General features: G+C 35.6%; 63 protein-coding genes and 2 pseudogenes (1 of these 65 running past the window's edge). 32 read left to right on the plus strand and 33 right to left on the minus strand.

The genetic code is table 11. The annotated features are described in order from the left end of the window. Both J3U37_RS08390 and J3U37_RS08395 read left to right on the plus strand, forming a co-directional pair. A partial coding sequence (locus J3U37_RS08390; protein ID WP_416379985.1) for an elongation factor Tu occupies positions 1 to 245 on the plus strand: 245 nt, incomplete at its 5' end. Between the two features lie 511 nt (positions 246 to 756). Then, positions 757 to 2,826, plus strand: coding sequence for a TonB-dependent receptor family protein (locus tag J3U37_RS08395; protein WP_267374310.1), 2,070 nt, complete (start codon positions 757 to 759; stop codon positions 2,824 to 2,826). A gap of 63 nt (positions 2,827 to 2,889) precedes the next feature. On the opposite strand, the gene J3U37_RS08400 is transcribed toward J3U37_RS08395, so the two are convergent. Further along, complete coding sequence (locus J3U37_RS08400) at positions 2,890 to 3,609, minus strand: Crp/Fnr family transcriptional regulator (protein ID WP_220218326.1); 720 nt, start codon at positions 3,607 to 3,609, stop codon at positions 2,890 to 2,892. A 161-nt stretch (positions 3,610 to 3,770) separates the two neighbouring features. Here J3U37_RS08400 and J3U37_RS08405 point away from each other — a divergent pair, with 161 nt between their 5' ends. The 3 genes from J3U37_RS08405 to J3U37_RS08415 all read left to right on the plus strand — a co-directional run bounded on the left by J3U37_RS08405 (position 3,771) and on the right by J3U37_RS08415 (position 5,452). Further along, complete coding sequence (locus tag J3U37_RS08405) at positions 3,771 to 4,106, plus strand: cupin domain-containing protein (protein WP_220218327.1); 336 nt, start codon at positions 3,771 to 3,773, stop codon at positions 4,104 to 4,106. Positions 4,107 to 4,126: 20 nt separating this feature from the next. Next, positions 4,127 to 4,891, plus strand: coding sequence for a class I SAM-dependent methyltransferase (locus tag J3U37_RS08410; RefSeq protein ID WP_220218328.1), 765 nt, complete (start codon positions 4,127 to 4,129; stop codon positions 4,889 to 4,891). A gap of 225 nt (positions 4,892 to 5,116) precedes the next feature. Next, positions 5,117 to 5,452: a zinc ribbon domain-containing protein YjdM gene (locus J3U37_RS08415; protein ID WP_220218329.1), complete on the plus strand. Its 336-nt coding sequence runs from the start codon at positions 5,117 to 5,119 to the stop codon at positions 5,450 to 5,452. Between the two features lie 198 nt (positions 5,453 to 5,650). Here J3U37_RS08415 and J3U37_RS08420 read toward each other — a convergent pair whose 3' ends face one another. The 14 genes from J3U37_RS08420 to fliF all read right to left on the minus strand — a co-directional run bounded on the left by J3U37_RS08420 (position 5,651) and on the right by fliF (position 16,963). Next, a complete protein-coding gene (locus J3U37_RS08420) occupies positions 5,651 to 5,776 on the minus strand; it encodes a hypothetical protein (protein WP_267374314.1) in 126 nt (41 codons plus the stop codon). Between the two features lie 388 nt (positions 5,777 to 6,164). Next, on the minus strand, positions 6,165 to 6,953 hold the full coding sequence (gene fliR / locus J3U37_RS08425; protein ID WP_267374316.1) for a flagellar biosynthetic protein FliR: 789 nt from the start codon (positions 6,951 to 6,953) through the stop codon (positions 6,165 to 6,167). Positions 6,954 to 6,958: 5 nt separating this feature from the next. Then, positions 6,959 to 7,228 carry a flagellar biosynthesis protein FliQ gene (fliQ, locus tag J3U37_RS08430; protein ID WP_220218331.1) on the minus strand — a complete coding sequence of 90 codons (270 nt, stop codon included), beginning with the start codon at positions 7,226 to 7,228 and terminating at the stop codon, positions 6,959 to 6,961. Positions 7,229 to 7,251: 23 nt separating this feature from the next. After that, positions 7,252 to 7,992 carry a flagellar type III secretion system pore protein FliP gene (fliP, locus tag J3U37_RS08435; RefSeq protein WP_324170102.1) on the minus strand — a complete coding sequence of 247 codons (741 nt, stop codon included), beginning with the start codon at positions 7,990 to 7,992 and terminating at the stop codon, positions 7,252 to 7,254. A gap of 6 nt (positions 7,993 to 7,998) precedes the next feature. After that, positions 7,999 to 8,415: a flagellar biosynthetic protein FliO gene (fliO, locus tag J3U37_RS08440; protein WP_267374318.1), complete on the minus strand. Its 417-nt coding sequence runs from the start codon at positions 8,413 to 8,415 to the stop codon at positions 7,999 to 8,001. After that, positions 8,415 to 8,795 (minus strand): flagellar motor switch protein FliN, encoded by a 381-nt coding sequence (fliN, locus tag J3U37_RS08445; protein WP_416380001.1) that lies wholly within the window; start codon positions 8,793 to 8,795, stop codon positions 8,415 to 8,417. The genes fliO and fliN overlap by 1 nt, the downstream gene beginning before the upstream one ends. Next, a complete protein-coding gene (gene fliM / locus J3U37_RS08450; RefSeq protein WP_370634073.1) occupies positions 8,788 to 9,753 on the minus strand; it encodes a flagellar motor switch protein FliM in 966 nt (321 codons plus the stop codon). Before fliM ends, fliN begins: the two co-directional genes overlap by 8 nt. 77 nt (positions 9,754 to 9,830) lie before the next feature. Next, positions 9,831 to 10,298 carry a flagellar basal body-associated FliL family protein gene (locus J3U37_RS08455; protein WP_220218335.1) on the minus strand — a complete coding sequence of 156 codons (468 nt, stop codon included), beginning with the start codon at positions 10,296 to 10,298 and terminating at the stop codon, positions 9,831 to 9,833. Positions 10,299 to 10,478: 180 nt separating this feature from the next. Further along, entirely contained in the window at positions 10,479 to 11,663 is a 1,185-nt protein-coding gene (locus J3U37_RS08460) for a flagellar hook-length control protein FliK (protein WP_267374321.1), read from the minus strand. Beyond that, complete coding sequence (gene fliJ / locus J3U37_RS08465) at positions 11,653 to 12,117, minus strand: flagellar export protein FliJ (protein WP_267329350.1); 465 nt, start codon at positions 12,115 to 12,117, stop codon at positions 11,653 to 11,655. Before fliJ ends, J3U37_RS08460 begins: the two co-directional genes overlap by 11 nt. A 21-nt stretch (positions 12,118 to 12,138) precedes the next feature. Further along, positions 12,139 to 13,518 carry a flagellar protein export ATPase FliI gene (gene fliI / locus J3U37_RS08470; protein ID WP_294953398.1) on the minus strand — a complete coding sequence of 460 codons (1,380 nt, stop codon included), beginning with the start codon at positions 13,516 to 13,518 and terminating at the stop codon, positions 12,139 to 12,141. Next, positions 13,502 to 14,266 carry a flagellar assembly protein FliH gene (locus J3U37_RS08475; RefSeq protein ID WP_267374326.1) on the minus strand — a complete coding sequence of 255 codons (765 nt, stop codon included), beginning with the start codon at positions 14,264 to 14,266 and terminating at the stop codon, positions 13,502 to 13,504. Before J3U37_RS08475 ends, fliI begins: the two co-directional genes overlap by 17 nt. Continuing rightward, positions 14,259 to 15,260, minus strand: a complete 1,002-nt coding sequence (fliG, locus tag J3U37_RS08480; RefSeq protein WP_366915682.1) for a flagellar motor switch protein FliG — start codon at positions 15,258 to 15,260, stop codon at positions 14,259 to 14,261. The genes J3U37_RS08475 and fliG overlap by 8 nt, the downstream gene beginning before the upstream one ends. Continuing rightward, a complete protein-coding gene (fliF, locus tag J3U37_RS08485; protein ID WP_267329347.1) occupies positions 15,257 to 16,963 on the minus strand; it encodes a flagellar basal-body MS-ring/collar protein FliF in 1,707 nt (568 codons plus the stop codon). Before fliF ends, fliG begins: the two co-directional genes overlap by 4 nt. Before the next feature lie 178 nt (positions 16,964 to 17,141). On the opposite strand from fliF, the gene fliE reads away from it, so the two are divergent. Next, positions 17,142 to 17,453, plus strand: coding sequence for a flagellar hook-basal body complex protein FliE (fliE, locus tag J3U37_RS08490; protein WP_220218342.1), 312 nt, complete (start codon positions 17,142 to 17,144; stop codon positions 17,451 to 17,453). A gap of 153 nt (positions 17,454 to 17,606) precedes the next feature. Here the strand turns inward: fliE and J3U37_RS08495 are convergent, their stop codons facing one another. From J3U37_RS08495 to fliD, 3 genes are read right to left on the minus strand one after another with little or no spacing between them, the layout of a single operon-like run. Continuing rightward, entirely contained in the window at positions 17,607 to 17,954 is a 348-nt protein-coding gene (locus tag J3U37_RS08495; protein WP_220218343.1) for a hypothetical protein, read from the minus strand. 13 nt (positions 17,955 to 17,967) lie between these two features. Then, a complete protein-coding gene (gene fliS / locus J3U37_RS08500; RefSeq protein WP_220218344.1) occupies positions 17,968 to 18,348 on the minus strand; it encodes a flagellar export chaperone FliS in 381 nt (126 codons plus the stop codon). A gap of 14 nt (positions 18,349 to 18,362) precedes the next feature. After that, positions 18,363 to 19,796: a flagellar filament capping protein FliD gene (gene fliD, locus J3U37_RS08505; RefSeq protein WP_267374329.1), complete on the minus strand. Its 1,434-nt coding sequence runs from the start codon at positions 19,794 to 19,796 to the stop codon at positions 18,363 to 18,365. Between the two features lie 325 nt (positions 19,797 to 20,121). Here fliD and J3U37_RS08510 point away from each other — a divergent pair, with 325 nt between their 5' ends. The 8 genes from J3U37_RS08510 to flgL all read left to right on the plus strand — a co-directional run bounded on the left by J3U37_RS08510 (position 20,122) and on the right by flgL (position 27,562). Further along, the gene (locus J3U37_RS08510) at positions 20,122 to 20,934 is read left to right on the plus strand and encodes a flagellin (RefSeq protein WP_220218346.1); all 813 of its coding nucleotides are present in this window, start codon (positions 20,122 to 20,124) and stop codon (positions 20,932 to 20,934) included. Positions 20,935 to 21,113: 179 nt separating this feature from the next. Continuing rightward, positions 21,114 to 21,830 (plus strand): RNA polymerase sigma factor FliA, encoded by a 717-nt coding sequence (locus J3U37_RS08515; protein WP_267336013.1) that lies wholly within the window; start codon positions 21,114 to 21,116, stop codon positions 21,828 to 21,830. 190 nt (positions 21,831 to 22,020) lie between these two features. After that, positions 22,021 to 22,341, plus strand: coding sequence for a flagellar transcriptional regulator FlhD (gene flhD, locus J3U37_RS08520; RefSeq protein ID WP_366915684.1), 321 nt, complete (start codon positions 22,021 to 22,023; stop codon positions 22,339 to 22,341). Positions 22,342 to 22,353: 12 nt separating this feature from the next. Beyond that, entirely contained in the window at positions 22,354 to 22,959 is a 606-nt protein-coding gene (flhC, locus tag J3U37_RS08525) for a flagellar transcriptional regulator FlhC (RefSeq protein WP_220218349.1), read from the plus strand. A 57-nt stretch (positions 22,960 to 23,016) separates the two neighbouring features. Then, positions 23,017 to 23,904, plus strand: a complete 888-nt coding sequence (motA, locus tag J3U37_RS08530; RefSeq protein ID WP_220218350.1) for a flagellar motor stator protein MotA — start codon at positions 23,017 to 23,019, stop codon at positions 23,902 to 23,904. Further along, a complete protein-coding gene (gene motB, locus J3U37_RS08535; RefSeq protein WP_220218351.1) occupies positions 23,904 to 24,788 on the plus strand; it encodes a flagellar motor protein MotB in 885 nt (294 codons plus the stop codon). Before motA ends, motB begins: the two co-directional genes overlap by 1 nt. A 158-nt stretch (positions 24,789 to 24,946) precedes the next feature. Further along, positions 24,947 to 26,590 carry a flagellar hook-associated protein FlgK gene (gene flgK, locus J3U37_RS08540; protein ID WP_267329343.1) on the plus strand — a complete coding sequence of 548 codons (1,644 nt, stop codon included), beginning with the start codon at positions 24,947 to 24,949 and terminating at the stop codon, positions 26,588 to 26,590. Positions 26,591 to 26,605: 15 nt separating this feature from the next. Beyond that, positions 26,606 to 27,562: a flagellar hook-associated protein FlgL gene (gene flgL / locus J3U37_RS08545; protein ID WP_267374332.1), complete on the plus strand. Its 957-nt coding sequence runs from the start codon at positions 26,606 to 26,608 to the stop codon at positions 27,560 to 27,562. Positions 27,563 to 27,648: 86 nt separating this feature from the next. Here the strand turns inward: flgL and flgJ are convergent, their stop codons facing one another. From flgJ to flgB, 9 genes are read right to left on the minus strand one after another with little or no spacing between them, the layout of a single operon-like run. Further along, a complete protein-coding gene (flgJ, locus tag J3U37_RS08550) occupies positions 27,649 to 28,674 on the minus strand; it encodes a flagellar assembly peptidoglycan hydrolase FlgJ (RefSeq protein ID WP_267374335.1) in 1,026 nt (341 codons plus the stop codon). 15 nt (positions 28,675 to 28,689) lie between these two features. Beyond that, positions 28,690 to 29,799, minus strand: a complete 1,110-nt coding sequence (locus J3U37_RS08555) for a flagellar basal body P-ring protein FlgI (protein ID WP_324099758.1) — start codon at positions 29,797 to 29,799, stop codon at positions 28,690 to 28,692. A gap of 11 nt (positions 29,800 to 29,810) precedes the next feature. Then, the gene (locus J3U37_RS08560) at positions 29,811 to 30,488 is read right to left on the minus strand and encodes a flagellar basal body L-ring protein FlgH (RefSeq protein WP_267374338.1); all 678 of its coding nucleotides are present in this window, start codon (positions 30,486 to 30,488) and stop codon (positions 29,811 to 29,813) included. 22 nt (positions 30,489 to 30,510) lie between these two features. Beyond that, positions 30,511 to 31,293, minus strand: coding sequence for a flagellar basal-body rod protein FlgG (gene flgG / locus J3U37_RS08565; RefSeq protein ID WP_220218357.1), 783 nt, complete (start codon positions 31,291 to 31,293; stop codon positions 30,511 to 30,513). 16 nt (positions 31,294 to 31,309) lie between these two features. Next, entirely contained in the window at positions 31,310 to 32,065 is a 756-nt protein-coding gene (locus tag J3U37_RS08570; RefSeq protein WP_267336009.1) for a flagellar basal body rod protein FlgF, read from the minus strand. 14 nt (positions 32,066 to 32,079) lie between these two features. After that, positions 32,080 to 33,291, minus strand: coding sequence for a flagellar hook protein FlgE (flgE, locus tag J3U37_RS08575; RefSeq protein WP_267374340.1), 1,212 nt, complete (start codon positions 33,289 to 33,291; stop codon positions 32,080 to 32,082). 16 nt (positions 33,292 to 33,307) lie between these two features. Further along, positions 33,308 to 34,027, minus strand: a complete 720-nt coding sequence (gene flgD, locus J3U37_RS08580; protein WP_220218360.1) for a flagellar hook assembly protein FlgD — start codon at positions 34,025 to 34,027, stop codon at positions 33,308 to 33,310. Between the two features lie 13 nt (positions 34,028 to 34,040). Further along, positions 34,041 to 34,445 (minus strand): flagellar basal body rod protein FlgC, encoded by a 405-nt coding sequence (gene flgC / locus J3U37_RS08585; RefSeq protein ID WP_220218361.1) that lies wholly within the window; start codon positions 34,443 to 34,445, stop codon positions 34,041 to 34,043. A gap of 5 nt (positions 34,446 to 34,450) precedes the next feature. Beyond that, entirely contained in the window at positions 34,451 to 34,861 is a 411-nt protein-coding gene (gene flgB, locus J3U37_RS08590) for a flagellar basal body rod protein FlgB (protein ID WP_267374342.1), read from the minus strand. A 224-nt stretch (positions 34,862 to 35,085) separates the two neighbouring features. On the opposite strand from flgB, the gene flgA reads away from it, so the two are divergent. From flgA to flhA, 5 genes are all read left to right on the plus strand, one after another. Further along, positions 35,086 to 35,676, plus strand: a complete 591-nt coding sequence (gene flgA, locus J3U37_RS08595; RefSeq protein WP_267374344.1) for a flagellar basal body P-ring formation chaperone FlgA — start codon at positions 35,086 to 35,088, stop codon at positions 35,674 to 35,676. A gap of 79 nt (positions 35,677 to 35,755) precedes the next feature. Beyond that, positions 35,756 to 36,055, plus strand: a complete 300-nt coding sequence (gene flgM / locus J3U37_RS08600; RefSeq protein ID WP_267374347.1) for a flagellar biosynthesis anti-sigma factor FlgM — start codon at positions 35,756 to 35,758, stop codon at positions 36,053 to 36,055. Positions 36,056 to 36,078: 23 nt separating this feature from the next. Next, a complete protein-coding gene (locus J3U37_RS08605; RefSeq protein WP_220218365.1) occupies positions 36,079 to 36,513 on the plus strand; it encodes a flagella synthesis protein FlgN in 435 nt (144 codons plus the stop codon). A gap of 143 nt (positions 36,514 to 36,656) precedes the next feature. Continuing rightward, on the plus strand, positions 36,657 to 37,787 hold the full coding sequence (gene flhB / locus J3U37_RS08610) for a flagellar biosynthesis protein FlhB (RefSeq protein WP_267374351.1): 1,131 nt from the start codon (positions 36,657 to 36,659) through the stop codon (positions 37,785 to 37,787). Between the two features lie 16 nt (positions 37,788 to 37,803). Further along, positions 37,804 to 39,894, plus strand: a complete 2,091-nt coding sequence (gene flhA, locus J3U37_RS08615; protein WP_267336004.1) for a flagellar biosynthesis protein FlhA — start codon at positions 37,804 to 37,806, stop codon at positions 39,892 to 39,894. 64 nt (positions 39,895 to 39,958) lie between these two features. On the opposite strand, the gene J3U37_RS08620 is transcribed toward flhA, so the two are convergent. Continuing rightward, complete coding sequence (locus tag J3U37_RS08620) at positions 39,959 to 40,594, minus strand: NAD(P)-dependent oxidoreductase (protein ID WP_267329336.1); 636 nt, start codon at positions 40,592 to 40,594, stop codon at positions 39,959 to 39,961. A gap of 226 nt (positions 40,595 to 40,820) precedes the next feature. Between J3U37_RS08620 and J3U37_RS08625 the strand changes: the two genes are divergently transcribed. From J3U37_RS08625 to J3U37_RS08640, 4 genes are all read left to right on the plus strand, one after another. Continuing rightward, on the plus strand, positions 40,821 to 41,108 hold the full coding sequence (locus tag J3U37_RS08625) for a winged helix-turn-helix transcriptional regulator (protein ID WP_416380003.1): 288 nt from the start codon (positions 40,821 to 40,823) through the stop codon (positions 41,106 to 41,108). Between the two features lie 209 nt (positions 41,109 to 41,317). Next, on the plus strand, positions 41,318 to 43,738 hold the full coding sequence (locus J3U37_RS08630; RefSeq protein WP_267374354.1) for an AAA family ATPase: 2,421 nt from the start codon (positions 41,318 to 41,320) through the stop codon (positions 43,736 to 43,738). A gap of 16 nt (positions 43,739 to 43,754) precedes the next feature. Next, positions 43,755 to 44,822: a 5-methylcytosine restriction system specificity protein McrC gene (locus tag J3U37_RS08635; RefSeq protein WP_267374357.1), complete on the plus strand. Its 1,068-nt coding sequence runs from the start codon at positions 43,755 to 43,757 to the stop codon at positions 44,820 to 44,822. Between the two features lie 52 nt (positions 44,823 to 44,874). Then, a complete protein-coding gene (locus J3U37_RS08640) occupies positions 44,875 to 44,979 on the plus strand; it encodes a hypothetical protein (protein ID WP_267374360.1) in 105 nt (34 codons plus the stop codon). Positions 44,980 to 45,066: 87 nt separating this feature from the next. On the opposite strand, the gene J3U37_RS08645 is transcribed toward J3U37_RS08640, so the two are convergent. Beyond that, entirely contained in the window at positions 45,067 to 45,615 is a 549-nt protein-coding gene (locus J3U37_RS08645; RefSeq protein ID WP_267374363.1) for a hypothetical protein, read from the minus strand. Positions 45,616 to 45,821: 206 nt separating this feature from the next. On the opposite strand from J3U37_RS08645, the gene treR reads away from it, so the two are divergent. From treR to treC, 3 genes are all read left to right on the plus strand, one after another. Then, complete coding sequence (gene treR, locus J3U37_RS08650; protein WP_220218370.1) at positions 45,822 to 46,793, plus strand: trehalose operon repressor TreR; 972 nt, start codon at positions 45,822 to 45,824, stop codon at positions 46,791 to 46,793. Between the two features lie 165 nt (positions 46,794 to 46,958). Next, positions 46,959 to 48,386 (plus strand): PTS trehalose transporter subunit IIBC, encoded by a 1,428-nt coding sequence (treB, locus tag J3U37_RS08655; protein WP_267374365.1) that lies wholly within the window; start codon positions 46,959 to 46,961, stop codon positions 48,384 to 48,386. A 75-nt stretch (positions 48,387 to 48,461) separates the two neighbouring features. Next, a complete protein-coding gene (gene treC / locus J3U37_RS08660; protein WP_267374368.1) occupies positions 48,462 to 50,135 on the plus strand; it encodes an alpha,alpha-phosphotrehalase in 1,674 nt (557 codons plus the stop codon). Positions 50,136 to 50,215: 80 nt separating this feature from the next. Here treC and J3U37_RS08665 read toward each other — a convergent pair whose 3' ends face one another. Together J3U37_RS08665 and J3U37_RS08670 are read right to left on the minus strand one after the other, a co-directional pair. After that, on the minus strand, positions 50,216 to 51,277 hold the full coding sequence (locus tag J3U37_RS08665) for a DNA polymerase beta superfamily protein (RefSeq protein ID WP_267374371.1): 1,062 nt from the start codon (positions 51,275 to 51,277) through the stop codon (positions 50,216 to 50,218). Positions 51,278 to 51,293: 16 nt separating this feature from the next. After that, the gene (locus J3U37_RS08670; RefSeq protein WP_267374373.1) at positions 51,294 to 52,049 is read right to left on the minus strand and encodes a nucleotidyltransferase domain-containing protein; all 756 of its coding nucleotides are present in this window, start codon (positions 52,047 to 52,049) and stop codon (positions 51,294 to 51,296) included. Positions 52,050 to 52,292: 243 nt separating this feature from the next. Between J3U37_RS08670 and J3U37_RS08675 the strand changes: the two genes are divergently transcribed. The 4 genes from J3U37_RS08675 (at position 52,293) to J3U37_RS08685 (ending at position 53,985) form a co-directional block, all read left to right on the plus strand. After that, positions 52,293 to 52,586 carry a hypothetical protein gene (locus tag J3U37_RS08675; protein ID WP_267374376.1) on the plus strand — a complete coding sequence of 98 codons (294 nt, stop codon included), beginning with the start codon at positions 52,293 to 52,295 and terminating at the stop codon, positions 52,584 to 52,586. Between the two features lie 719 nt (positions 52,587 to 53,305). Then, on the plus strand, positions 53,306 to 53,446 hold the full coding sequence (locus J3U37_RS08680; RefSeq protein ID WP_267335993.1) for a hypothetical protein: 141 nt from the start codon (positions 53,306 to 53,308) through the stop codon (positions 53,444 to 53,446). Between the two features lie 18 nt (positions 53,447 to 53,464). Continuing rightward, entirely contained in the window at positions 53,465 to 53,887 is a 423-nt protein-coding gene (locus J3U37_RS12175; protein ID WP_416380004.1) for a JAB domain-containing protein, read from the plus strand. Further along, positions 53,812 to 53,985, plus strand: a complete 174-nt coding sequence (locus tag J3U37_RS08685) for a hypothetical protein (RefSeq protein WP_267374379.1) — start codon at positions 53,812 to 53,814, stop codon at positions 53,983 to 53,985. The genes J3U37_RS12175 and J3U37_RS08685 overlap by 76 nt, the downstream gene beginning before the upstream one ends. 53 nt (positions 53,986 to 54,038) lie before the next feature. Here the strand turns inward: J3U37_RS08685 and J3U37_RS08690 are convergent, their stop codons facing one another. Both J3U37_RS08690 and J3U37_RS12180 read right to left on the minus strand, forming a co-directional pair. Further along, positions 54,039 to 55,934: a hypothetical protein gene (locus J3U37_RS08690; protein WP_267374383.1), complete on the minus strand. Its 1,896-nt coding sequence runs from the start codon at positions 55,932 to 55,934 to the stop codon at positions 54,039 to 54,041. Between the two features lie 135 nt (positions 55,935 to 56,069). Next, positions 56,070 to 56,216: pseudogene (locus tag J3U37_RS12180) on the minus strand (RtcB family protein); the annotation flags it as partial. 104 nt (positions 56,217 to 56,320) lie between these two features. Between J3U37_RS12180 and J3U37_RS08695 the strand changes: the two are divergent. Together J3U37_RS08695 and J3U37_RS12185 are read left to right on the plus strand one after the other, a co-directional pair. Next, on the plus strand, positions 56,321 to 57,124 hold the full coding sequence (locus tag J3U37_RS08695; protein WP_267374385.1) for a hypothetical protein: 804 nt from the start codon (positions 56,321 to 56,323) through the stop codon (positions 57,122 to 57,124). Positions 57,125 to 57,269: 145 nt separating this feature from the next. Beyond that, positions 57,270 to 57,671, plus strand: a pseudogene (locus J3U37_RS12185) (RtcB family protein); it runs 996 nt beyond the window's last position.

Raw genomic sequence — 57,671 nt, forward strand, 5'->3', positions numbered from 1 at the left:
AAGATGAAGGTGGTCGTCATACTCCATTCTTCAAAGGCTACCGTCCACAGTTCTACTTCCGTACAACTGACGTAACGGGTACTATTGAATTACCGGAAGGCGTAGAAATGGTAATGCCAGGTGATAACATCAAAATGACAGTATCATTAATTCACCCAATCGCAATGGCAGAAGGCTTACGTTTTGCGATTCGTGAAGGTGGTCGTACTGTTGGTGCTGGTGTTGTTGCTAAAGTTATCAAATAATTATAGCTAACTATAAAGCGCATCGTAATGCGCTTTATCTCAGCAAAAAAGGCGCATATATTTGCGCCTTTTTTATTTTCTATAACGTTAATACAGCTGTTTAGCATGTAATTTAAACCTTTTTAATGAGATAAATGGCTATCATTTGCCAAATTCAAAGTAACACCATTGCAAAATGCAATCTCAGCTTCTCCACTCGCCGCGCCAATACTTTTACATCCAAGAAATCAGCAATTGCTAGCTTTACGCCACAGTTAAACAAAAAATATTCATCACAATTGATATCGTCAGTTATTTAGTTAAATTTATAAAAAAAAGATCATCATTCCACGCCTAAACAGCATCAAAGCGTTATTTGTTTTTCTTTTAGTTAATTATTACCTTAGGTTGGCAATAATAGAATTTTAAATTAACGCTATTTTTTACCAGATTTTGATAAATGTCATAGGATAATACCGATATTTCGCAAATAATAATCATTATCATTTATTTTTTTGGGAAAGAAGATATTATGTGTAAGTTCAAGAAAATCGCTCAACAAACAATACTGACTTCACTTTGTTCAACCGTGGTATTGAGTCAATACTCGTTAGCAGACAATAGGCCTGATGTGATATTAGTCACACCAAATAATGAATTATCTAAACATAGTGCTTTGTCACCCAGTTACCAGCAGGAACAGAACAAATTAAATCAAACTGCTGGCGCAACGAATCTTGTTGTTCCCGATCAAGAAAATAGGCTATCGACACTACAAGATGCATTGGATTATCAACCCGGCATTATTATTCAGAATTTTTTTGGTGGGATAGATCAACCACGATTGAATATTCGCGGTTCTGGCGTTCAAAGTACGCCTCTTTCACGGGGTGTTTTACTATTGCAAGACGGTTTGCCTATTAATGATGCTGACGGCGATTTCCATATCAGTACGCTCGATATGCGAGATGCCCGATTGATTTCTATTTATCGTGGTGCCAACAGTAGTCATCCACAAAGTAATAGTTTAGGAGGAGAGCTGAATTTTATCTCGTTCACAGGAAAAGATGATAATGGCACTGCTCGCTATGAATATGGAGCATATGGTCGACAAGCCACTCAAATTGCTATAGGCAATAGTAGTGAGTCATATGGTATTGACGGCCGATTGAGTTTATCTTATGACCATTTCGACGGTTACCGTCATCATTCAACCTCACAGCGTAAAACAGCTCGAGCGAATTTTGGCTTTACTTCTGATAATGTTGAAAACCGCACATGGCTGAGTTGGACAGATGTACGCTTTGATATACCCGGACCACTTTCGCAAAGTAAATCAAAACACTCTCCTAGGGCAATTGAAAACATTATCACGCTAACCGACCCGCATCGCCATACCGAGCAAGCCCGTATAGCTAATCGGACTAATTGGACTTTTGGCGATCAATCTCTTGAACTCGGTGTCTGGCACCAGCAAACTCATGATAATTTTATTACACCAGCCGATTACACATTAAGTCATAGCCGCACCACCGGTACTGAGCTGGCTTATCAATCCAAATTTAACGACATTACGTTTCATAGCGCTCTTGCTTGGGATAAAACAAATTTGGATCGCAAGTTATTGATGAATCGACGTAATACACCAATGTTTAAACGTCTGCTTGGTAACTATACAGCCGTTGCAGAAAACATGAATGGTGCAATCGGCACATCTTGGAATATTAATGACGCTTGGCAGTTGAACCTAGATACCAAAGTTACGCACGCCAAACGAAATGTCGATACTCGCCATAGCAATAATAAGCTCAATCAGTCATGGACATTTTGGTCACCCAAAATTGGGATAATTTGGACGCCGACAAGTGATAACCGCTTTTATGGCAACTTAAGTACCAGTAACGAGCCGGCATCATTTCGTGAAATTATTACCAGCAATGGAAGAAAAGCACAACTAAATAAGCTTGATCCCCAAAAAGGTATCACCGCTGAAATTGGCGGTAGCGGTAAAATTATTGAGAATGTAAATTGGGATGTAGCTTTATATCGCAGCATTATTAAAGATGAATATATTTCTGCTTATGATGCTAATGGCAATACCGTAGGCATATCCAATTATGGCAGTAAAACCCGTCATCAAGGCATTGAAGCGGGTATAAAAGGCTTGTTACCTTCAGTCTTAAATAGTGGTGATATCGAATATCGTTTAACCTGGACTTACAGCGATTTTCGTTTTCAAGGCGGGCAATATAATCATCATTATATTGCAGGCATTCCAAGAAATATTATCAATGCGCAGTTACTCTATAAAATAGATAACTGGACGTTTGGCCCTAATTTACACTGGTCACCGACTAACACGCCAGTTGATCACGCTAACAATATGCATATTCAGTACCGTGATCAATATGCTGTTTTTGGATTTAAGATAAATTATCAAAACCCTAAAGGCTGGTCAGGTTACATAATTGCCGATAATCTAACCAACAAACGTTATGCAAGTGCATCAGTTGCTAATCACGTAGTTGCATCAAAAAATGACATGACGTTATTTAGTGCAATGGGCTTTAATCTTAATGGTGGGATTGTTTATCACTTTTAATCGCTACCTACATATTATCATCTGACAGCATAACTATGGTGTCGTTGTCAGATGAGATAACAATTAAAATGAACGCTTGGAAGGTAGCGTTAACCCCTTCAGGTAGGCCGGCTTTAATACTTTAATAGAATGATTCTCAACTTTGATGATCTGATCTTTTCGCCAACTAGAGATAAGACGGCTTAATGTCTCATAACGCATACCCAACTTAGTTGCCAACTGACTGCGTGATATTGGTAATACAAATTGATAGGTATTTGTTGGGTTAGTACATAACGATAAAAAATAAGCCGCTAATCTTTGCTCTGCTGAGCTTGATGTTAGCCAATCAATATTATTAATCTGTTCATATAATTTAGCACTAAAATTAACCAGTAAGCGCTGCATAATAATTGGGTGATCATGACAAACTTTAAGTAAACTGCTCTTATCAATCAAGAGTAAAGAACAGTCGGTTTTAGCTCGAATCGTCATTGGAAAACGGTTATGTGGCATAAAAATTGCGGCAATGGCGACTAATTGATAACTTGAGAATATACCGAAAATTTTTTCTTCACCGAGATAAGTATTTCGATATACTTCAACTTGCCCCCTAATCACCAGAGCACATCCCGATAAAGGCATCCCTTCATGCCCAAACATATCACCGATATCAAGTTCCATATACTGTGCAGTTTCAATGATTGGCAACAAAGCGCCATGGGTTAATCCATTAAATAATTTAACTTGGCTTAACCAATCAAAAATTTGTTGTTCGGTGGGTCTATTTTTGACAAATGTCATAGGTTTTACCTAAAGATACTTTTAAAATAAATTTAATATAGTTGATAATAATTCTTATTTCAACACTTAACTTTTTAATAACCCCATGAAATATATGGGTTTATTAAAAATAATCACTAACAATTTAAAGTACAAGGTTCGACTTTCGATAGGAGTATACAATGTCACACAACACGATTACCCCCGCTCAAGCACTTGAACTCAATTCATTAATTACCCCAACTGAACAAGGCATTGCAAGCCGTGTTTTAGCTAAAACAACAGGCGGTAATTTAACGTTATTTGCTTTCGATAAAGGACAAGGGTTATCTGAGCATAGCGCCCCTTTCGATGCAATTGTTATGGTGATCGAAGGCGAATTGACATTAACGATTGATGGACAACCTGTTACAGCAAAACCCGGCACTATTGTCAGAATGCCAGCCAATATTCCTCATGCCGTTGAAGCGCCACAAGCGGCGAAAATGCTTTTAGTCATGCTAAGAGAAATCAATTAAACGACAATTAAGGAATAAAGATGAACAGCAATAAAGAAGCCGGGCATAAATTCCTTGCTAAATTAGGGAAAACCCGATTACGCCCGGGAGGTAAAAAAGCCACCGAGTGGTTATTTAAGCAAGCGCTCTTTACGCCACAAATGCAGGTACTTGAGATTGCTTGCAATATGGGCACAACCTCTATGGAGATTGCTAAGCGTTTTGGCTGCCATATTACAGGTATTGATATGGATAAGTTGGCTTTAGCAAAAGCAGAGGAAAATATTCGAAAAAATAAATTAGACCACTTAATCCACATCCAGCAAGCTGATGCATCAAAACTGCCGTTTGCGGATAACAGCTTTGATATAGTGATTAATGAGGCGATGCTTACAATGTATGCCGATAAAGCCAAAAATCATCTATTAAAAGAGTATTATCGTGTATTAAAGCCAGGTGGGAAATTACTTACCCATGATATTATGCTGGTTAACCCAAAACAGTCTGAGCAAATTATCAAGCATATTCGTCATGCAATCAATGTTAATGCTCAACCAACCAGCATTGAATCATGGTATCAATTATTTAACGATGCCGGATTTGTTGATATTAAATCCGAGCATAATGCAATGACATTGATGTCGCCAAAAGGGATGTTATACGACGAAGGTCTGTTTGGCACACTAAAAATCATTCGCAACGCCTTGCGCAAACAAAATCGCGCACAATTTTTTAAAATGTTTAAGACGTTTAAACATCATCATGACCAACTTAATTATATTGCAGTTTGTAGCACTAAAGCTTAATCAACAAGTTAATTGAGATACATGTTTATTTCCAACAATAGTCCTTTGGAACTTGGGGTTATGGTTAATGCCATAACCCTATTTTTTTATCTGCCAAAACCCAAAACGATAAAATCCCTAATCACTCAGCAATAGGCAAGCAAGTTGACGGGGAATATCATGACTTCATAGCATTTTTTTGCTATAGTGAACACCATTTTATTTAACTTGGATTAATCATAACCCATGGAAACTATTCCTAATTGCCCAGTTTGCCAATCTGAACACACCTATCACGATGGCACCTTTTACGTTTGCCCTGAGTGTGCTCATGAGTGGGATCCGAATCAAACAGCCTCATCCGAAGACGAACGACAAGTAAAAGACAGTAATGGTAATTTACTTGCTGACGGTGATGATATTATTTTAATTAAGGATCTTAAATTAAAAGGTTCATCTACTGTACTTAAAAAAGGTGCCAAAGCGAAAGGTATTCGTTTAGTTGACGGTGATCATGAAATCGATTGTAAAATCGATGGCATGAAAATCATGTTAAAAGCTTGTTTTGTAAAAAAAGCTTAATCCCACCGCTGTTTAATGCTGGTTTTACCAGCATTAAGTATCACTGCTGTTATGCATACGTTTTCATTAACTGTCATCTCTGTTTTTCTCTTTAAATAACATCTTAAGCCAATTTATACTTAAACACCTATAAAATCTGAAACTTCTTGACAAAAAATCTCTTTAAGCTTTAAACATCTGTTTTCATTTTTCTGTTTTTTAATTAACAAAAAACCATAACATAGCTGAAATATGCTCAAACATCTGTCCAAAAATAAGCGCTAAAAAATGTGGTAGTGTGGAAATTAAATCGGTTAACATTGCTAAGCCTAATAATAGGGTCATCGGATAACCGATTACAAAATGGAGAGTTGCGGTGTGATTGAATCAACTTTTTACTTAAACACCTATAAAATCTGAAAGTTCTTGACAAAAATCTCTTTAAACTTTAAACATCTGTTTCATTTTTCTGTTTTTTAATTAACAAAAAACCATAATATAGCTGAAATATGTTCAAACATCTGTTCAAAAATAAGCGCTGAAAATGTGGTAGTGTGGAAATTAAATCGGTTAACATTGCTAAGCCTAATAATAGGGTCATCAGATAACCGACTACAAAAATAGAGAGTTGCGGTGTAATTGAATCAATTTTTACTTAAACACCTATAAAATCTGAAACTTCTTGACAAAAAATCTATTTAAACTTTAAACATCTGTTTCATTTTTCTGTTTTTTAATTAACAAAAAACCATAACATAGCTGAAATATGCTCAAACATCTGTTCAAAAATAAGCTCTGAAAAATGTGGTAGTGTGGAAATTAAATAAGTTAACATTGCTAAGCCTAATAATAGGGTCATCGGATAACCGACTACAAAAATGGAGAGTTGCGGTGTGATTCGGTTTAATAGCCCTAAAGCTAAGTTGACTATCAATAGTAATGTCAATAATGGTAATGCTAGCATTAAACCATTGATAAAGAGCAAACCACTCATCTCGATGACGGTTAAATAACCATTGTGATTTAAAGGATCGGCGGCTATTGGAATAATATTAAAGCTATTTGATAAGCCATACAACAACCATAAATGGCCGTCGAGATTTAAAAAAATCAATAAGGCGATTACATTAATTAATCTTGATAACACAGATGTGGAAGGTCCTCCTATGGGATCAAAAAAAGTTGCCATGCCTAATCCCATTTGCATAGAGATCAATTCACCGGAAAACCGCATAGAGATAAACGCTAACTGCATAGCAAAACCAATCATCACACCAATCATAATTTGCTGAGCGATCATCCAAATCGCGGTTAAAGAATATATCGATAAGTCATCACTAAGAGGTGGAGACGGCAACAGCATCGCAATGATTAAGGCTAATGCTATTTTTACACGGTTAGGCACCTCTTTTTCACCGGTAATGGGCGCAACCATAATCAAAGCTAAAATACGAACAAAGGGAAAGAAGCAACCTTTAATCCAAGAGAAGAAATCGATATTGAAAAGCGTCTGAATATCCATAACGCTTAACTGGTTAAGTTAGGAATATCAGTAATAACAATCCGAATATAGTCAATCATCGTCGAAAGCATTGTTGGGCCTAAAATGATTAACACCACAATAACCGCTATAATTTTAGGAATGAATGATAATGTCATTTCGTTAATTTGCGTTGCTGCCTGCAATAAACTGATAATTAAACCGGTAATTAAAGCAGCTAACAATATTGGACCAGCCAATGAAGCGGCAACTTTAATCGCTTGCATGGCTAACGTGCTAATATATTCAGAGGGCATATCGTTCCTTAATCAAATCGCTATTAGCTAAAAAAACTTTGTGCTAAAGAGCCTAATAACAGGTGCCAACCATCTGCTAACACAAATAACATTATTTTAAATGGCAGGGAAACCGTTGCCGGAGGAACCATCATCATCCCTAGCGCCATTAAGGTGCTGGCAACCACTAAATCTATGACTAAAAACGGAATAAACAAGGTAAATCCGATCTGAAATGCGGTTTTTAATTCACTGACCACAAAAGCCGGTACAAGCACAGTTAATGGAATATCGTCACGAGTTTGAATATCACCAGCATGCGACATATTAACAAACAGTGCTAAATCATTTTCACGTGTCTGGGTTAACATAAATTCACGCAGTGGTTTACTGGCGCTGGCTAACCCCTCTTGCATGGTAATTTGATTTTGTGAATAAGGAAGATACGCATCGTGATAGATTTTATCGGTCACCGGCGACATAATAAAAAAAGTCATAAACAGTGCGATGCCTAAAATAACCTGATTAGGCGGGGCTGACTGAGTGCCCAGCGCATTGCGTAATAAACCTAAAACAATGATGATGCGAGTAAAACTCGTCATCAATAACAAAATAGCCGGTATGAATGTCAGTAAAGTCAGAAACACTAAAGTTTCAACTGGTAATGACCAACTTTGTACACCATTAGATGATGTCTGAGTCATAATCGACAGCGGCGTGACATCAGCAGAACTATAGAAACTAAATAACAATAAGCTGAGCAAAATAACCCATTTTGACCACACTATTTGTTACTCCTTTTTAGATTTTAATGCTGACTGTAATAGTTGGTGAAACAAGCTATCTTTTTCACTTTCATTCGTTTCGGGTGGTTTGGCTAACAGCATTTCGGTGCGCTGCTCATTGATCGTATGCAGTAGTGTCATTTGATGTGGCGTGATACCCACAACAAGGAGTTTATGATCGACATAGATGAGAACAACCCGTTCTTTAGGACTAATGTTGAAAGTAGCTTTAACTTCCATAAGTTGTTCGCCACGCTTTTTCCAGTTAATACGTTTAACCAACCAAGCTAACAACACAATCATTGCTATCACACCGATTAATGAAATTGCGAACGATGAGCCGACTTGTGAATAAAAATTCATATCAGAGGGCATTGTTGTTGAACTGGTACTTGCCATAGTTGGCGCTGTTATGTTATTCATTAGCGACTCAATCGGCGTACACGTTCTGAAGGCGTAATAATATCGGTTATGCGTACGCCATAATTATCACCGACAACTACAATTTCACCTTGAGCAATTAAATAACCATTAATTAATATATCTAATGGCTCACCGGCTAATCCGTCTAAAGCAATCACTGAACCTTGTGTTAAATTTAATAGATCTTTAATTGCCATTTTAGTTCTGCCAAGCTCGACACTTAAGTTAACCGGAATGTCCAAAATAAGATTTATATCTTGTTTTTTCACTTCGGATTGTTGTGGTGATAATGTTTCAAAGATCACATCTTGTGTGGTTAGCTTATCATTTGTTTCATTTTGAGATTGAGTATCATCGCTATTTTGTTTGATATCAGTCATTGAACACTCCTTCATTCAATTGTTCTAATACAGGATTACTTACCTGTTCTACTTGAATTGCATATTGTTTATTCACTCGACCATAATGCCCTTTTAATACCGGCACACCGCCAATTGTGACATCAAGGCTATCAGGCTTTTCTATATCTAAAATATCATTGACTTTTAATGCCAATAGTTTTGCGACAGTCGTTTGAATTTGAGTGAAGTTGGCGACTAATTCAACGGTTGATTGTTTAATACCACTGGTTAAAGAGCTCATCCAAACATTGTCATCTTGATAAGTTTGTTGCTCAATCGGTGGTTTGATTAATAACTCTTTGATAGGTTCAACCATTGCATAAGGAATGCAGATACAAAACGTAGCTTTACTGTTTCCAATCTCCACTTTGAACGTTGTGGCTAAAACCACATCGTCAGGTGAGCTGGTGATATTAGTAAATTTGCTTTGTACTTCTGATCGAATATATTCTGTTTCAATAGTGTAAATATCTGTCCAAGCATTTTGATAAATCGTTAATGCAAGCTCTAATACCCGTTTAATAATCTGTTGCTCAGTATGGGTAAATTCTCGCCCTTCGGTTTCCACTTTGGCGGCATGCCCATCACCACCAAATAGCGTATCGACGACAATAAAAACAATTTCAGGTGAAAATGAAAATAAACTTGTGCCCCGTAAAGGATTAAGGTGAACTAAATTTAAATGATAGGTAGATGAAACTTCTGAAAATTCTTTAAACGTTTGTGTTTCAATTGGCGAAGCAATCACGTCAGTATTACGGCGCAATAAATTGAATAAACCAATCCTAAATTGCCGGGCAAAACGTTCATTAATAATTTCTAATGCCGTTAAACGCTCAGGAATAAAACTATGTTTAACCGATAAATCATAAGGTTTTACTTCGGTTTTTTTACCTTGTAGGGTTTGAGTATCAAATCCGTTATCATTTTTTTTCATTGATGAACTATCCAATAACTCGGTATCGGAAGGCTCACTATTATTGACAGTAGATTTGAACTTATCGGACATAGAAATCACCGTATAATAAAATCAGTAAATAATACTTCATCAATTTTTACCTTATGTTTTGCATCATATTGGCGTGATAAAGCTGTCTTAATTTGTTCTTGTAAATCGATTTTGCCGGCTTCTTTTTTAAGATCACTGACATACTGTTTAGAAGTTAAAAGTAATACATCGCTTCTTACTTCCGGCAGATATTCTAATAACACCGTTTTTTGCTCTTCATTAGCAACGCGTAATACCATACCAACATAGAGAATTTTATTAATATCAACACTCTCTTCTGAGGTTGGTAGTGATATAGTGAAAGGTTTTAATGTTAAAAAAACCGGTGACACAATTTCTACCTCTTCTTGAGCCTGGACGGTATTTTTGGATTTATTTTGTAACCACAAATAAGCAGCAGCACCTAAGGCTAACAAAGTAATGAGAATAAGTATTAAGTTAAAAACACTTATTTTTTTTTGTGTAGTTGGCATAATTATTATTATCTCAATAAAAATAAAGAAAATTTATAGCTAAATAAATAGCAAAAAATTATAAAAATAATAAATCATGCAAAAAGAATTAATTTGAAGAATAGGCAATAAAAATACCACCTATTCGACCTTTTCAGCTTTTATTGATAACAGACATTAGATTATTAACATCATCACTATTTAAGCAAAGATACTGAGCCCGGAATAAGTCGATATCTTTTCTTGATGAGATTGCTCGATTGATTCATCAAAATCATCTGGTAATAATTCATCCATAAATTCTTTATGTTGGGAATCACTGGATGATGGTTCTGAATCATTCTTCATTGAAAACTCTCTGATATCGGTATGCTGTAATGTCATCCCTTGCTCTTCAAGCGAAGTTTTAAGATAGGGTAATGCAGACTCCAATACGCCTTTAACGGCATTATGTGCAGCCAGCATTTGAAGATTAAGCTTATCATCAATCATAGCTAGTTTGATATGTAACGATCCTAATGTTTCCGGATGTAGTTTAATTTCAGCATTTTGTACACCTTGACGACAGATCATGGTAATTTTTTCAGTTAATGATGTTTGCCATTTTGAGACATCAATCGGCATTGGAAGTTTCATGGTTAAAACTTCCGAATTAGGCATCGTAGACGGCAGTAAAGTAGTCAGAAAATTTTGCCCGTCAACCACATTAAAAAAAGAGGATGATTGCTCTAAATTAATTGGGCTTATGTTTTCAATATTATTGAGCTGTTCCATTTGCTCAACAATAGAGTTAAAACTCGGTGTCGTATTTTGATTATTGATACTAGTTTGCAAAGGTGAGAGATAACTTTGTACTTTATCAATGTTAGCATGCTCGATAGTTTGCTCGTCGCTGTTTGAATTTGATAAGTGTGTCACCTGATCTTTCACCGAAGTTTTACTATAAAATTGCTCGCTTTCATTAATTGAAATAAGTAATCGTTGAGCTGATCGAATGTCAATCGCCGCATATTGCTCGCCACTATCTTCAACTACCCTATCTAACATCAACGAATCAGTCAATTTAGTATTGATTGTCGAGATGTGATCTTCACCTATTTCATCTTGGTTGAATGAGCAATCAATTGTTAAGCTCGTTTGTTGTAAGTTAAACGTATCGAATGGATTAGCCATTGCGATAAAGATATCACTGACATCACCTTTATCATATTTATCGACAATATCAGATTCAGCCGTTAGACCATTTTCGGTGACAACTATTTGCTTTTGGTTTTGCGCTAAAAGTTGCTGAAACAACTCACCGTCAGCAAACGACGGATCGGTTTGATTAAATTCTAATTGTTGAGATGTGTTTAATGATATATCACTGGTGAGATTAATATTCATTCAATGCTCTCCTTGCTAATTGCTGTTGGGCAAATTCATCGGTCATTTTTTGCTGTAAACGACTTTGTTGTTGCATATATTTTTGATGTTGTTTATTGAGCAGCGTTGTAAAAGTATTTAAATTTTTTTGCGATTGATTAAGTTCATTGGTGATCTGTTTTTGTTTGATATCCAACGTTAATAACAACTTTTTTTGTTGTTCAATACCATGTTCAATTGCTGAAATAAATGCATTAAAATTACTTAACTCACACCCTTTAATGCCGTTTGATAGTGCATCATTTAATCGTTGTTGATATTCGGTATAATAATCATTTAATACATTAAGCTGCGACTGCGCATTACGTTGATTATCATGAGCATGTTTCAATTTTATTAATGTGTTATCAACCGATTTTTGGGCTAATTTTTTTAACGTTAAAAATGCAAATTGTCCCGGATTTTGCTTATTCATTATTATTTCCTAACTGACAACTTAAGAACCAACTATACTTAACAACTGCTGATAAGCTTCTTGATAACTACAATGCTCATCAATCCCTTGTTGTAAAAAATGCTGCATCGCCGGAAACAACTTGATCGCTTGATCTAATAATCGATCGGTGCCCGATACATAAGCCCCTACATTAATCAAATCACGATTACGCTGAAAGCTGGAAAAAAGTTGTTTAAATAAACGTGATTTTCGTTCATCTTCCGGTGCAGTCAAATCGGTCATTACACGGCTGATCGACGCTTCTATGTCAATAGCAGGGTAATGCCCTGATTCTGCAAGCTGGCGTGACAATACAATATGACCATCTAAAATTGCTCTTGCCGAATCGGCAATTGGGTCTTGCTGATCATCGCCTTCTGTTAATACCGTATAAAAAGCGGTAATCGCACCTTTACCTTGCGCATCATTACCCGCTCGCTCAACTAAGGCCGGTAGTTTGGCAAAGACGGACGGTGGATACCCTTTAGTAGCAGGCGGTTCACCAATTGCCAAAGCGATTTCTCGTTGCGCCATGGCATAACGGGTTAAAGAATCCATGATGAGTAACACATTGAATCCTTGTTCTCGAAAGTTTTCGGCAATTTTGGTGGCGTAGGTTGCACCTTGTAAGCGCAGTAAAGGCGAAACATCAGCAGGAGCGGCGACCACAACTGATCGGGTAAGTCCTTCTTCACCAAGGATATTTTCAATAAAATCTTTAACTTCTCGTCCTCGTTCGCCAATTAATCCTACAACAATAATATCGGCTTTTGTATAACGAGCCATCATACCCAGTAATACACTTTTACCCACACCGGAACCGGCAAATAATCCCATCCGTTGTCCTTGACCAACTGTGAGTAAAGCATTAATAGCTCTAATGCCAACATCTAACACCTGACTAATAGGCGTGCGCTGTAGTGGATTGAGTGATTTACTGGCTAATCCTTCATATTCGATATGTTCTGGCAACGGTTTTCCGTCAAGTGGTTTACCCATTGCATCAACTACTCGCCCTAATAAGCCCATACCAATTGGCAAAACTTTATGACTAAAATGGGCTAAATCGTATTGGGAGGTATATACTCTGGCACCAAGCAAAATACCGTCAGTTGATTCAAATGGCATTAAATATAGTGTTTGCTCATTGAAACCAACAACCTCACACTCAACCGCTTCAATTTTTCCATGCGTTTGTCGCTCTACAAAGCAGTTTGAGCCTAACGGTAGTTTTAATCCGACCGCTTCTAAGACTAATCCGGATGCTTTAACTAATCGCCCATATTGCCGAATCAAAGATAAAGATTGCAGTTGCGTTGTTGCCCGATCAATCTTAGCCATCCATTGAGAACCAAACGCCACGCTATTGCTTATCCCCATGTATACATTCAGACATTATTTGCCATTGTTCGGCAATACATGCATCAATTTCATTGGTATCAGTAAATACCTTGCACCCACCCGGCTCAATGCTGGCATCTGGAACAATTTGCCATTCATTTTGATTAATTTGCTCATTCAACAGAGGCTCTAGCCATTGCAAATCACTCGGATTAAGATGCAATGACAGCGGTTTGGATAACATTGAACACTCTTGAACTAGCGCTTTAATTGTCTGCATTAATTGTTTTTGCCGTACTTTGGTGATAGAGCCAACTGTTTTTTCGGCAGCAACTAAGGCCAAATCAAATAATTTAGGTACGATTAGTGCATCAATATCATCGATAGCTCGCTGAAAATTGGTTACTAAATTACTAATTGATTTAACAGCATTTAGTTTTTCATCATTAAGCTGCTCCTCAATTTGGGCTCGCCCTTCTTGTTGACCAAGTTGATAACCTTGCTCATAACCGGCTTGATGACCAACGTTAATCCCCTCTTGTTTGCCTAAATTAAATCCTTCTTGATAAGCTTGTTCTTTGGTTTGCTGTCGAATATTTTCCAACTCTCGCTCAATTTCCAGCGGATCGACTTGCATAACAGCCGGCTCAGCTTCAACTTCTGCAACCGAGTCCAATTCGACAATGTCTAACTCGTGTATTGGTTTTGTTAATTGTGATAATTCCGATGCGGATAAATCTTGAAAATTTAGCGGTTGCCAACTTATCGCATTTGAATGATTAGACATATTCATCATCACCACTACTTAAGATCATTTCACCGGTTTCAGCTAACCTACGTGCAATAACCAAAATTTTCTTCTGTTCAGTTTCAACTTGTGACAATCTAACAGGCGGTCGATTTTCTAAATCTTCACGCAAGATAGATGCAGCACGTTGCGACATATTACTTAATAATTTTTCACGTAATGAGAGTGATGCGCCTTTTAATGCAATAATTAATGTCTCGTTATCAACTTCTTTGAGTAAACGTTGGATACTTCTATCATCAACTTCAACCAGATTTTCAAATAAGAACATTTCGTCAATAATTTTCTGTGCAAGCTCACCGTCATAATCACGCAATGCGTTAATAACCAGCTCTTCTTGCTGTGATTTCATCAAGTTAATGATTTCAGCCGCAGTGCGGATACCACCAAGATTGTTCAATTTAATATTTTGTCCGTGTAATAAGGTTGATAACGAAGTAGACAGGACTTGTAATGCTGAAGGTTCAACACCACCAAAGGTTGCAATACGTAACATCACATCATTACGCAACTCATCATCAAATAGATTTAATATTTCAGCGGCTAAATCACGATTGAGATGAACTAATATGGTTGCAATAATTTGTGGGTGCTCTTTTTTCACCAAATCAACTGCCCGTGCTGCATCAACAAAATTAAGCATTTCAAGCCCGTCTGTTGCTTCCTCTCGGTCTGTTTTCAATAATTCATCAAGTAATCGGCCGGCTTTTTCACTACCAATCGATTTTTCGAGTATTGAACGCAAATAGCCGTTGGTATCGGTATTTAATACCGCACACTCTTCAAGTGTGACTTGACACTCATTAAGTATGCCTTTTAATTGATCTTGCGAAAATTGTGGCAAAGACATCATTGCGCTACTAATTTGTTGTACTTCTTTTGGGCTGAGGTACTGCATAACCTGAGAGGCAAGATCCTCACCCAACACCATTAAAACTGTCGCTGCTTTTTGGGATTGACTTAAGGTCATTATTCGGAGCCCTCATTATTTAACCAACCACGTATAATTAACGCCATTACACGAGGATCTTTCTCGACAATCTTACGAATATATTGTTGCTGCTGCATGTTATCTTCAAAGATTTTCTGTTGTTGTTTACTGTGTGCTTTGTAATCTAATTTCTCTTCTCCACTTGATGAAGCATCAGAAGATTGATTAGTCGAATGCAATAACTGTCGCTGTAATTTTATCCATAATGAACGTAACATTTTCTTCCACGCAAACCATGCAATTAAAATATAAATCAGATATTTAATGCCCATTTTGAGTAAATCATAAAATTCAGACGAATTTAAAAAAGCAAAGGTTTGATTATCATCATCAACCTGATCGGTAAATTTCAGATTGGCCACGGTCAGACTATCGCCTCGTAGATCAGAAAAGCCCATAGCTTGACGAGCTAATGCTTCTATATTGGCAAGTTCATCTTTATCCAGCTTTACCCACTGCTCTGTCGCTTCTTTTGCGCTGTCATCTTGCTTGTCATCCGTTTTTTCAATTTGCTCTGTATTGACAAACTTATAATTGACCAAAACAGCAACCGATAAACGTTTAATGCGTCCTTCCGGTATTTTGCTGTGAACAACTTGACGATTAACTTCAAAGTTCAATGTATTATTGGTTTGTAAATTGTAGTTTTGTTGTTTATTGTTTTTATCTTCTTTATCACTTTGTTCATCAATAGGGGCACTTGAATTAGGTACCGGTTGATTAGATAAAGCGCCCGGCACACCACCAATACCACTGTTAGCAGCTAATTGCCGATTTTCTACTTGTTGCTTACTGCGAACAGTTTGATTAGCCATATCACTATTAGGGTCAAAGGTTTCTGATGTGGATTCTTGACGACTAAAATCGACTTCCGCATTAACCTGTACCATGACATTTGATTTACCTAAGATAGGAATAATAATTTTTTCTACCCGCTCACGAATACCGGTTTCGATTCGTTCACTAAATTCCAACTGTGCAACATTAACATTACTATCACGGTATTTTTCGCCCGTTAATAAATGACCACGCTGATCAATAATCGTGACTTTATCCGCTTGTAATTCAGGTACACTACTTGAAATTAAATGAATAATGGCATCAATTTGACCTTGTGATAAACTTCGTCCGGGTAATAAAGTGAGAGCAACCGATGCTGACGGGAATTTTCGTTCTCTGACAAATAATGAAGGTTTAGGCATAGCTAAATGAACTCTAGCATCATCAACACTGCTGATAATTGAAATCGTTCTTGATAGCTCGCCTTCTAACGCTCGTTGATAATTAATCTGCTCATTAAATTGGCTCATGCCAAAACTTTCTTTGTCGAGCAATTCAAATCCAACTGCCCCACCTTTTGGCAGTCCTTGCTGTGCAATACGTAAACGGGTCTGATAAATTTTATCTTCAGGTATTAATATGGTTGAGCCAGATGATGAAAATTGATAAGGGATATTCATTTTATCAAGTTGGCTAATGATTTCACCGCCATCTTTATCATTTAGATTGCTAAACAAAACCCCATAATCATCATCTTTAAGCCATAAATAGGCGATACTACTTATTGCCACTATCACTACCCCAATGATAAGCAATAGCATTTTACGATTTTGTTTGAATTGATTGATAAAAGGTAACTTATTAAATAAAGACTTGCCTTTATTACCAACAGTCTGGCTATCCATAAATATCCTAATTCTAAACTGATCAGATTAATTCTATGCTCTATTATCAGTCTATTTAGAAAATTCAATAGCTAAAAAAGCCGACCCTTTTCCCCTTAGTTATCCCTTTTAAATTTTTAGCAATATGATAATTTCATTACCACGTCAATTAAGCTCAACAAAAGTACTTTGCCTATCAATGAATACAATCAATACATTTAATCCTCCTCAGCTAATAGCATTATCACCAGCAACCAATACCTTCTCGAAACAACCTTTGTCAGATAATCAAAGTTTTGCTGCGCATTTAAATTTAGCGTTAAACAAAATTAGTGATGCACAAATTTTGGCAAATAATCAAGCTAAAGCTTTTGAAATGGGAGAGCCCAATATTTCATTGAATGAAGTTATGGTCAATCTCCAAAAATCCTCAGTATCGTTACAATTTGGTATTCAAGTTCGTAATAAACTGGTTTCGGCATATCAAGAGATAATGAATATGAATGTTTAATTATTGATGTTTATTATCAATAATTAACTTTTTGTTTTTTAGGTATTTGCTGATTTGATGTAAAAGCCAATTTATTGCTAATCGCAGCAGCTAATAAGCAAAAATCAGCTTCAACAGTTTAGTGGTAGGATTTTATCAACGCTATTGCCCGACTTACATTAAGCTGGCAATTTCTTGATAACGACTTATTTTATTTTGATAATCAACCTGTTCGCCAATCAACTCTTTGAGCTGAGTATGGCGAGTGATAACCAGTTGGGTTAATTGTTGTTGATAGCTAAATATATTTTTAACGTACATTTTCACCATATCTTGATGTTGTTGCGGTATTTTATCAATTTCAGTTAAATCTTCGTTGAACATAATACGTTTGGCTAGTTGAACATATTTTGGTTGCCAACTTAATAATAATTCCCAATCATTATTACGCGCATTAATTAACATCTGTTCAATAACATAATTAAACTGTTCATATTTTTCTAATAATGCAGTAGTGTTCACAATAAATTCCTTTTTATTTTGCAATCTCACGCCAAGCATCAGCAATGTTGTTTAACAAATCATAACAAGTTTGTAGCTTATCTTGGCTATTATGTAGATTGGCTAAAACTAATTGTTGACTGATATAGTGATATAAACGATCTAAGTTTTCGGCAATTTCACCACCTTGTTCAAGATCTAAAGCGCTTTTAAGACCATTATCGACAATATTAATCGCTTTGGATATCGCTTTACCTTTACCGGCAATGTCGCCTTTTTGGATGTATAAGTTAGCTAACTTTATGGCATTAAGTGCCCCATCAAATAATAAAACGATTAGTTGATGAGGTGAGGCTTGACTAACACAGGTTTCTAAATTAACTTGCTGATATGCTTGAGAGCCAACTTTATACATCTTTATTCCTTACTTTATTTTTTCAAATTTGCCATCATTTCAAATTGTGTGGTCAAATAGTTACTCATGCTATCTAAAGAGCTGATTAATACATCTAATTTTGTAAATTGAACTCGATAACGCTCAACTGTTTGTTCTATTGAATTATTGACCTGTTCATAGCGTTTATCCAATGATTTTAATGTTGAATTTAAACCATTAGTGGCAGAATCAATCATCCCATCACTATCAATAAAACTACTTACTTTAGCGAAAACTTCATTGGCAATACCGGTTGTTTCACCATCACCAATAAATAAGGCCGCCACTGCGTCACTATTTTCATTGAGTACTTTTTGTAGTTGATTTTGATTAATGGTTAATGTGCCACTATTATCCATATTAATGCCAATTTGAGCTAAAACAGAAAATTCACCCGATTGTCCTTTTGCAAATATTGAGCGGATACTTTGATCAATATTACGCAATGTCGAGTCACCAATAAGTGGGCCATTTGTATTGTTTAATTCGCTTGAATTTCCGTCTTTAGCCGTAAACTGCGTCAAAGTTGAAATGGTGGATTGTAATTGGTTAAATGCCTCAACCCATTGTTTAATTGCCTCTTGCGCTTTTTCATTATCGGCGGTGATAGCTAACGTTTGACTGGTTGTTGTGGTCGCCTTTAACGTGATATCCACACCAGCAACAACTTCTTTAACCGTATTTGAAGCACTGGTAATGGCAACACCATTAAAGGTAAATTTCGCATCTTGCGCCTTTGCAACTTGTGTCATGCTTGACGCTTCAGGCTGATTAATGTCAAATCCAATAGTATTATTTAATACTTCATCATCAGATGAAATCGAGGTAATTGTCTGCTGTTCACCTGTCTCTTTTGAGGTAATAACCAATTGATAGCTACCTGTTCCCGAACGTACCACTGAAGCATTCATGGTTGAGTCACTTTGGCTACCGTCCTCATTAGTTACTTTGGCTTGATTAATGGCATTAGCAATAGACTCAAGCGATGTTTCATCATTATTTAAAGTAACACTCAGGCTTTTGCCATTTGCTTGTTCAATGGTAACTGTTCGTGTTTGATTGCCGTTACCTAAAGCACTATTTTTATCATTAACTGCCGTTGTTGACACACTATGAGCGGTGGCTAATTGGTCAACACTAACTGAATAGTTGCCTAAGATAGCTTTGCTATTTACATTAGTGGTAAAGAAATTGTCATTACCGGTTGCTGTTCGGCTATTAAAGAGTTCTTTATTTTGAAGCTTTTGAGTGGCAGTATTAAAAGTTGTTAATGCACTTTTTAATTTACCAAAACCACTAATTTTGGCATTAATCGCCTTTTGTTGAGCAGCAATAGGGGTTAAACGTGCTTTTTCAACTGCTTCTAACTGATTTAAAACTTCATTAAGGTCAATGCCTGAACCTATTCCCAAAATACTCATTGACATAACTAAACCCACCTTTTGTCTTTATTCAATATTTTGTATATCGGCCAATTGAGCAAAAAGTTTAACGATTTACAATGATCTTTATTATAGGCACATAAGGACATTATTATTTTTAATTAAATAAAATTAGAAAACCAATCATAACATTATGATTAATATCAACATATAAATCGAACATTCTAATTAACTTGCTCACTTCGACAACTTAATAATTAAAAAAATTAAAGTTTCTTTTTTTACTACCGATACATTAACTATCAGCAAGGATATTGAAGATTATTTCAATATATCGTTGATTTTACTAATCATATTTAAGGAGATAAAAATGGCTCAAGTAATTAATACTAATACTATGTCTTTAATGGCAAAAAATAATCTTAATAATTCTCAAAGCGTTCTTGGTACAGCTATTGAGCGTCTTTCTTCAGGCATGCGTATTAACAGTGCTAAAGATGATGCGGCAGGTCAAGCTATTGCTAACCGTTTTTCTTCAAACATCAAAGGATTAACTCAAGCGGCTCGTAATGCTAACGACGGTATCTCTTTAGCGCAAACAACTGAAGGTGCATTAAACGAAATTAACAACAACGTTCAACGTATCCGTGAACTAACTGTTCAAGCAGCAAATGGTACTAACTCTCAAAGCGATTTAGAGTCAATCCAAAACGAAATCGATCAACGTTTAGAAGAGATTGACCGTGTATCTAAACAAACTGATTTCAATGGTTCTAAAGTATTATCAGCAGATAAAACACTTAAAATTCAAGTAGGTGCAAATGACGGCGAAACTATTGAAATCAATTTGAAAAAAATCGACAGTACTGAACTTGGTCTGGCTTCATTCAACGTTTCTTCAAGCCCAACAGCTGATCCTTTAAAAACACTTGATGCAGCTTTATCAAAAATTGACGGATTACGTGGTGAGCTAGGTGCGGTACAAAACCGTTTTGAATCAACTGTTAACAACATCAACAATACCGTTAATAACTTAAGTTCTGCTCGTAGCCGAATTGAAGATGCTGACTACGCAACTGAAGTATCAAATATGACTCGCGGTCAAATTTTACAACAAGCTGGTACATCTGTTTTAGCACAAGCTAACCAAGTACCACAATCTGTACTTTCTTTATTACAATAATCACACATCATTAGAATTAATTGCCCACTCTAATTTTGTACCTTAGCAATAATGATATTTCTTAATATCATTATTGCTAATTATGGTAATTACCTATTTTTTAATATCTTATTCTTGCCATTAAATAATCTAATTGTCGTCATAATACTATTTTGCATTTTTTAACATTGGTTCAAAATATGAGTGATTGCCTGTATAACTCACAAGGTGTAGTGAATCAAATTGATTGGCAACAATATATCTATTTAGTCCGAAATGAAGCGCTTAAATTAGCGGTTCGATTACCGGCAACAATAGAGCTTGATGATTTGTTACAAGTTGGTTATATCGGTTTGTTAGACACGATAAAACGTTATGATGCCTCACAAGGCAATACCTTTACCACTTTTGCAATCCCAAGAATAAAAGGGGCTATGCTTGATGAGTTACGTAACCGAGACTGGTTACCAAGACAAACTCGAAAAAAAATTAAAGATGTGACAAGTGCAATAAATGAATTAGAACAGCGCCTAGGTGTTGCACCTAATGATCAACAAATTGCCGAATATTTACAGCTATCTTTAACCGAATACCGAAAAATATTATTAGATTCAAATTATAGTCAAATATGCTCGTATGATGAAATTCAAAAAAAATTGGGCGATAACGTCGATTTTATTATTGAGCAAAATGAAGATAATAACCCTTTTTTATCTATCATAGATGACGAAATTCGTCATATTGTTATTCAACAAATTGAAAACTTACCCGAAAAGGAAAAAATGGTTTTAGCACTTTATTACCAAGAAGAACTAAATTTAAAAGAGATAGGTAAAGTGCTCGATATTAGTGAATCAAGGGTGAGTCAATTGCATAGTCAGGCAATAAAAAGAATACAAAGTAAAGTCAGTATATAAAAAATAAGCATAAAAAAAGTAATACCAAGCGAAATTAATCGAAAATAAATTGAAATCATTTTTTTATTGACGTTTTGCGTTTAAAAATGTAATTTTGACGATAAAAAAATAAATTAAGCGTTTTTTTATTAATTTTGCGTTTTTTACTGCGAACGCAAGCAGATATGGATTGGTGATTAAATTGGGAAACATACTAGATGACGATATTCTTAAATGTATACATCATTTAAATCTTTCAACACTGTTGTTAAGTCAGCGAATGCTTGAAAAAGATAAAATAATGGCAATGTATCGATTAGGAATAGATGAAAAAACAGCAGACATTTTAAGTAATTTAAGTGCGTCACAAATGCTGGTTTTATCAGAAACAAATCAATTGGCTTTTCAGCTACGCTTCGAAAATTCTGAAATGATGGAAACATTAACACAAGAGTCTCGTGTTGGTGATATTAAACAGATGCATACCGGAATTCTTTTATCGAGCTTACTCTTAGACTCAATCAATAAATAGGTAGGGATTAAGATGAGCAGCACAAGTATTGTTCAAAAATACAAAGAAGTTCAGTTAGCTATTCGTTTAATTTCGCTTGGCGCCAGAATTCAAATGTTAGAAAGTGAAACAAATTTAAGCCGTGGAAAACTGATTAAATTATACAAAGAAATTCAAGGATGCCCCCCACCTAAGGGATTATTACCTTTTTCAACTACATGGTTTATGACTTGGGAACCGAATATTCATTCAAGCATTTTTTATAATGCTTATCACTTTTTAGTAAAACATGGTTGCAAGCCGGGTATTCAATCAATTTTAAAAGCCTATCAACTTTACTTAGAACAATGTCCTTCATCTCATGATGAAGAGCCTGTTTTAGGGTTGACCAGAGCTTGGATTTTAGTCAAATTTGTTGAAAGCAATGTTATGCAACAATCATGTTGTAAAGAGTGCAAAGGTCGATTTATTACTCATGCTTACCAGCCGAGTAACACGTTCATTTGTAGTTTATGTCAACCACCTTCAAGAGCAGAAAAGAACAACAAAACTCACAAAGATAACCATGCCAAATGCCTGCAAGTGCTATCAGTACCTAAGAGTTTTGATTCAGCGATTGCAAAATATATAACCGTTTAAATCAATAAAAAAAATCAAACTTATTAACGACTGTCTAATGGAGAAAAAGGAAAAATAATGCTAATAATTATAGGATATATTGTGGTTATAGCTTCGGCCTTAGCGGGCTATGTGCTAAGTGGAGGGTATTTAGCAGTACTTTTTCAACCATTAGAATTTCTTATCATTGGTGGAACTGCTGTAGGGGCATTTATTGTCAGTAATGAAAAAAAAGCAATAAAAGCTACGCTCAAGTCGTTAGGGCAATTATTTAAAACCTCCAAATATAATAAAACGCTTTATTTAACATTAATTAATTTAATGTACACCGTTTTAACGAAAATTCGCCAAAATGGCGGTTTATCCATTGAAGCCGATATAGATAATCCAAAAGAGAGTGAGTTATTTAAAAAATACCCACTAATTTTAGCCAATCCACAGATCTGCGATTTTATCACTGATTATTTACGTTTAATGATTAGCGGTAATATGGAAGTGTACGAAATCGAAGCATTAATGAATGAAGAGATCGAAACTTATCAACATGAGCTGGAAAAACCGGTCGATGCCATTTCAAGCGTCGGTGATGGATTGCCAGCCTTTGGTATTGTTGCCGCTGTCATGGGGGTAATTAATACTTTAGCCCAAGCGGATAGACCGGCTAGTGAATTAGGTGAGCTCATTGCTCATGCAATGGTTGGAACATTTTTAGGAATATTGCTTGCTTATGGGTTTGTATCACCATTAGCTGCGCTATTAAAACAAAAAAATGCTGATAATTTAAAAATATTAGAGTGTACAAAAGTGATACTGATTGCCAGCATGCACGATTATGCCCCACAAATATGTATCGAATTTGGTCGCAAAACCATTTTCTCACATGAACGCCCATCTTTCTTTGAGTTAGAAAAATATATTCAAGAAGTGAAAGATCAAAATACTAACCAAACAGAAAGTAAAGAATAATGAAAGATAAGTCAGTAAGAATAATTATCGCTAAAAAATCGGGGCATGGGGGAGGACATCACGGCGGTTCATGGAAAATCGCTTATGCTGACTTTATGACAGCCATGATGGCGCTATTTTTAGTGATGTGGTTAATTGCTAAATCTACGCCACAAGAATTACAAGGTATTGCCGAATATTTCAGAACACCACTTATTTTAGGTCAAAACGGCGGAAAAAATCTCAGTGACAGTGAAAGCCCGATTCCTGGTGGCGGTGATGATATTACTAAAACATTAGGCGAAGAAAAAAAGACGCCTGATGCCGATTTAAGTGCAAAACAACTCGAAAAAATACAGTTAATCGAGGCTGCTCGTAAAATATACGAAGTCTTTGAATTAGATCCAAGGCTAAAAAATTTATCTGCTAACTTAATTGTCGAAATAACCGAAATGGGCTTAAGGATTCAGATTTTAGCGTCAAATGATAAACCAATGTTTGATGTAGGCAGTGCAGTTATCCACCCCAATATGCAAGAAATTTTACATGCATTAGCACCAATTATAAACTCACTACCCAATAAAATTACGCTGTCAGGTCATACCGATGAACGCCAATATATTACAGGTGATCGTGGTTATAGCAACTGGGAGTTATCAGCAGACAGAGCCAATGCATCAAGAAGAGAGCTTATTGCCGGAGGGTTAGATTCGAATAAAATTATACGTATTATTGGATTAGCCGATACCGTCGGTTTAAATAAGCCGAACTACAGCAAAGATGCCAACCGTCGAATTAGTATTTTAATTTTAAATAAAGCCGCACAACAATATATTGAAGATGAAAACAATATGACTGGCTTCGATTTTTTAAAACAAGCACAACAACCTGTTCAATCAGAATAATTTAGCAAAAATGGGTAAAGTTGGTGATTAATAGAAATACCATTTCTAGAAAGATTTTAAAAAAAATAATTAAAGTTTTAGCAATTTCAGCCGATATAGAAAATAACACTTTAGTTTAATAATAAGATTATAAACTGAAAATTTATTTAGGAGCTTTTATGTCAAATTCATTGATGAATACCGGTATTAGTGGATTAAATGCAGCACAAAATATGCTTAATGTTATTAGCAATAATATAAGTAATGCGCATACCACTGGTTATAATCGTCAACAACAAATTTTACAGCAAGCAAATAGCTCTAAATATAATTTTGGTTTTGTCGGAAATGGTGTGTCGGTTAATTCGGTTAATCGAGCTTTTAATCAGTTTGTTGTGGGTCAGCTTAGGCAATCTCAATCACAAAATGGATCGATTAAGGCTTATTACAATGAATTGTCGAAAGTGGATAATTTATTGGCAGAAAACGATAACAGTATTTCATCCCAACTTAATAATTTATTTGCCAGTTTAAATAAACTCACCACCAATGCCGGTGATGCATCATCCAAACAAACTGTGATAAGCAATCTGACTTCATTAGTTAGCCAGTTTAATAAAACTGAAATGAGCTTGAAAAATCAGATCGCCAATATTAATACTGAATTAAGTAATAATGTTGATCAAATCAACGCTTATACCAAACAAATTGCTGAACTTAATCAAAAAATATCAAAGCTTCAAGCAGTCAGTGGCGGGAACGAACCCAATGCCTTGCTTGATGAACGTGATCAGCTTGTCAACGAATTAAGTGAAATTGTTGGTATCAATGTTACAGAACAAAACGGACAATATAACATTTCATTAGCAAACGGGTTAAATTTAGTACAAGGATCAACGGTTAACACCTTATCAGTGCAACCGTCTAAAGATGACCCGTCTTTGAATGCAATTGTTTACACGCATAATTCTGGTGCGACTCAAGAACTGACCAGTCAAAATATCGCATCAGGCAGAATTAATGGATTATTAGCTTTTCGTGATGGACCACTCTCCGAATCTCGCAATCAATTAGGATTGATTGCATTAAATTTGGCGGAACGTTTTAATCAAGTACAGATGTCAGGTGTCGATATCAATGGTGACCAAGGTGAAAAACTGTTGGACTACCAGAAACCAAGTTCGATAGCTAACACCAAAAATCAAGGCAATGCCTCAGTTAACATCGATTATCAATCGGTTAATGATGTAAAAGCGTCAGATTATAAGATTGAATATAACGGTTCCGATTGGGTAGTAACCAGATTATCAGACAACACGCAAATCACACCGCAACTTGAAGAAGGCAAATTAATCTTTGATGGATTATCGATTGAAATAACCGGTAATGCTGTTAGCGGCGACTCATTTATGCTTAAACCCGTTGCCGACATAGCGTCTTCATTACAGTTATTAGTTAAAGATGTGAATAAATTAGCTACCGGTATTGCTGATGATGAAAATGGTTCAGGGGATAACCGTAATGTAGCTAAATTTTTAGAAATACAAAATGAAAAATTAATTAACGGTACAAAAACGTTAAATAGCGCTTATACTTCATTAGTCAGTTACATTGGTAGTGAAACGCATACAGCAAAAATTTCGGCACAATCGAGCCAAAATATTACGCAACAAATTTACGAACAAAACCAATCAATATCCGGGGTTAATATTGAAGAAGAATATATCTCTATGCAGGTATATATGCAGTATTACCAAGCTAATGCTAAAGTGATTGATGCTGCAACAACAATATTCGACACGATATTAGGTTTAGCCAAATAATGAAAGGATTTAAAAATGCGCCTCAGCACTAATTCAATGTATCAAAAAAATCTAAATAGTATTTTAAATACCAACAATAAATGGCAAAAATCGGGCTTACATTTAGCAACAGGCAAAAAGATTTTATCCCCTTCTGATGACCCTATGGGCGCTTCGCAAGCATTGATACTTAAACAAGCACAATCAAGAAATGATCAGTTTCAAGCTGCTCGTGAAAGCGCTGATAAATCATTAAGTCGTCAAGACACCATATTGAAAGAAGCCAACACGGTTATCCAATCAATTCAAGAAACATTAGTTTATGCCGGTAACGAAACACTAAACGATGAAAACCGACAAGATTTAGCAAATAAGTTACAAGGACTTAAAGATCAATTGCTTTCATTAGCGAATGCAAAGGATACCAATGGCAATTATCTATTTGCCGGAAATAAAAACGATACGCCACCATTTGTGGTTGATGAATCAGGCAAAGTTAACTATGTCGGTGGCACAACGCCAATTAATATTTTTATTGACGATACCCGTGAAGTGTCACTGAGCTTTACCGGATTACAAGCCTTTATGACAGGCGCAAACATTACTCAGCCAGACGGTACACCTGCTGAAAGCGATATTTTTGCTAGTCTTGATTATGCCATTGCCGCACTTAATATCGAGTTAGACAGTAATGATGAAAAGGCCATTGAACAATTCAGAGACGGGTTATCAAAAGCAAGTGCCGGTATCGATAATTCGTTTGATAACATATCAACCCTTCGTGCCGCAGGCGGTACGGTTTTAGCTGAAGTTGAAAGGTTATCAGCACTCGGCAAAACCCTCGATATTGATTTTCAAACGCAAATTAGCGAAATTGAAGATGTTGACTGGTATGATGCTATTTCAGACTATGTCATGTTACAAGCGAATTTACAAGCAGCGCAATATACTTTTATGAACATGCAAAACATGTCACTATTTCAAATGAAATAATTGATTAATCTAACAATACTTTCAGGAGGTTTACACCTCCTTTTTTATGACCGCAAAATGTTTTGGGTTATCCCCAATTAAATAGTTTAATTAAAGGCAATTTGCCTAAAACCGGCGACATTAGTAGACGGGTTATCTTTGGCTATTTGTTCTACTCGACTAATAATTTGAATCAGCTTATCACTATAATTAGGATCGGTTGCATATTGTGCCGCTTGTAGCGCTTTAGCGGCCGCTCTCGCATCCGGAGCAATAGCTACAGCACGATAGCGTGGGCTTTTGGTTAAAAGATTAAGATAATCAGTTAAAGCATGTTGCTTACTTTGGTAAACTTTAAAATCATCTTGAATTTTGATCATCTTATTGTTCACAAACTCTTGTGTCGTTAATCGGGTAGACTTCCCTTGCCATGAGGCCGTCGCTTTGATACCAAAATAATTATGACTCACATTGTTATCTGTCGTTTTGATCTGTTTTTGACCCCAACCTGTTTCTAATGCTGCTTGTGCAATAATTACTTCATAAGGAATACCCGATGCCTTTGATGCCTGTTTTGCTGGCTCTAGCCACTCAATGATAAACTCTGTGACGTAATCTTTTTCACTATTAGTTTGTTCATTTTTGAAAACTAACGCATTAGTTGTTGCTTTCGCAGCACTATTTGCTTTGTGGTTATGATAGAGCATCTGCCCAATCGCTTGAGCAGATACCGCTGCTTTGTTGTCACTAAATAATGATTTAGCTAATTGCAAATTAGGCTGCGAATTATTGCCATTAAACTGCGGTTTTATGTTCCCTGAAGTTGGTTGGGATTGGGTTAATTGCTTAGCGATAACATTAGCCAAACCAAATCCTTTACCTGCTGCTTGCTGCGCTATTTGTTGATCAAACATTGAGGTAAACAACTGACTGGTAGAACGGTCAAAAAGACCACCTTCCGGTACCGCTTTACGCATCGATTGCATCATCATATTAATGAATAGTGATTCAAATTGCTGCGCAACTTGTTTAACGCTATCTGTTGCTCCGGTCGCTGCATTTCGTTTTAATTGATTAAGTCCCGAAAAATCATAAGCAAACCGGTTGATAGGCTGACTAATTAAATGTTTCATTGTATCGTTTCTTGATTAAATAGTTTCCAATGATGCATGTAAACACCCTGCTGTTTTTAATGCTTCAAGTATCGACATCAATTCGGTCGGATTGGCACCTAAAAGGTTAAGTGAATTAATGACACGATTTAAATCAGTGCCTGAGGCAACGTTATGTAAAGCGCCACCTTCTTGCATAACACTGACCTGATCATCCGGTGTTACCACCGTTTCTCCGCCAGCTAATGGTGTGTCGGGTTGGCTAACTTTTAATTTATTATTGACCACAACAGATAAATTACCATGTGCCACAGCGCAATTATCTAACTGTACTTTTTGATTCATGACAACAACACCGGTGCGAGTATTGATAACCACTTTAGCCGAAACCGGCGTCGATCCAACTTCTAAATTCTGAACTCGAGATAAAAATTTTACTCGGGCTGCATTCTCTTTTGGCATAGTTAGGCTAACTGTTATGCCGTCTAAAGCTACAGCACTATTTTTTTGAACCTTGTTTATGGCATCAGCAATTTTTAATGCTCGGGTGAAATCAAATTGATTAAGGTGCAAATGAATAACACTTTGCTCGTCTAATCGAATTGCAAGTTCTCGTTCAATTGTCGCGCCATTGGGAATTGTCGCACCAACCATTTGATTGATACTCACACTACTACTTTTACTACTCGCCCCCATTCCACCAACAAAGAGATTGCCTTGAGCAATAGCATACACCTGATTATCTGCACCTTTTAGCGGCGTCATAATTAATGTTCCACCACGCAAACTTTTGGCGTTGCCAAGTGATGAGACCACCACATCAATTTGCTGCCCTACACGAGAGTAGGAGGGTAATTTCGCTGTCACCATTACAGCAGCAACGTTTTTTAGTTGCATATTACTGCCAGACGGTACAGTGATGCCCAACTGGGAGAGCATATTGGTAATGCTTTGAATCGTAAAAGGGGTTTGTGAAGTTTGGTCGCCAGTGCCGTCTAATCCGACCACAATACCATAACCGACTAAGGCATTTTCTCTGACACCTTGAATAGTAACCAAATCCCGTATGCGCTCAGCATAGCTGTTAGGTACAAAACATAGCATCATCAAAACAATAGAGATAAAAATACGCAAATTGTTAAACATAATGATACCTTTTAAAATGGTGAAAGATTAAAAAACAGACGCTGTAACCAGCCCATTGTTTGTGCTTCGTCAATATAACCATTACCTACATACTCAATACGAGCATCGGCAACTTGAGTCGAAATTACGGTGTTATTTCCACTTATTGTTCTTGGGTTAACTACGCCGGAAAAGCGAATAAACTCTGTACCTTGATTGATTGCTATCTGTTTTTCACCAATGACTTTTAAATTACCGTTGATCATCACATCTTGCACCGTAACGGTAATGGTGCCACTAAATGTGTTTTTCGCATTGGCACCGCCTGAACCTTTAAAATCATTAGCACCGGATAGATCGGTATCAACTTTACCACGCCCAATTAGTCCATCTAAAAATGGCGGTATCGCTTTTACACCTAAAGCAACCGAACTATTGCGCCCGGCATTAATTGATGAACTTTTGCTGGCACTGACATTTTCTTGTAATACGATCGTTAACACATCACCGATATGACGAGGACGGCGATCTTCAAACATCGGTTGATAACCATAACTGCTTGGTTGCGCCGACTGATAAATTGAACCGGTTGAATTCACAATCTCTGGCATTTTAGGAACAATACTTGTTTCGCCTTTAACTAACGGCTTTTTCGGTAACTGAGCACAGCTAAATAAAAAAAATGTCACAACAATACAAAAATATCTCATTACGCTGATCATATTCTTCATTTTATAGTTGATTTAAACGTTGCAACATTTGGTCTGATGCCGAAATCGCTTTGCTGTTAATCTCATAAGCACGTTGCACTTGAATCATATTCACCAACTCTTCGGCCACATTCACATTTGATGTTTCGATATAACCTTGGTATAACAACCCGGCACCATTTAATCCAGGCGTATTTTCAGTCGGCGCCCCCGAACTTTCCGTTTCCAGATAAAGATTTTCGCCAACACTTTCAAGTCCAGTGTCATTAATAAAAGTGTGTAAAGTCAACTGCCCGACTTGCACTTGGGTTGATTGATTAGCTAAAGTTACACTCACAACACCGTCTCGTCCAACGGTCATTTTTATAGCATTAGAAGGAATATTGATTGTCGGTTGAATTTCGTAACCAGCAGCCGTGACTAATTGACCATTTTGATTAACTTGAAACGCACCGCTACGAGTATAGGCTTGCGTACCGTCGGGCATTAAAACTTGAAAAAATCCCTGCCCATTAATTGCAATATCACTACTGTTATCGGTCAACTCTAAGTTACCTTGGCTGTGAATTCGTTCGGTAGCAACAGGTCTTACACCAGTACCAATTTGTAAGCCTGACGGTAGTGTGGTTTGCTCAGATGATTGAGCACCCGGCTGACGGAGCGTTTGATAAAGTAAATCTTCAAAGACCGCTCTTTGCCGTTTAAAACCACCTGTGCTAACGTTAGCCAGATTGTTAGAAATAATATCCATATTCATTTGCTGAGCGGTTAATCCGGTTTTAGCTATCCATAATGATTTAATCATTTTTTTCCTTCCTTAATTAAGTTAACGATAAAATTTGATTAGCGCTTTGTGCATTTTGATCAGCGGTCATAATTTGTTTAATTTGCATTTCAAATTGACGTGAATGGCTAATCAAATTCACCATTGCAGTAACAGGATTGACATTACTACCTTCTAAAACACCCGACATCAGTTTTGCATTGGGGTTATCCGGCAAAACAGCGCCAAGCGCATTACGTGTTTGTTCGGTTGTATGAAAGAAACCGTCATCACCACGGATTATTTCACTAGGTTCAAGGCGAACTTTTTTTATCTTGCCTACCTGAGCAATGGTGGTACGTTTATCGCCTGCTCCTAATGCTGATAATGTGCCGTCAGAACTTACACTAACTTGAGAACGTTGAGGTACAGTTAATACGCCATTATCACCCAGCAATGGGTAGCCTTGGATATTGAGCGTGCCATTTTCGTCAATTTCGATCGCCCCATTACGGGTATAAGCTTCACTGCCGTCAGTCAACTGCACCGCCAACCAATGGTCTTGAGAAAGTGCAACATCTAAATTACGTCCGGTATAGTTAAATGCACCCATAGTCGAATCGAAAGTTGGCGTGGTTGTGGTAACCATAGTTCTGGTCGGCAATGCATTTTCCACAATCGGCACCGCCTTCATCGCCGCTAATTGAGCACGAAAACCAACCGTTGACACATTAGCAAGATTATTGGTTGTAATCGCCTGCTGATTAAGCGTCTGGCTGGCAGCTGTCATTGCTGTATATATAACGCGATCCATAATTAATCCTTCAATTAACGCAAGTTAACTAGTGTGTTGAGAATCTGATCTTGCGTTTTTATGGTTTGTGAGTTGGATTGATAATTACGCTGTGCAACAATCATATTAACCAGCTCTTGGCTCATATCCACATTTGACGATTCAACAGCACCACTCATTAATGAACCTAACGTACCTGAGTTTGCCATACCTAAAACTTCAGCACCCGAATTAAGTGTTGCACGCCAATTGTTATTGCCTGCTGGCTCAAGTCCATTAACGTTAGCAAAATCAGCCATAGCAATTTGACCTAATAACATGGTTTGTTGGTTAGAATAAATACCAAAGAGCGAACCATCATTAGCGATACTGTAACCGACCAAATCGCCTGCGGCGTATCCGTCAACAACTGGGGTTTTAATGCTACCGACTTCTTTGCCCATATTTTGCTGAGAGCTGTTCGTAAATGACAAAGTAAAACTGTTATCAGCAGAGCCATTAATGCCGTTTAAATTAATGGTCATATCCGGATCGCTAATTAATTTACCGGTAGAGTCAAACTCCATTTGACCTAATTTTTGCAAGCTCGCCGTTGGATCACTACCATCAAGGTAATGCACATCCCATTGATTATCTGCCGTTTTAACATAAAACAGCTGAACATTACGTTGATTACCTAATGAATCATAAGTGGTTATTGTCGTTGAGTAATTGAAAGTATCAGCATCAAGTGCATTTAATGGCTGCTTTTCAGGAACTTTACTGTTCGAATTTAAATTCGTTTGTAGTGAAGCTTTGGTCGTTGCCGAAGCATTTAACATCTCTTGTGATACTTTTAAAGGTTCTGGGGTTGCACCTTGTTGAATTTTAGGTGGTGTGCCGGTGGCAAGGTAACCGGTTAATTGTAAACCGTCAGCAGAGATAATGTTTCTTTCAGCATCTAATTGAAATTGCCCATTACGGGTATAGTAAACTTGACCACTGCTATCAACCAAACGGAAAAATCCATTACCCGAAATAGCGACATCTAAACTGTTATTGGTCGCTGTGGTAGTGCCGTCATTGAAATTTTGCACAACTGCTGCAACTTTTACGCCCATACCGACTTTTGAGCCAGCATAGATATCAGCAAATGAGATACTGGCGCTTTTAAAACCGACTGTTGCCGAATTGGCAATATTATTACCAATTACATCTAATTGCTTTGAAGCAGCATTCATACCACTAATTGCCTGAGAAAATCCCATGTGAACTTTATCTCCTTTAAAGAATTTGACGAACTTCGTCAATACTAATTGAACCGAGTATTCCTAAATCAAGTAATACTTTATTGTTAACCTTGCTATTAATAACGCCATAGACAACTGAATAAGATAATGCAGTTGATGACACTTTTTGCCCTTCGCTGGTTGCCTTAACGGTAAATGTGTAACTCCCGTCGGGTGCTGTTGTGCCGTCATTTAATTCACCATCCCAAGTAAATGAGCTTACCCCAGCAGGGATTGCGCCCAAATCAACTTCTCGTACCACATTGCCATTTTCATCTTGAATGGTAATAATGACTGAGTCAGCATCACGAACAAGCTCAAACCCAAATGGTGTTGTAATGGTTTCTTTTTCAGTTTTAGAACCTTCAATATCAGAAGTGGCAACCAATATTTTATTGCCGGGCACCATAACGCCTTTACCAATCATATTACTGGCATTAACCGACAAGCTGTCATCAATTTGACCGGAAACCATACCCAGTGTCGTATTAAGCCTTTCAATACCGGCTAACGTATTAATTTGCGCCAATTGTGATGTTAGTTGGCTATTATCCATTGGATTGGTTGGGTCTTGATTCTTCATTTGTGCAATGAGCAAAGTTAAGAAATTATCTTGTAGCTCTTTACTGGAATTACCGTCAGATGAGCTTTTTTGCAGTGATTGTGGACTTTTTGTCGCAGATGATTCAGAAACAGACACATTAGAAATCCCCATAAGCCACTCCCTATTATTGTCCTAAAGTCAGTGTTTTTAGCATTAAACTTTTTGCCGTATTAATCACTTCAACATTAGCTTGATAACTGCGAGAGGCTGAAATAGTATTTACCATTTCGGCAACCGGATCGACATTCGGTTTTTGAATATAACCTTGCTCATCGGCTAATGGATGATTGGGCTGATAAACTAAGTTCATTGGTGTTGGATCATCAATCACTTGAGCAACTTTTACACCAGAAACACGATTGGGATCCCCATAATTATCAACCTGAAAAATGACTTGTTTAGCTCGATATGCTTGACCGGAAGTACTGGTGACACTATCGGCATTGGCCAAATTACTGGCACTCACATTCATTCGTTGCGACTGTGCCATTAAAGCTGAACCCGAAATCGAAAAAATTGAAAAACTCATTATCGTTATCCTTGCTGCAATACTGCCATTACATTTTTAAACTGCTCACCTAAAAAGGTTAAATTACTTTGATAATGGATAGCGTTATCCATAAAAGCTGTTCGTTCATGATCCATTTCAACCGTATTACCGTCAGCAGACACTTGATAAGGAACTCGATAAAGAAGATCATAATTAAACTGATTTGATGAATTGACTTGAATATGATTTTTGGCAGTAATATTGAGTGTGACATGATTAATATTATACTGATGATTAATAGCCTTTTTTAATTCACGATTAAAATCAATATCTCGAGCCTGATAGTTAGGCGTATCACTATTGGCAATATTTGCCGCTAATATCTCTTGACGCTGGTTGCGAATATTTAATGCTTGTTGATGAAAATTAACAAAAGTATCTAATTTATTTAACATAAAATCATCTCATCTTTCTTGATGAAAAGAATTTTAAGTGAATAAAAAAAAACTCATCGTACAAATAAAGATAAAAATTGTCCTTATTTCTACATTCAATCCGGTTTTGATGAAGTAGAATTCAGTCATGGAATTTTTAAAAGCCAATCACTATGACGATAATGATGAGATTTACATTATTCGCTTTATTGCTACTTAGCAGTAATATTTGTTTTGCTGACTTAATGAAAAAACAAATTAAAGATGTCGTATTACAACAATTGAGCATCAAAGAAATTGATAGCTTAGATATTAAGTACCTTTCAACTAAACCCATTTTTAAATGCGATTTTCCGGTATTCACATTACTCAATAAAAGTAAATATTGGGGAAATATGACCTTGAGCGCTAAATGCAACAAAACGACACAATACATTCAAATATATGTATCTGTGATAGGCAAATATTTTGTTGCCAACCAACCAATAAGCGCCGGTACACAAATTACGGAAGATCATATTAAAATGCGATCTGGTCAATTAGATCAGTTTCCGGCTAGTGTTATTATCGATAAAGCCGAAATTATAAATAAAATAGCCATACGCAATATCAATAATGAAGAGCCACTCAAATCGGCAATGCTACAAAAAAATTGGCGCATTAAAGCTGGACAGATAGTAAAAGTGATGATCAATGGTGATGGATATTTAATTGCAACTAATGGTAAAGCATTAAGTAATGGGGCTTTAGATGATCTTATTAACATTAAACTTCAATCAGGTAATATTGTTGAAGGTCTGGTTACCGAGCAAGGTATAACAATTCTTAACAAATAAAATTAATGATTTTCTGATTTTTGCCGATAATTGAACTAAACAGATTATTTAAACCTCAACATAAATCAAAGGAATTTTTATGAGTATAGAGGCGACTAAATTAGTGACAACAATATCTGGGGTACTTAGCCGAGATGTATCAGTTGAACAGCATAAAAATAAAAATGCATCGGTGCAAACCAAAGACAACGCATCACAAAGTACTAACGTAAGTTTAAGCAAAAATACAATGACACTATTACAATCTACCCAAAGTGACATTGATATGGAAAAAGTTAACAACATCAAACAAGCGATAACAAATGGAAGCTTAGTGATAAACCCCGACAAAATTGCCGACGAGCTGATTAAACAAACAATTGCAGATATGAAAAGCTAATTTAGGTTTGAAGGAAAATAAAAATGTTAGAATTAGATAACATCTTAACTAAAGTAACAGCCATGTTACACACACTTTCAGATATCCTACAAACTGAACAACAAATATTGACCAATAAAAGTTCGATTAATCAGCTAAATGAAATAATCAATCAAAAAAGCAAGCTTCTTATCGAGCTAAAATTACTCGATGAGCAACGCATCAAAGTAAGCAAACAATTTGAGATTCAAACACCCTATAGCCAAGTTCCTGAGCTCGCTAAAAAGTGGCAAAAAATCACTGAGACAACCAAACAGCTTGCTCAAATCAATCGTGATAATGGCATGATTATTCAAAATCGCTTAAATATCACAGAGCAAACCATAAATCATTTAAGAAGCTTAAATAATCCCGTTGTTTATACCAATCATGGTTACCAACAAAACGAAACGATTTCATCAAAACGAGCTAAAGTTTAGTTCACCTTTGAATAGTTAATCTGTAAACGAGATAAATACCCTGTAAATTATGGTCTTTTCAAGCCAACAACTTTTCCAAGTTGCGTTCATACTATTACGACCAAAAACCCTAAATAGACCATAAATCGGTATTTAATTCCAAAATGGCTGACGATAGTGACTTAGATAAGAGTGAACAACCCACCGATAGCAAAATAAAAAAAGCTAAAGAAAAGGGACAGATTCCTCGTTCTCGTGAATTAACATCGTTAATAATACTACTCGTTGGCATTATGTTATTTTGGAGTATGGGGACAAATTTAGTCAGAAACTTAATAACCATTATCCAAACGGCAATGAAGGTATCTTATCGTGTCGACGACGATAAGCTAATGATATTTAATTTAGTCAATCTATTGACCGCCGGTTTTTGGGCTATTTTACCTATTTTTTGTGCTTTAGTTATCGTTGCAATCATTGCTCCAGCTGGAGTTGGTGGTTTACTGTTTAGTCTGCAATCTATTAAACCTAATTTTAAAAAATTGAATCCCATTGCCGGATTTAAACGATTATTTAGTGGCAGAATTTTCTCTGAATTACTTAAAAGTGTCTTAAAAGTTATTTTAATTTCTACCACTTCTGCGCTGTTTTTATTACACCACTTTCCTGACATGTTGGCACTGCCCAATATGTATCTAAATAATGCCTTAGCAAAGGTAGTACAACTTTTAATAATTTGTGGGATATTGGCGGTTTTATCTTTAATTCCAATGGTTAGTTTTGACATTTTTTATCAGATCTGGAGCAATCTGAAAAAATTGAAAATGTCTAAACAAGAGATCAAAGACGAATTTAAAGAGCAAGAGGGCAACCCACAAATCAAGGGGCGTATTCGTCAAATGCAACAGGCAGTAGCAAGGCGACGAATGATGAAAGATGTGGCGAAAGCAAATGTCATTGTTACTAACCCAACCCATTATGCTGTCGCATTACAATACGACGAAAAAACCATGGCTGCACCTAAATTATTGGCTAAAGGCACGAATAAAATTGCTTTGCGGATTAAAGAAATTGCAAACGAGCATAACATCCCACAATTAGAAGCGCCACCACTGGCACGTGCGCTATACCGACACGGCGAAATTGGTGAAACCATACCTGCTGAGTTATATACCGCCGTTGCTCAAATTTTGGCATGGGTCTATCAATTAAAACATTGGTATAAATATGGCGGTAATAAACCTATAGCACCGAATAATCTACCAATACCTGAATCATTCACCGTGAATAAATAAGGCAATCATTTTTGTTATGTTGAAATCAAAACTACAGAATTTATTATCAATTAATACTCTAAAAAATGGCCACTATCAAATATTAGCCGGGCCGATGCTTATTTTATTGATCCTGTCGATGATGGTACTGCCTTTACCAGCCTTTATTTTGGATCTATTTTTTACCTTTAATATCGCTTTATCCATTATTATTTTAATTGTGGCGCTATTTACTAAGCGTGTTCTTGATTTTGCGGCGTTCCCCACTGTTTTATTATTTGCCACTTTATTACGTTTATCTTTAAACGTTGCCTCAACTCGTGTTGTATTATTAAAAGGACATACCGGTAGTGCAGCTGCTGGGCGGGTCATTGAGGCATTCGGGCATTTTTTAGTAGGCGGTAATTTTGCAATCGGTATTGTTGTCTTTATTATTTTAGTCATAATTAACTTTATGGTTATTACCAAAGGCGCTGGTCGTATAGCAGAGGTTGGGGCGCGTTTTGCCTTAGACGGTATGCCGGGTAAACAAATGGCGATAGATGCCGATCTCAATGCCGGCTTAATTAACGAAGACGAAGCCAAATCCCGACGAGCTGAAGTAACTCAAGAAGCCGATTTTTATGGCTCAATGGATGGGGCAAGTAAATTTGTCCGTGGTGATGCGATTGCTGGCCTACTCATCATGGCAATCACCATTATTGGTGGCCTACTCGTTGGTGTTATGCAACACGATATGACGCTATCTGACGCCAGTAAAACTTATGTATTATTAACCATTGGTGATGGTCTGGTTGCCCAAATACCGTCGCTGATTATTTCAACCGCAGCGGGTGTGATTGTTACACGTGTTTCATCACAAGAAAATATCAGTGAACAGATGCTCAATCAACTATTTAATAATCCACAAGTTTTAATCTTAACAGCGGTTGTGATTGGTTTACTTGGATTAATTCCCGGCATGCCAAATATGGTTTTTTTAATCTTCACTGCATTTTTATCACTTATTGCGTGGTGGTTAACTAAACAGCAAAAGGCAAAACCGAAAAGTACCACCTTAAACACTGATGCACCAGCTACAACGCCAGCAAATAACGAAGCAAGTTGGTCTGATGTCAATATTGAGGATACATTGGCAATGGAAGTCGGTTATGGGCTGATTCCAATGGTTGATCAAACACAAAATGGTGAATTATTAGGACGAATCCGTAGCCTACGCAAAAAGTTTGCCCAAACATTTGGCTTTTTGCCGCCACAAGTCCATATCCGTGACAATCTTTCTTTAGCTCCTTATCAATATAAAATATTTATCAAAGGCGGAGAAATCGGTAAAGGGGAGATAATGAATAATAAATGGCTTGCGATCAATCCCGGTAATGTTACAGATAGCATCGAAGGTATCGCAACCACTGAACCTGCTTTTGGGTTACCAGCAATTTGGATAGATGAAAACAATAAAGAAAATGCCCAAATTTTAGGTTATACCGTAGTGGATACCAGCACCATGATTGCAACCCATTTCAATCATTTATTACAACAATTTGCCAGTGAACTACTCGGGCGTTTAGAAACTCAAGAATTACTTGAACGCATAAAACAAGAAGTGCCCAAACTTATCGAAGACTTTATTCCGGGCGTGGTGTCTTTAACGACATTTCACAAAGTTCTACAAAATCTAATAGCGGAAAAAGTATCAATTCGTGACATGCGAACAATTATTGAAACAATAAGTGAACATGCACCAAACCAAAATGATGCTTATCAGTTACTGAGCATTGTTAGAATCGCATTAGGAAGAGTTATTACTCAACAATGGTTTCCCGGTACAGATCCAATTAATGTCATTGGACTGAATGTCAATTTAGAACGTCTGTTACTGCAAGCAATGCAAAACACTAACAACGTTGAACCGGGATTAGCCGAACATATTATTCAACAAGTTCAGCAAGCAATTAATCAACAAGAAGCAATCGGTGCTCCGCCGGTATTATTAGTTAATCACACATTAAGACCAATGCTATCGCAATTTTTAAGACCAAGCTTTCCACAGCTAGCGGTATTATCAAATTTAGAAATTACGGATAATAGAGAGATTAAAATGACAACGCAAATTGGGGATGATAGTTAATAAATTATCTGTTAAAACCTTACATAAAATGAAACAATATTGAATGTAAGGTTTACCCTATATATTACTCAGCCACTACCGTAAAACGTTGCTTAATATGTTTGGCATTTTCAGCTTCATCGATCATGGCAATAGCATAATCGGCATAACTGATCCGGCTTTGTCCTTGCGAATTGAACAAGACCTGCTCATTACCGGCTTTATAGTGACCTGTTCTTGCTCCGTCGGCAATAAACTCAATCGCGGGGCTTAAGTAAGTCCAGTTTACATCCTGACATTTTTTAAGCTCATCTAGTGCTTTGGCCATATTATTGGCTAACGGTTTAAATTCTTCGGGAAATTCTGGGGTATCAACTAAACGAATAGTGTGTTGTGGATTAACATATAAACTACCCGCACCGCCAACAACTAATAAACGATTAGGTTTACCGCTTAAAATATCAGTAAGATGTTTTAAACTGGTTTGATGTTGAGGCAGTGATTCAAGACTCCATGTGGCAAATGCATCAACAATCACATCAAAAGGTTTCAAATCTTCATAAGTAAGTTCGAACAGATCTTTAACGAGAACTTTTGCATTAGGATCGACATGCGCATTTGGATTACGAACAATCGCCGTCACATCATGCCCACGCGCAATTGCTTCTTTAACGATTAAACTACCTGATTTACCACTCGCACCAATGACCGCAATTTTCATGGTCTACTCCTTTAATATTATCAAAATAAAATTTGGTTAACACTTTTTGACTTAACATGTTGATCAAAAAATGAATATATTTAGATTAATATTCAAAGTTTCCATTGTAAAGTAGGTACCATATAGTAATATAGTATCTATTTAGTAACTATTGTTGAATTTTAAGGAAATTATCAGCGTGTTAAGTAATGAAAATTTACCACCCTGCCCGGTTGAAACCACATTAATGCTAATGGGCGATAAATGGAAAGTCTTAATTGTTCGTGATTTATTAACAGGTACAAAACGCTTTGGTGAATTAAAAAAATCACTTAATGGTGTGTCACAGAAAGTCTTAACTCAACATCTAAGAACAATGGAAAAAAACGGCTTAGTCAGCCGCAAAGTCTATGCCCAAGTACCACCTAAAGTTGAATACACATTGACCGATGTCGGACAAAGCTTAAAACAAGTGCATGACGCTATGTTAGCGTGGGGAAGTGCTTATCAATTAAAACAGAGTGTTAAAAAATAGGCTTTATTTGAAAAATAAGTTAATTGTTAATGTCTTGTATGATGATTGTTTTTATTTAGGATGTTTATAATTATATTGATTTTTTTTGTAAATTAGACTTTTATCACATATTTAAATATATTTGTTCACTACTTTATCTAAATTTAAGTTAAACTTTTTTCTAATTTCAACTTTACTATAGATTGTCTAATATTTGAAAGGAAAAAACATTGGAATCAATAAGAACATATTGGTTTTTAGGCGCTAAATTTAATGGTAGTGAAGACCAAACAGAACGTTTTGTTAAATTAGGTATTTGGGAAAATGGTTATGATAATAAACATTTAAATACTGTACGGAGTATTAATGTTGGGGATCGGGTTGCAATCAAATCCACTTATAACTTAAAAAATAATTTACCCTTTGATAATAAAGGTCTAGCTGTTTCGGTAATGGAAATAAAGGCTATCGGCACGGTAACTCATAATCATGATGATGGGAAGTTATTAGAAATTGATTGGCAGAAAACTAACTTATCTAAAAAATGGTATTTCTTCACAAATATAGCAACTGTTTGGGGAGTAAAGGATGATCATTGGCTTTCAGAGCAACTAATCAACTTCACATTTTATGATAAGCCACAAGATATTGATTATTTTAGGAATGCGCCGTACTGGAAATCACGCTACGGTGATGAGAATGCACGCAATACACATCCCCAATTGTTTAAATGGATCCCTTTTTATGAAGCCGTAGCCAATAATCTATTAATTTATCAAAACAAAAGTAAACGTTCATCATTAATGAAGTTTATTAATCAGCTAGCAACAGAGTTTAATCTCTCCTATTTACTCGATAAAGGTTTACAGGATATTTGTCCTTTTACCGCATTAGGAACATTTAATCGACATATCAAAGAAGTGACAAGGAAAGAAATCGCTAAGAAGTGGGCTGAATTTCTTAAAATTGAAGAATCTATTCCTAACTCTTTTGAGGGTATTCCATTACTTAATAATCAAATTTCTTGGTTTTTCACTAACTCCGAAAATCAACAACAAGAAATTGATAATTTATGGGATTTTTATGCCGTTGCATTGAATTTTTCTAATTCTGATGAAAACTCTCAAGATGAGTTTAAACAAAAATTTGACTCGATTATGTCACAATTTTATTTTCCATGGCAATTAACCAATGGTTTATTTTGGATTCGTCCAAATGCTTATGTAGTATTAGATAAATTTTCCAAAAGTTACATTACCGACGATTTAGGTTTGATAAAAGATAAGAAGTTCTCTAAAGATCATTTTAATGGTAATGATTATCTTAAGTTACTTGATGATTTGGCGGTGAGATTTACCGAAGATTACTTCCCTATTCATTCTTTGCCTGAACTCTATTTAACGGCATTACGCAAATATAAAAATCGAAAATCGAATAATGAAGGTTCAATATCAAATAATCAATGGCAAATTAAATTATTAAAACGGATTAAAGAGCTTTGTCAAAAAAAAGGAACTAATGTTTTCCAACGTAAAGAGTTTCTTAATAAATATCGAGAACAACTTGAAGAAGAATTTCCCAATAATAGCGTGATAGACAAGTCGGTAGACAACACATTACAAAGAATGAGAGATAATCATATTTTAGAATTTTTGGGAAATGGAAAATATCGATTACGCAGTGATAATATTGATGAACAAAATGAAGAATTTATTGAAAGTGATGATGATATCGTTGAGCAATTATTAGTTAAGCAACCTTATACATTAAATGATTTAATTCAAGAAGGTTGTTTTGTTGACGAACAACAATTACAACAAATGTTAACAAGCTTAAAAATGAGAAAAAATATCATTTTACAAGGCCCTCCTGGTACAGGTAAAACTTGGCTTGCTAAAAGATTAGCTAATATTGTGATTGGATATAAAGATTCAAATAATATTCGAGCAATACAATTTCATCCAAATATGTCTTATGAAGATTTTATTCGTGGTTTTCGACCTGCCAGTGATGGCAAGCTAGCACTGATAGACGGTCCATTTTTGGAAATTATTAATCAAGCACGCAATGATACACAATCTAAATATGTCATGGTGATTGAGGAAATTAATCGAGGAAATCCGGCTCAAATTTTTGGTGAAATGCTAACACTACTTGAAGCGGATAAACGAACGCCAAGTGAAGCATTAGAATTAACCTATCGTCGTGAACATGAAAACGGAATATTTATTCCTGATAATTTATATGTCATTGGTACGATGAATATAGCTGATAGATCATTAGCTATAGTCGATTTTGCACTACGTCGACGCTTTGCATTTTTCACATTAGCACCTAATTTCGGTGAAAAATGGTTAAATTATATGCATGAAAAAACGAAACTGCCGATAGAAATACTAGAAAGAATAAAAAATTGTATTAATGCTTTAAATAACTTTATTAGTGAAGAAAGAATGTTGGGCAGTGCTTTTGCTATTGGTCATAGTTATTTAACTCATCATCAAGTAATATCGGATGCATCAATGTGGTATAGAGATATTATTGATTCTGAAATCAGACCTTTATTAGAAGAATATTGGTTTGATGAAAAAGGTAAACTTAACGATGCGATAAGATTAATCACAATTGCAGATAATAATTTAAATGAATAATAAATCAAGACGATCAGTGAATACTACTGTAGGGAAAATACCTATTAAGAACATATGGTTACTTTTACTCTATGCCTCTGATTATTATAAAGAGCTTGATACACAACAAAAAATTGAATTTGAAGATAATCCTGAAAAAATTTTTGAATTAGCTGCCGAACTTTATTGTAAGGCAGTTGATAAACGATTACGTTATTCATTGTCCAACGGCTACCAACCTAAAAATGAAATTTTAACCAGAGTCAGAGGAAAAATTGACTATCTAAATACTTCGCGCAAATTATTATTAGAAAAGGGTAGAGTTCAATGTTTTTATGATAATTTAACGATTAATACCCCCAAAAACCAATATATTCATAGTGCAGCCTATGTTTTATTAAATCAACTAACAAATAACCGTTTAATTGAAAAATGTAAAAAAATAACGAATCGTTTTAAAGCGTTGAAAATAGGGCAATCCAAACATTACAATCCAATAATTGATCATTACAATAGATCCAATCTACAAGATAATCTTTTAGTTTCTGTCTCACATTTAATTCATAGCTTGTCAATTCCAACTGAATTACTAGGGTTAGAAACTATCAATAAATTAGAAAAAACAGATGTTTGGTTGAGATCATTGTTTGAAAGAGCAGTAATCGGTTTGTGTCGTGTCAATCTTAATCCAAATGATTGGCAAATAACATCTGGTAAAAGATTTACATGGCAATGTCAACAATCAACAGTCAATATTGATAAGTTTATGCCCATAATGATAACTGATCTAATTCTAGAAAATAGTAAAGCTAATTACCGCTTAATTGTTGATACTAAATGTACATCTATTTTTAAAAAATCAAGCCGTTCGTTTATAACAGATCATTTATATCAGCTCTATGCTTATGTAAGAAGCCAAGAAAAAAATGACGACCCTTTATCGTTTTCAGCATCAGGTATGTTACTTTATCCAACAGTGGATGAATCAATAAATGAACATACCCTAATTCAAGGACATCAATTAAATTTTTCTACTATTGATTTAAGACAAGAAAACTTGAAAATTAAGGATTGTTTACTGTCTTTATTAGCTCAAAATACATAAGCGAATTACATCAGCATTCGATACCATTAGAATGAATTGATATATTCCACCTGTGGTAGAATACACATTGACCGATGTCGTGCAAAGTTTAAAACAAGTGCATGACGCTATGTTAGCGTGGGGAAGTGCTTATCAATTAAAACAGGGTAAAAAGTAGGTTTTAGTGATAAAAAGTTTTTTCTATCTATGCATAAGTAATGTTAGCAAATTGATAGCATGATTTTCATTAAGCAAAAAATGATGGCTAATTAGCATCAAATTTAGAACAAATGAAATAAAATTCATCCGGTTTTGAGTCTTTATCCTGACCAATAACGATTGTATCTGGGTAAAGATTGTTGTCGGTAATAGGGGTAATTTCCTTTCGGAATATGTCTGTATCATTTAAAGGAATAGGTTCTTCACAGCTGCGTAATATAGGGTTAACCTCAATCAATTTAGCGAACTTGTGCATATCACCTTTGGCTTTAGCATAAAAAGAAGTGATGAAATTATCGCTTTCATAACGAATCATATTCACCCATACATTCTTGACTTTGATAGGTTGCTCAAAATGGTATTCGATTTCAGTTATACTATCTTGTTTTTTGTTTTTTATAGTAATTTTTTGTTTTTCAAGTTCAGCAATAATCTTTTTATCTTCTATGACAAAAGGCTTTGACTGACATAATAAAGCCGATCTAAATTGTTCTGTTATGGTTGTATTCTTCGTGTCATCACTAGAGGCATATCCAGATAAACTCAACAAAAACAGAGCGGAAGTATAAGTCAAAAGTAAATGTAATTTTTTCATGTCTTATGGCTTTTAGTAAAGTTACAGATTGAGTTAAATTGTATTACCGAGAACTTGTCAAATTTTAATCTAATTCTACCACTGAATTTAAATAAAATATAAGCAATATTGCATATATTTAAATATCAACCAACCTGCCACCATATCGCAATTTTGTTAAAACTATATTACTATAATTTAATTGATCTTTATTCAGTAAATTTATTATGAGCAAGTCATTGAGCCATTTAACCATTAAAGATATTGCTAAACTTAGTGGTGTAAGCAAATCAACGGTTTCAAGAGTAATTAACCATGATCCTATGGTGAAAGAGGCAACACGTAATAAAGTCAATGCCATTATTGAACAGTATCAATTTACGCCTTCCAAATCAGCTAGAGCAATGCGAGGTTATGGTAATAAAGTGATTGGTATTATTGTCACTCGGCTCGATTCAATGTCTGAAAATCAAGCTGTTCGAAGTATGCTACCTATTTTTTACCAATCTGGCTATGACCCGATAATCATTGAAAGCCAATTTTGTGTTACAAAGGTATCAGAACATCTTTCCATGTTAAAAGAGAAGCAAGCTGACGGAGTAATCATTTTTGCTTTCAACGGGCTTGAACACTCATTATTATCATTTTGGCAACGCAAATGTGTCATCATAGCAAGATCTTTTTCTAACTATAATTGTATTTGTTATGATGATACGGGTGCAGTAATTAAGCTACTTAACCATTTATATTTTGAAAAAAAATTTAAAGACATTGCTTTTATTGGTGTCGAGCAACAAGATCAAACTACAGGCGCATTACGTTACCAAGCTTATCTTGATTTTTGCCATAAACAGCAACTTTTACCTAATGCCGCTTTAAGCAAATTGAGTTACCGCTCCGGTTATGATCTTGCCGCATCCGTGTTAAAAAAATCACCGTGCGCTATCATTTGTGCGACAGACAGTATTGCTTTAGGTTTAAACAAATATTTAGCTGAAAATCAGTTAAAACATATTGTCGTTGCGAGTGTTGGCAATAGTGAACTACTTCAATTCTTATTTGCTAATACTTTAGTGGTTGAGCTAGGGTTTGATAAAGCAGGCACTTATGCTGCGCAAGAATTACTGGCTATGTTAAAAGGTAAAGTTGAATATAAAACCATTACTGTGACATCTTGTTTATTTAACACGTCAAAATAGACTTATCTCCCCCAAATTTTAATAAAAATGTGAATTGAATCACAAAAAGGGAACGTTCCCATTTATTAGTTATCAAATTCATTTTATGCTAAAACCCTATCATAAAATAGCCACATTATTGATCACATTAAAAATGTACAAGTACAAAAGAAAAGGAGGCCTGCTATGGCTAAAGATTCCAATATCACAACAGAATCAATTATGCAGTTAATTGAATTTGTTGGTGGGAAACATAATGTTGCCAGTGTTAGCCATTGTTTAACTCGGCTCAGATTTGCTTTAGCAGATCCTAAATTAGCCAATATCGAAGCAATTGAAGAGCTGCCTTTTGTGAAAGGCTGTTTTAGTAATGCCGGACAATTTCAAGTCATTATCGGCACAAATGTTGATAGCTATTACAAAGTGCTTATTGAGCAATTAAATTTAGATGAAGCCAACAAAGAGCAAACAAAGGCTGCAGCTAAGCAAAATATGTCATGGTTTGAACGGTTAATCTCAAATTTAGCTGAAATTTTTGTCCCATTATTACCCGCACTGATTGCGGGCGGCTTATTACTTGGCTTGCGTAATGTGATTGGTGACATGCCAACTATCAACGATAAACCGCTTACTGACACTTATACTTGGTTGGTACCTATTCATAGTTTTCTTTGGTTACCGTGTGAAGCGATTTTCAATTTTCTACCGGTAGCCATATGTTGGTCTACAGTCAAAAAAATGGGCGGTTCCCCTGTGTTAGGGATCGTTTTAGGGATAACATTGGTTTCCCCACAACTAATGACTGCTTATAATCTAGGGAAAATCGTTCCCGAAGTGTGGGATTTTGGTTGGTTTACTATTGCTAAAGTTGGTTATCAGGCACAAGTTATACCGTCAATTTTTGCCGGTTTAGCGTTAGGATGGATTGAAACTCGATTACGTAGAATTGTCCCTAATTACCTAACTTTAGTGATTGTCCCAATCGTATCACTACTATTAGCCGTCGTCCTTGCACATTTTCTTTTAGGACCAATCGGACGAATGTTAGGCAATGGTATTGCTTATGTAGTTAAATATTTAATGACTGGTGATTATGCCTTCATTGGCTCGGCAATTTTTGGATTCTTCTATGCTCCTTTGGTTATTACAGGGATTCACCATACTACATTAGCTATTGATATGCAGGTGACAGAAAGTATGGGCGGTACACCGATTTGGCCAATCATTGCCTTATCTAATATTGCTCAAGCCTCAGCCGTTGTTGGCATCATTCTAATCAGTAAAAAACATAATGAGCGCGAAGTTTCCATACCTGCGGCAATATCAGGTTACCTAGGTGTAACTGAGCCAGCTATGTACGGTATCAATTTACGCTATAAATTCCCAATGTTCTGTGCCATGATTGGAGCAGCTAGTGCTGGGTTAATCTGTGGTTTATATGGTGTGTTATCAAATGGTATTGGTGTCGGCGGATTACCAGGCATCTTATCGATTCAACCCGTTTATTGGGGAATTTATGCCTTAGCTATGTTGGTGGCAATAGTTGTGCCAATTATTTTAACAGCAGCTGTTTATAAATTGAAATTGAAAAAAGGCACATTAGAGATTCGCTAAACACGATTTAATAACCGTTAACCATTCGATTACTGAATGGTTAATTCATGTCAGATTAAAAATTAAGAGCAAACAATGAATACGAACGAAATCCCTTGGTGGCAAAATGGTACTATTTATCAAATCTATCCCAAAAGCTTTCAAGCCAGTGGTGCGAGTTCAACGGGGGATTTATTAGGCATTATAAGTCGATTAGATTATCTTAAAAATCTGGGAATTAGTGCGATTTGGTTAACGCCAATTTATCCTTCTCCGCAAGTTGATAATGGTTATGATGTATCAGATTATTATGATATCGATCCGGCTTATGGCACGATGCATGACTTTGAATTATTGGTGAAGCAGGCGCATGAACGTGATATCCGGATTATGATGGATATGGTATTTAACCATACTTCAACACAGCATCCTTGGTTTAAATCCGCCTTAGATAAAAACAGCCCATTTCGATCGTTTTATATTTGGAAAGACGCCAAAGCTGACGGCTCAGAACCGAACAATTGGCGGTCAAAATTTGGCGGAAAAGCCTGGCAGTGGCATGAGCAATCCAAACAATACTATTTACACCTGTTTGCAAAACAGCAAGCCGATCTCAATTGGGAAAATCCAACCGTTCGCCAAGAGATTAAAAATGTCTGTCAATTTTGGGCGGATAAAGGCGTCGATGCATTAAGGCTTGATGTGATTAATTTAGTCTCTAAACAGCAAGACTTTCCGGATGACGTGCAAGGTGACGGAAGAATATATTATACGGACGGCCCGAAAATACACGAATTTTTGCAAGAGATAAGCCGAGATGTTTTTCAACCTAATGGTTTAAAAACAGTGGGTGAAATGTCGTCTACTACGCTTGAAAACTGTCAAAAATATGCCGCATTGGATGGCAAAGAGTTGACCATGACGTTTAATTTTCATCATTTAAAAATTGATTATCCAAATGGGGAAAAATGGACGCTGGCTAAACCTGATTTACTTGAACTCAAAAAGATACTTGGCTATTGGCAAGTGGGTATGCACGGTAAAGCGTGGAATGCGATTTTCTGGTGTAATCACGATCAACCTCGCATTGTGTCACGTTTAGGTAATGAAGACCAATACCACAGCGAATCGGCCAAAATGCTGGCAATGATTCTTTATGGACTACAAGGCACGCCGTATCTTTATCAAGGTGAAGAAATTGGGATGACCAACCCCCATTTTACCGATATTTCGCAATATAAAGATGTGGAAAGTCTTAACATCTATCAAGAAAAAATTGCCGAAGGTGTGTCAGAGTCTGATATGTTAGCGATTCTTGCCAGTAAATCACGGGACAATAGCCGAACACCAATGCAATGGGACAACACCGCCCACGCCGGATTTAGTCAAGGTAAACCTTGGATTGAGGTGGCAAACAATTACCCGAAAATCAATGTTAAGGCAGCACTTGACGATCCTAATTCCATTTTTTATTGCTATCAAACTTTAATCAAATTACGCAAAACATACCCGATCTTTATTTTCGGTGACTATCAAGATCTAACGCCTGATAATGCTGATTGCTGGTGTTATATCAGACATTGGAATAATCAAACATTACTTGTGATAGCCAATCTGACCGAAAATAGGGTTAAATGGGAATTACCTAAAGCATTAGAAAATAGTTCTTGGCAAAAGTTGTTGAGTAATTACCAAAATGAAACAACGTTAGAATCGGAATTAACATTGCAACCTTACGAAGCGATGTATTTTCTATTGAACGAAGATTAATAATTTTAACTATTGGCTTTTAATAAATCCAGTAACAGCGTAATCAATAAAGATTACGCTGTTTAATCTCATCATACCGACTAATATTGATACAATGACTCTCGCATGTTAACCAAAATCTGTAATACCTTAGCTGAATCAGGTTGTTCAGGTAGTGATGATGTTAGTGATGCAGTTTCAATGTCAGCCAGTAATGATTCGGCCATATCTATAATCTCATCATAGCTTAATTGACCATTTTTAATAGCGAGCAGTTCATCACGATTAGCGCATTTATTAGTAATAGTGCCTTTGGTCATTATTTCGTGAGCAACTTGTAATAAGCGAATGGTATGCATCATATTTTTAGCATCAAAATCATTACCATTTTCAATATTGCTACGATAACGCTGCTCATTACGTTCGGCAACCCATTGCCAGTAAGCCTTATAATCACGACAATGCGATGAAAAACCATCACGATTAAAACTTAAGTAAGCATTTACTGGGGTGCCTTCTTTCACCGACGACAAGCACAGTTCAGTCGAATCATCATGCTGAATAATACCATGATAACCGCAGTCTCCCGATGCATCATAAAAAAGTGCATATAAATCTCGACTATGTGGCACATTCACTAAACCACATAAGTGTTGATCAAGATGCTTTTCATTTAACCAATTGGTGAGAGGATAAGCATGCTGACCTTGAATGATATAACAAAAATCAAGGACTGTTTTACGTTTTACCTCAACGGGATTATTAATTTTTTTATTCAATCCTTTGGCTTTTTTAATTTGTGACATGGCATAATGAGCAAAGGTTTGTTTAGTTTGCTGAGATAGAAATAGATCAAGGGTTAACTGCTGCATTATCGGATGTTGATATAAAATACAGTCTGGTGCAGAAGCCAATACTTCTAAAATATTCGGATTATTTTTTAGTAATAACTCGACAAAGCGTCCTAATTCATAATAGACAATATCATTGGTTTCATTACTAATTTGCGGAATATACTCCAGTCCATAAAATTTATCTTTAGGTAAATAAAACACCCCTTTGATATCCGTATCCGATGTTTCGGTAGCTAATCCGAATGAACGACTACCACTAATTACTTCAAACAAAATAAGATTTTGCGCTTTTAAATCATCAATTGTCATTAAGTCTCCCTCAACGCTATTTTAAAGTCATTAATGTTTGCCTAAAAAATTGATCTAATTTATCTGCATTAAAATGTTGTTCGCAGATAGATTGAACTTGTTCAGAGATATCAATCATTGATTGTTCAATAAACAATAAGATTTCTGGCGCAATGGTAATCGGCGCTGATTCCACCATGGTTGCTTTTAATGTAATAATATCATTAATTTGCTGGCGCAAACTGTCCGGTAACAACGTTAATAACGGAATGATTGACATGGGCGCAATTTGCCGTTTTTCTAGGCACCATTTAGCACACAATAGTGGTCTTAGCACATAAAACAGTTTTTTTATGCCAATCTGCTGCCCATCACGGTTTTGTAAGGCACTTTTGGCAATACCTGAATAGTGATAAATATTACCACGCGCATTAAAAAAGTGGGCACACAGTTGCCACAGTTGTCCCGCAATGACTTCATTTTGTTGATAAATAATTGGAGATTGTAGCCATTCAAATGGCGTGGTGTTGGACTTACGTATTAACTGTAACGTCTTTTTCAGATCCCAACCTTGTAAATCCAATTCATCATCTACAGGAAAAGTTAAATGTGATGAAGGATTATCAATAGCTAAATACTTATCCAACGGATGAACGTAAATAAAACGCACATCATAATCACTATTTGGCGAGGGAAATCCCCACGCCCGACTACCCGACTCACAAGCGTATAAAATATGGATATGATATTGTTGTTCTAATTCAGTAATTTTCTGTTTTATTCGCCGTTCCATTTTAACTATTCCTTAATTTTGACACACTTTATTCATTATCATTGATAATCAATTAATTAACCATGACTATTTATGATAAAAAGCTTCAAATCTGAAATCATTTTAACCAAAAACGGGCTGTAACTTTTTTAGCATTAAAGTGTTGTATTTAAAATAAAATCCACTCTAGCCATCAAACCATAATTTTTGATCTTAATAGAAAGTATATGCGACAATATCGAGGACAAGGAGAATTTTTTTATGATGATGGACACATCCTTTTCAATAGAACAATGTGTAAAATACCACGCACAAGATGTTGATTATGTTTCTCAACGAGAAATCACATTAACACAAGATCAAGCGCTGAATATTGAAAAAAGAATGATTAATCGTAATCATGCAATTGCTCCTTTTTATTTCCCATATGGTGCATATGCCATTTCATCTGTTTTAGATGAATATGGTCTACAAGGACTTTATTATATGCCTGGCTCTTTAGAAGAAGCGGTAAAAGAGATTGAAGATAAAAAAGGACAAGTTAGTGAAAATAATTAATTTAGTAATTATCGTTTTATTTAATTTTATCGGTGCCTATCTAAGTTACCAATGGTGTTATTCAATAATTATAAGAAAACATCATCGTTTACCACCAGAATTATATTATTTGATATGTTATGGTTTGTGTTATTTCTGTTTTATTCTGATTTCTATCTTTCTTTTAAATAAAATAAAACGACCGATGACTTTAGTGATTTTCGGCGTGCCTATAGGTCTTATCATTACCGTAATGTCACCAATTTTCTTCATATTAATTATGGAAGATGATTATAAATCGATTTTTAATCTAGAGTTTATTATGGGGATATTAGGTATCACATCAATGATAACCCTTAATTTTATAATCTATCCGGCAATTTTATTATGCTGTCATTATTCTATTGGTGGGATACAAAAAATATTAAGTAAGATTGTGTTGAAGCAATAATTAATTGTCCGAACTAGCCAAAAAATCCCCCAACAATTTAATACTGTATAACTCCTTAAATTGGATTGTGATATTGAATTATCTACTGTTATTTTAGGCGTTATTATAATAAAGATTAGTAGAATTATAATCGAAACTAAAATGCTAAATGATTTTAATTGCAGTTTACGATGAACCTATCAGGCAAACTTAAAATAGTTATCATAGGTATGTCCCAGACTAATTTACTACTGCTAAGTATAAGAAAAATATGCTATATTATTTTTAAGTGATTTTACATGACGGTAAGATGGATATAAAACTAATCAAGCATGACAAACACTATATTGATGGGACGGATGATCTCTACAGTTTAATGCAACGTGTATTATTGCGTGATAATCAGTTCGACAAAGAAAAAGAACATTTTTGTATGATTGGCATAAATTAAGCTGGTTACATCCTGTATATCGAACTGATTGCGCTTGGCAGTTATAAATCGCCCGACGTTGAGCCGGTGAATGTAATTCGTGTTGCGATAATGAAAAACGCCTCACGGAGGGTATTAGTTTACAACCCTTCATCAGGATCGCTGACGCCGTTCGAGGCGGATAAAGATATCACCGATAGATTAATTCAAGTCGGCCGCATTTTAAATATCGACCTAATCGACCACCTAATCATCACCCCAAAAACCTATATCAGCTTCCGAAGTACTAAGCTTATGGATGAGTTAGAACAAAGCCTAAAATACGTCCCGACTTATCAAGTGATTGATATGATCCGTAAGGAAGAAAAAAGATCGCTAAAGAGAAGTTGGCGGTTGAAAAGGATAAGACAAAAACAGCTCAACAAAAAGCAAAAGCGGAAAAGGAACCTCGTGAAAAACTAGAACTGGCAACAGCAATAGCTTTACGTGGCAAAGGTGTATCAATCGAAGATATCGCGAAAATTCTGGATATATCTGAAAGAAAAGTTAATCAAATATAGGGGAAAGAGAGCTAATTAAAGTTCTTGAGCTCTCTATTTATGAGACTTAATTATTATTCTTCGCCATAATAATAATTTTTATCACCTTTTCTAATAAATATTTGTTTTTTGGGAGCTAAAACTCGTGAGCACCATCCAGATACTTTCTGTCTTGTACAACCAACTGAATCGGCAATTTCTACAGCTGTCATTGCTTCATCTGGTTTTAAAGTAGCTATTAAGCCTAAAATTTTAACCTCTACTTCCGCGAAATTACCTTGAGCAATTTCAAACGATTGATGAACAATTTCGTCTAATACACTGTCATCTGCAAAACATCGCTTTACTTTTGCTTTAGCTACTTCTTGTTCTTCATATATAGTATTACATTTCGGACATTTATAACTTTTTAGTTTTGAACTGGTAAAATAGCTATCATAGTTTGCTAAAACTGTATCATAAACGAATCTTTTTGCCGTATATTCATCTTTATTTTCTGCATATTTGATATTAAGGTCTAAACAGATATCAAAATCAAAAGCATATAAATTATAATTACCTCCATATTTTGAAGAACGTCCTTCTTCTAATAAGTGAATTAAAAAATTTTCTTTAAAAACATTAAAATATTCTTTTCTATTAGGTTCAATTAACATGTGACTTGCTGGTCTAGACGGATTTTTTTCCTTTTCTTTAATTGCTCTTACAATAAGTTCATTCCATAAATCGTTATAAAATCCAGGTATTAATCTTCTTTTAAGAGCACCTTCATATTGTTTCTGATATGTTCTCCTAGCTGAACGTATACCATAATTAATTTCACTCAGTCCTATTTTACAATCATTATTTTCTGCTTGTTTCCATGCATTTTGGAGAATCAATCCTACAGTTCTTGTAACCCCAATTGATTCTCTAGCTATACGAGCTATAATTTCACTCCTATTACCTTTTAGAAGACTATCAAATTTAATTTCCGGTATATAAGAATCTAATCTTTTTTGAATTAAAAGAGGCAAGATTTCTTCCAATTTTTTTAATGCTACAGATAGTCCACCTAAACGTTCAACATGTTCATTAAGATCAAGTGGAACAGGGAAAATATCTCGCCCAATAATAATTTTATCACCGAAATCAAATCTATCTGTTATTACACCTATTTTTATAAATAAATTAGTTTTTGAACCAAGAAAACTTTTTAAGAGTTTCGAAAACTTGGCTTGATACTCTGAATTTAAATCTGAAAATTCATCAAGAAATAAATATGTTAGATCTATTTTAGATTTTCTTAAAATATCATTAATTTTATTCAAAAATTCTTGAACATTAACACCTCTAGTTTGAGTATAAGTTTTACTATGCTCATTCAACGTGCTCTGGTCTGCCTTACCAGAAAAATTTAGTTTTTTTAAAGATAGGTTTGCTTCAACTGAATTTTTGTCAGATGTTGCACTTTTAGAGGTAATATTTTCATCTCTTGAGCGTGACAACAAATTTCCATTTATAAGCATTTTTTCAATATACTCAAGGTCATCTAATGCTCGATTATCCTTTTTGAAAACTAAAAGTTTTTTTTCGTCATAAAAAGATTCAAGTTGTCTTTTTAAAGAATCGATAATTTGCCTTACAAAATGAACTTCAAACAATTCAATATTGTCAACATCAAATAAATCACTGCAGCTACTAAGGTCAATGTATATAGGTAAAATTTTTCTTTCTAATAAATTAGAATTACTTTTGAGTGATTTTAAACATTCGTAATATCCTTTTAAAAGAGCTGTAGTTTTTCCTGTCCCTCTCCTACCAGATATATAGCTATCTTGTTTTTGAAGAATACTAGCAGTGGTATTAAAAATATCTACATAATAATCACTTAACTCTGCCAACTCATTCACTTTATCAAGAGATAAATAATCAGCTCTTAACAATGAATCAAATGCTTCTTTAATTTTATTTTTGACCTTCTGCTCCATTTTTTAACCTCGATATAAATTAACCAAAGACAGTCATGAATGTCACTACAATATATAGTACTAACCTCAATAATTTATTTAATATTATACGAAAATGGCTAATGAATGAATTAAATTAACTTAAACTATGTAGATTTATTTTTGCGCAGTCATAACGGCATCAATATCTTTGTATGCCGTTGGGATTTCATCAATCACCTTGGGCTTATCACTCACTACACAATGTGAACAGGAGCAGAAATTGTATTCATTGACCAGTCCTTGTAAAATACAGTTTTTTGCGATTTAGAGAACCAAAAAACAGAAGAGTAATGATGCCGACAGGCTGAAAAAATATTTGGCGAAATTTGGGCTGAGTTGGGATGAAATTAAACAGGTATAACTAAATGAATAGCATTAGAGAACTTTTTTTTGCTATGGCCGAATACCAAGGAAATACATTTTATTCTGATGTCATTTCATTCTGGTCAAATAAGCAAAATTATCATCGTTATTTACAACATATTGCGGAAAACATCATCGAACCTGAGGATGCACTTTATATTACTGATGCTGCTAATTGGGAACTTTATGCTCTATCCCGTGTATTAGATATATTAACATGCTCCTTACAACACTCTTCTCATCACCCGCATATTTCATTGGATGAGTATATAGCCTTTGCCCAAAGTATTGGCTTAAGCTGTGAGCAACCTAAAGAGTTTCATCCATTTTTTTATGAAATTATGGATGTCAAAGTGGGAACGGATCCTTTTTTGTTACACGCTGTGCATTACCCAGCTTTATTTTTAGGTAACTTATTAATCAATCGAGGTGGTGCAACGATCACCTTACCCTATGAGCAGTATCCGATTCAAGAGATAAAAACAGCACCGATCTATTGGGCCTATACCAGAAACAATCGTGAAGCCCATGATTTATCACATGGATGGGGACATAACTCTCAATGGCGTACCAGCTTTCGATTTGATTTTAGAACTGAAAAAGGGCTTTTTTATAATATCATAGGCAAGGATAGTCTAAACCATCCAGATCAACAATTATTAACCAAATTACATGAAGATAATATTTCGTTAGATGAAGCCATTGATCTTGTTCGTTATCGGCAATTGCTTTATATCCATAAAAAAGATGAATTATGGCCCTATGACTATCGACTTTTTGAACCACATACCAAAATATTGGTATAGTGTTGTTTAATATATATAGTACTTCACAACCCCATAAACTTGGTATAGAATTCACCCGCTTTCCTGAATAGTGCTGCTGCAGGAAAACAGTAATTATCTTCTCAATTTGAGGAGACGCTTTTTTATTGTTTTCTAGGTGGCTATTATGTCTACATTTTCCCGTTTACAAAAACGTTTGTCCCGTCTTGGGATTGAAAGTCATTTTAATAATGATATTTATACTTTAAATAAACAAAATACATCTGCTCAGATTTTGTTACCGAGTCCATTGCCATTAGAGCAAAAAGCAGTAGAACAGCTTCTGAACTTTGCATCAGTGAACGTTCCTAATAGTTTAGGAAAAGTTTGCATGGCTCGTGCTACTCCTGATTTTCATCCAGGTGCGGTTGCGCCTGTTGGTAGTATTGTTGCAACTACTCAGGATTTAATTATCCCGGCAGCAATTGGTACCGATATTAATTGCGGTATGCGGCTTTTTACTACCGGTTTAAGCTTTGATCAGGTGTGTGAACAAAAATCGACAATTATTGCGCAATTAAAACGTGTG

It is taken from the genome of Gilliamella sp. B3172 (assembly GCF_026536465.1).
Lineage (GTDB): Bacteria > Pseudomonadota > Gammaproteobacteria > Enterobacterales > Orbaceae > Gilliamella.

Coding starts and splice junctions, on each gene's coding strand:
- fliD (WP_267374329.1), bottom strand. CDS start 19,796: ATGTCAATGAGTATTTTGGGAATAGGTTCAGGCATTGACCTTAATGAA.
- motA (WP_220218350.1), top strand. CDS start 23,017: ATGCTAATAATTATAGGATATATTGTGGTTATAGCTTCGGCCTTAGCG.
- flgB (WP_267374342.1), bottom strand. CDS start 34,861: ATGTTAAATAAATTAGATACTTTTGTTAATTTTCATCAACAAGCATTA.
- flgM (WP_267374347.1), top strand. CDS start 35,756: ATGAGTATAGAGGCGACTAAATTAGTGACAACAATATCTGGGGTACTT.
- flhA (WP_267336004.1), top strand. CDS start 37,804: ATGTTGAAATCAAAACTACAGAATTTATTATCAATTAATACTCTAAAA.
- fliI (WP_294953398.1), bottom strand. CDS start 13,518: ATGGGGATAAGCAATAGCGTGGCGTTTGGTTCTCAATGGATGGCTAAG.
- fliF (WP_267329347.1), bottom strand. CDS start 16,963: ATGGATAGCCAGACTGTTGGTAATAAAGGCAAGTCTTTATTTAATAAG.
- treB (WP_267374365.1), top strand. CDS start 46,959: ATGGCTAAAGATTCCAATATCACAACAGAATCAATTATGCAGTTAATT.
- J3U37_RS08555 (WP_324099758.1), bottom strand. CDS start 29,799: ATGTTTAACAATTTGCGTATTTTTATCTCTATTGTTTTGATGATGCTA.
- fliJ (WP_267329350.1), bottom strand. CDS start 12,117: ATGAATAAGCAAAATCCGGGACAATTTGCATTTTTAACGTTAAAAAAA.
- J3U37_RS08695 (WP_267374385.1), top strand. CDS start 56,321: ATGAATAGCATTAGAGAACTTTTTTTTGCTATGGCCGAATACCAAGGA.
- treC (WP_267374368.1), top strand. CDS start 48,462: ATGAATACGAACGAAATCCCTTGGTGGCAAAATGGTACTATTTATCAA.
- J3U37_RS08690 (WP_267374383.1), bottom strand. CDS start 55,934: ATGGAGCAGAAGGTCAAAAATAAAATTAAAGAAGCATTTGATTCATTG.
- J3U37_RS08605 (WP_220218365.1), top strand. CDS start 36,079: ATGTTAGAATTAGATAACATCTTAACTAAAGTAACAGCCATGTTACAC.
- fliS (WP_220218344.1), bottom strand. CDS start 18,348: ATGTATAAAGTTGGCTCTCAAGCATATCAGCAAGTTAATTTAGAAACC.
- motB (WP_220218351.1), top strand. CDS start 23,904: ATGAAAGATAAGTCAGTAAGAATAATTATCGCTAAAAAATCGGGGCAT.
- J3U37_RS08645 (WP_267374363.1), bottom strand. CDS start 45,615: ATGAAAAAATTACATTTACTTTTGACTTATACTTCCGCTCTGTTTTTG.
- J3U37_RS08625 (WP_416380003.1), top strand. CDS start 40,821: ATGCTAATGGGCGATAAATGGAAAGTCTTAATTGTTCGTGATTTATTA.
- flgE (WP_267374340.1), bottom strand. CDS start 33,291: ATGGGATTTTCTCAGGCAATTAGTGGTATGAATGCTGCTTCAAAGCAA.
- J3U37_RS08560 (WP_267374338.1), bottom strand. CDS start 30,488: ATGAGATATTTTTGTATTGTTGTGACATTTTTTTTATTTAGCTGTGCT.
- flgK (WP_267329343.1), top strand. CDS start 24,947: ATGTCAAATTCATTGATGAATACCGGTATTAGTGGATTAAATGCAGCA.
- fliQ (WP_220218331.1), bottom strand. CDS start 7,228: ATGCCCTCTGAATATATTAGCACGTTAGCCATGCAAGCGATTAAAGTT.
- J3U37_RS08680 (WP_267335993.1), top strand. CDS start 53,306: ATGGATATAAAACTAATCAAGCATGACAAACACTATATTGATGGGACG.
- J3U37_RS08395 (WP_267374310.1), top strand. CDS start 757: ATGTGTAAGTTCAAGAAAATCGCTCAACAAACAATACTGACTTCACTT.
- flgC (WP_220218361.1), bottom strand. CDS start 34,445: ATGAGTTTTTCAATTTTTTCGATTTCGGGTTCAGCTTTAATGGCACAG.
- J3U37_RS08420 (WP_267374314.1), bottom strand. CDS start 5,776: ATGACCCTATTATTAGGCTTAGCAATGTTAACCGATTTAATTTCCACA.
- fliE (WP_220218342.1), top strand. CDS start 17,142: ATGAATACAATCAATACATTTAATCCTCCTCAGCTAATAGCATTATCA.
- J3U37_RS08510 (WP_220218346.1), top strand. CDS start 20,122: ATGGCTCAAGTAATTAATACTAATACTATGTCTTTAATGGCAAAAAAT.
- J3U37_RS08670 (WP_267374373.1), bottom strand. CDS start 52,049: ATGGAACGGCGAATAAAACAGAAAATTACTGAATTAGAACAACAATAT.
- fliO (WP_267374318.1), bottom strand. CDS start 8,415: ATGAATAACATAACAGCGCCAACTATGGCAAGTACCAGTTCAACAACA.
- flgD (WP_220218360.1), bottom strand. CDS start 34,027: ATGGGGATTTCTAATGTGTCTGTTTCTGAATCATCTGCGACAAAAAGT.
- J3U37_RS08570 (WP_267336009.1), bottom strand. CDS start 32,065: ATGGATCGCGTTATATATACAGCAATGACAGCTGCCAGCCAGACGCTT.
- flgA (WP_267374344.1), top strand. CDS start 35,086: ATGAAAAAACAAATTAAAGATGTCGTATTACAACAATTGAGCATCAAA.
- J3U37_RS08405 (WP_220218327.1), top strand. CDS start 3,771: ATGTCACACAACACGATTACCCCCGCTCAAGCACTTGAACTCAATTCA.
- J3U37_RS08415 (WP_220218329.1), top strand. CDS start 5,117: ATGGAAACTATTCCTAATTGCCCAGTTTGCCAATCTGAACACACCTAT.
- fliN (WP_416380001.1), bottom strand. CDS start 8,795: ATGACTGATATCAAACAAAATAGCGATGATACTCAATCTCAAAATGAA.
- flhC (WP_220218349.1), top strand. CDS start 22,354: ATGAGCAGCACAAGTATTGTTCAAAAATACAAAGAAGTTCAGTTAGCT.
- J3U37_RS08515 (WP_267336013.1), top strand. CDS start 21,114: ATGAGTGATTGCCTGTATAACTCACAAGGTGTAGTGAATCAAATTGAT.
- J3U37_RS08460 (WP_267374321.1), bottom strand. CDS start 11,663: ATGAATATTAATCTCACCAGTGATATATCATTAAACACATCTCAACAA.
- flhB (WP_267374351.1), top strand. CDS start 36,657: ATGGCTGACGATAGTGACTTAGATAAGAGTGAACAACCCACCGATAGC.
- J3U37_RS08675 (WP_267374376.1), top strand. CDS start 52,293: ATGATGGACACATCCTTTTCAATAGAACAATGTGTAAAATACCACGCA.
- J3U37_RS08665 (WP_267374371.1), bottom strand. CDS start 51,277: ATGACAATTGATGATTTAAAAGCGCAAAATCTTATTTTGTTTGAAGTA.
- flgL (WP_267374332.1), top strand. CDS start 26,606: ATGCGCCTCAGCACTAATTCAATGTATCAAAAAAATCTAAATAGTATT.
- J3U37_RS08455 (WP_220218335.1), bottom strand. CDS start 10,298: ATGCCAACTACACAAAAAAAAATAAGTGTTTTTAACTTAATACTTATT.
- J3U37_RS08400 (WP_220218326.1), bottom strand. CDS start 3,609: ATGACATTTGTCAAAAATAGACCCACCGAACAACAAATTTTTGATTGG.
- flgG (WP_220218357.1), bottom strand. CDS start 31,293: ATGATTAAATCATTATGGATAGCTAAAACCGGATTAACCGCTCAGCAA.
- treR (WP_220218370.1), top strand. CDS start 45,822: ATGAGCAAGTCATTGAGCCATTTAACCATTAAAGATATTGCTAAACTT.
- fliM (WP_370634073.1), bottom strand. CDS start 9,753: ATGAAAAAAAATGATAACGGATTTGATACTCAAACCCTACAAGGTAAA.
- J3U37_RS08620 (WP_267329336.1), bottom strand. CDS start 40,594: ATGAAAATTGCGGTCATTGGTGCGAGTGGTAAATCAGGTAGTTTAATC.
- fliR (WP_267374316.1), bottom strand. CDS start 6,953: ATGGATATTCAGACGCTTTTCAATATCGATTTCTTCTCTTGGATTAAA.
- flgJ (WP_267374335.1), bottom strand. CDS start 28,674: ATGAAACATTTAATTAGTCAGCCTATCAACCGGTTTGCTTATGATTTT.
- J3U37_RS08410 (WP_220218328.1), top strand. CDS start 4,127: ATGAACAGCAATAAAGAAGCCGGGCATAAATTCCTTGCTAAATTAGGG.
- J3U37_RS08475 (WP_267374326.1), bottom strand. CDS start 14,266: ATGTCTAATCATTCAAATGCGATAAGTTGGCAACCGCTAAATTTTCAA.